The sequence below is a fragment of the Rhodococcus sp. NPDC077669 genome, assembly GCF_040686915.1.
Classification (GTDB): domain Bacteria; phylum Actinomycetota; class Actinomycetes; order Mycobacteriales; family Mycobacteriaceae; genus Rhodococcoides; species Rhodococcoides fascians.
In genome coordinates, this window is record NZ_JBFBMD010000003.1 from 114,690 (window position 1) to 171,713 (window position 57,024).

At 64.8% G+C, this 57,024-nt stretch carries 53 protein-coding genes and 2 pseudogenes (2 of these 55 running past the window's edge); 28 read left to right on the plus strand and 27 right to left on the minus strand.

Annotated features, from left to right (window positions below; genetic code table 11):
- Positions 1-1,145, minus strand: partial view of a glycoprotein gene (locus AB0P23_RS04945; protein ID WP_230593509.1) — the beginning only. Its footprint begins 1,258 nt before the window's first position; 1,145 of the gene's 2,403 nt are visible here — the first part of the coding sequence; its start codon is at positions 1,143-1,145; the stop codon falls past the left edge of the window.
- Between the two features lie 2 nt (positions 1,146-1,147).
- Complete coding sequence (locus AB0P23_RS04950; protein ID WP_032400937.1) at positions 1,148-1,723, minus strand: NUDIX hydrolase; 576 nt, start codon at positions 1,721-1,723, stop codon at positions 1,148-1,150.
- 101 nt (positions 1,724-1,824) lie between these two features.
- Between AB0P23_RS04950 and AB0P23_RS04955 the strand changes: the two genes are divergently transcribed.
- Positions 1,825-3,291 (plus strand): CCA tRNA nucleotidyltransferase, encoded by a 1,467-nt coding sequence (locus tag AB0P23_RS04955; protein WP_032400936.1) that lies wholly within the window; start codon positions 1,825-1,827, stop codon positions 3,289-3,291.
- 50 nt (positions 3,292-3,341) lie between these two features.
- Here the strand turns inward: AB0P23_RS04955 and AB0P23_RS04960 are convergent, their stop codons facing one another.
- Genes AB0P23_RS04960 through AB0P23_RS04970 form a run of 3 tightly spaced genes read right to left on the minus strand, consistent with a single transcriptional unit; the run spans position 3,342 to position 7,141 of the window.
- Positions 3,342-4,838, minus strand: coding sequence for a DUF4185 domain-containing protein (locus tag AB0P23_RS04960; RefSeq protein WP_032373412.1), 1,497 nt, complete (start codon positions 4,836-4,838; stop codon positions 3,342-3,344).
- 59 nt (positions 4,839-4,897) lie between these two features.
- A complete protein-coding gene (locus AB0P23_RS04965) occupies positions 4,898-6,184 on the minus strand; it encodes an MFS transporter (RefSeq protein ID WP_032373413.1) in 1,287 nt (428 codons plus the stop codon).
- 24 nt (positions 6,185-6,208) lie between these two features.
- Positions 6,209-7,141, minus strand: a complete 933-nt coding sequence (locus AB0P23_RS04970) for an NAD-dependent epimerase/dehydratase family protein (protein ID WP_032373414.1) — start codon at positions 7,139-7,141, stop codon at positions 6,209-6,211.
- Positions 7,142-7,258: 117 nt separating this feature from the next.
- On the opposite strand from AB0P23_RS04970, the gene AB0P23_RS04975 reads away from it, so the two are divergent.
- On the plus strand, positions 7,259-7,948 hold the full coding sequence (locus AB0P23_RS04975) for a TetR/AcrR family transcriptional regulator (RefSeq protein WP_032373415.1): 690 nt from the start codon (positions 7,259-7,261) through the stop codon (positions 7,946-7,948).
- Between the two features lie 54 nt (positions 7,949-8,002).
- Complete coding sequence (locus tag AB0P23_RS04980) at positions 8,003-8,620, plus strand: YqgE/AlgH family protein (protein ID WP_032400878.1); 618 nt, start codon at positions 8,003-8,005, stop codon at positions 8,618-8,620.
- A gap of 72 nt (positions 8,621-8,692) precedes the next feature.
- Here AB0P23_RS04980 and AB0P23_RS04985 read toward each other — a convergent pair whose 3' ends face one another.
- From AB0P23_RS04985 to AB0P23_RS05000, 4 genes are read right to left on the minus strand one after another with little or no spacing between them, the layout of a single operon-like run.
- Complete coding sequence (locus AB0P23_RS04985; RefSeq protein WP_032399393.1) at positions 8,693-10,054, minus strand: glutamate decarboxylase; 1,362 nt, start codon at positions 10,052-10,054, stop codon at positions 8,693-8,695.
- A gap of 31 nt (positions 10,055-10,085) precedes the next feature.
- Positions 10,086-11,072: a bile acid:sodium symporter family protein gene (locus AB0P23_RS04990; protein ID WP_231578233.1), complete on the minus strand. Its 987-nt coding sequence runs from the start codon at positions 11,070-11,072 to the stop codon at positions 10,086-10,088.
- 17 nt (positions 11,073-11,089) lie between these two features.
- Positions 11,090-12,070, minus strand: a complete 981-nt coding sequence (locus tag AB0P23_RS04995) for a DUF1648 domain-containing protein (protein WP_206498850.1) — start codon at positions 12,068-12,070, stop codon at positions 11,090-11,092.
- A 4-nt stretch (positions 12,071-12,074) separates the two neighbouring features.
- On the minus strand, positions 12,075-12,479 hold the full coding sequence (locus tag AB0P23_RS05000; RefSeq protein WP_027495026.1) for an SdpI family protein: 405 nt from the start codon (positions 12,477-12,479) through the stop codon (positions 12,075-12,077).
- Between the two features lie 68 nt (positions 12,480-12,547).
- Between AB0P23_RS05000 and leuS the strand changes: the two genes are divergently transcribed.
- Complete coding sequence (gene leuS, locus AB0P23_RS05005; RefSeq protein ID WP_045841542.1) at positions 12,548-15,370, plus strand: leucine--tRNA ligase; 2,823 nt, start codon at positions 12,548-12,550, stop codon at positions 15,368-15,370.
- An 88-nt stretch (positions 15,371-15,458) separates the two neighbouring features.
- Positions 15,459-16,733 (plus strand): lipase family protein, encoded by a 1,275-nt coding sequence (locus AB0P23_RS05010; protein ID WP_206498851.1) that lies wholly within the window; start codon positions 15,459-15,461, stop codon positions 16,731-16,733.
- Between the two features lie 5 nt (positions 16,734-16,738).
- On the opposite strand, the gene AB0P23_RS05015 is transcribed toward AB0P23_RS05010, so the two are convergent.
- Entirely contained in the window at positions 16,739-17,164 is a 426-nt protein-coding gene (locus tag AB0P23_RS05015) for a pyridoxamine 5'-phosphate oxidase family protein (RefSeq protein ID WP_027495029.1), read from the minus strand.
- 91 nt (positions 17,165-17,255) lie between these two features.
- Between AB0P23_RS05015 and AB0P23_RS05020 the strand changes: the two genes are divergently transcribed.
- Both AB0P23_RS05020 and AB0P23_RS05025 read left to right on the plus strand, forming a co-directional pair.
- Entirely contained in the window at positions 17,256-17,981 is a 726-nt protein-coding gene (locus AB0P23_RS05020; RefSeq protein WP_206498852.1) for a molybdopterin-dependent oxidoreductase, read from the plus strand.
- On the plus strand, positions 17,965-18,555 hold the full coding sequence (locus tag AB0P23_RS05025; protein WP_241258330.1) for a cytochrome b/b6 domain-containing protein: 591 nt from the start codon (positions 17,965-17,967) through the stop codon (positions 18,553-18,555). Before AB0P23_RS05020 ends, AB0P23_RS05025 begins: the two co-directional genes overlap by 17 nt.
- A gap of 21 nt (positions 18,556-18,576) precedes the next feature.
- On the opposite strand, the gene AB0P23_RS05030 is transcribed toward AB0P23_RS05025, so the two are convergent.
- Positions 18,577-19,815 carry a TetR/AcrR family transcriptional regulator gene (locus AB0P23_RS05030; RefSeq protein WP_206498853.1) on the minus strand — a complete coding sequence of 413 codons (1,239 nt, stop codon included), beginning with the start codon at positions 19,813-19,815 and terminating at the stop codon, positions 18,577-18,579.
- Between the two features lie 352 nt (positions 19,816-20,167).
- Here AB0P23_RS05030 and AB0P23_RS05035 point away from each other — a divergent pair.
- Positions 20,168-20,389 (plus strand): annotated as a pseudogene (locus AB0P23_RS05035) (LuxR C-terminal-related transcriptional regulator); the annotation flags it as partial.
- A gap of 217 nt (positions 20,390-20,606) precedes the next feature.
- Here AB0P23_RS05035 and AB0P23_RS05040 read toward each other — a convergent pair.
- Positions 20,607-21,278 (minus strand): SDR family oxidoreductase, encoded by a 672-nt coding sequence (locus tag AB0P23_RS05040; protein ID WP_206498855.1) that lies wholly within the window; start codon positions 21,276-21,278, stop codon positions 20,607-20,609.
- A gap of 13 nt (positions 21,279-21,291) precedes the next feature.
- Entirely contained in the window at positions 21,292-21,807 is a 516-nt protein-coding gene (locus AB0P23_RS05045) for a DinB family protein (protein WP_206498856.1), read from the minus strand.
- A 107-nt stretch (positions 21,808-21,914) separates the two neighbouring features.
- Here AB0P23_RS05045 and AB0P23_RS05050 point away from each other — a divergent pair, with 107 nt between their 5' ends.
- Entirely contained in the window at positions 21,915-23,252 is a 1,338-nt protein-coding gene (locus AB0P23_RS05050) for a glycogen debranching protein (protein ID WP_167328992.1), read from the plus strand.
- 10 nt (positions 23,253-23,262) lie between these two features.
- Here AB0P23_RS05050 and AB0P23_RS05055 read toward each other — a convergent pair whose 3' ends face one another.
- Entirely contained in the window at positions 23,263-23,949 is a 687-nt protein-coding gene (locus tag AB0P23_RS05055) for a thioesterase domain-containing protein (RefSeq protein ID WP_027495037.1), read from the minus strand.
- A gap of 140 nt (positions 23,950-24,089) precedes the next feature.
- Positions 24,090-25,283: an MFS transporter gene (locus AB0P23_RS05060; protein WP_241258380.1), complete on the minus strand. Its 1,194-nt coding sequence runs from the start codon at positions 25,281-25,283 to the stop codon at positions 24,090-24,092.
- 139 nt (positions 25,284-25,422) lie between these two features.
- On the opposite strand from AB0P23_RS05060, the gene AB0P23_RS05065 reads away from it, so the two are divergent.
- Complete coding sequence (locus AB0P23_RS05065; RefSeq protein WP_032385226.1) at positions 25,423-26,304, plus strand: LysR family transcriptional regulator; 882 nt, start codon at positions 25,423-25,425, stop codon at positions 26,302-26,304.
- Between the two features lie 67 nt (positions 26,305-26,371).
- Here AB0P23_RS05065 and AB0P23_RS05070 read toward each other — a convergent pair whose 3' ends face one another.
- Entirely contained in the window at positions 26,372-28,429 is a 2,058-nt protein-coding gene (locus AB0P23_RS05070; protein ID WP_032373428.1) for a PhoX family phosphatase, read from the minus strand.
- 72 nt (positions 28,430-28,501) lie between these two features.
- Positions 28,502-29,563, minus strand: coding sequence for a cellulase family glycosylhydrolase (locus AB0P23_RS05075; protein WP_135045441.1), 1,062 nt, complete (start codon positions 29,561-29,563; stop codon positions 28,502-28,504).
- A gap of 391 nt (positions 29,564-29,954) precedes the next feature.
- On the opposite strand from AB0P23_RS05075, the gene AB0P23_RS05080 reads away from it, so the two are divergent.
- The 4 genes from AB0P23_RS05080 to AB0P23_RS05095 all read left to right on the plus strand — a co-directional run bounded on the left by AB0P23_RS05080 (position 29,955) and on the right by AB0P23_RS05095 (position 36,545).
- Positions 29,955-31,895: a hypothetical protein gene (locus AB0P23_RS05080; RefSeq protein WP_206498857.1), complete on the plus strand. Its 1,941-nt coding sequence runs from the start codon at positions 29,955-29,957 to the stop codon at positions 31,893-31,895.
- 98 nt (positions 31,896-31,993) lie between these two features.
- Positions 31,994-33,400: a hypothetical protein gene (locus tag AB0P23_RS05085; RefSeq protein ID WP_155289504.1), complete on the plus strand. Its 1,407-nt coding sequence runs from the start codon at positions 31,994-31,996 to the stop codon at positions 33,398-33,400.
- Positions 33,397-34,902, plus strand: a complete 1,506-nt coding sequence (locus AB0P23_RS05090) for a glycosyltransferase (protein WP_206498858.1) — start codon at positions 33,397-33,399, stop codon at positions 34,900-34,902. Before AB0P23_RS05085 ends, AB0P23_RS05090 begins: the two co-directional genes overlap by 4 nt.
- Positions 34,899-36,545 carry a glycosyltransferase family 39 protein gene (locus tag AB0P23_RS05095; RefSeq protein ID WP_052062925.1) on the plus strand — a complete coding sequence of 549 codons (1,647 nt, stop codon included), beginning with the start codon at positions 34,899-34,901 and terminating at the stop codon, positions 36,543-36,545. The genes AB0P23_RS05090 and AB0P23_RS05095 overlap by 4 nt, the downstream gene beginning before the upstream one ends.
- A gap of 10 nt (positions 36,546-36,555) precedes the next feature.
- Here AB0P23_RS05095 and AB0P23_RS05100 read toward each other — a convergent pair whose 3' ends face one another.
- The 4 genes and pseudogenes from AB0P23_RS05100 to AB0P23_RS05115 form a co-directional block, all read right to left on the minus strand.
- The gene (locus AB0P23_RS05100) at positions 36,556-37,284 is read right to left on the minus strand and encodes an amino acid ABC transporter ATP-binding protein (protein WP_174557188.1); all 729 of its coding nucleotides are present in this window, start codon (positions 37,282-37,284) and stop codon (positions 36,556-36,558) included.
- A 5-nt stretch (positions 37,285-37,289) separates the two neighbouring features.
- A pseudogene (locus AB0P23_RS05105) lies at positions 37,290-39,005 on the minus strand (ABC transporter substrate-binding protein/permease).
- Positions 39,006-39,130: 125 nt separating this feature from the next.
- The gene (locus AB0P23_RS05110; protein ID WP_032367654.1) at positions 39,131-39,895 is read right to left on the minus strand and encodes an LLM class F420-dependent oxidoreductase; all 765 of its coding nucleotides are present in this window, start codon (positions 39,893-39,895) and stop codon (positions 39,131-39,133) included.
- Between the two features lie 72 nt (positions 39,896-39,967).
- Positions 39,968-40,477, minus strand: coding sequence for a TIGR04338 family metallohydrolase (locus AB0P23_RS05115; protein ID WP_032367655.1), 510 nt, complete (start codon positions 40,475-40,477; stop codon positions 39,968-39,970).
- A gap of 106 nt (positions 40,478-40,583) precedes the next feature.
- Between AB0P23_RS05115 and AB0P23_RS05120 the strand changes: the two genes are divergently transcribed.
- The 6 genes from AB0P23_RS05120 to AB0P23_RS05145 all read left to right on the plus strand — a co-directional run bounded on the left by AB0P23_RS05120 (position 40,584) and on the right by AB0P23_RS05145 (position 47,686).
- Positions 40,584-41,309, plus strand: a complete 726-nt coding sequence (locus AB0P23_RS05120; protein ID WP_206498859.1) for an ABC transporter ATP-binding protein — start codon at positions 40,584-40,586, stop codon at positions 41,307-41,309.
- Positions 41,306-42,067 carry an ATP-binding cassette domain-containing protein gene (locus AB0P23_RS05125; protein ID WP_206498860.1) on the plus strand — a complete coding sequence of 254 codons (762 nt, stop codon included), beginning with the start codon at positions 41,306-41,308 and terminating at the stop codon, positions 42,065-42,067. Before AB0P23_RS05120 ends, AB0P23_RS05125 begins: the two co-directional genes overlap by 4 nt.
- Before the next feature lie 17 nt (positions 42,068-42,084).
- Complete coding sequence (locus tag AB0P23_RS05130) at positions 42,085-43,569, plus strand: ABC transporter substrate-binding protein (RefSeq protein WP_363796945.1); 1,485 nt, start codon at positions 42,085-42,087, stop codon at positions 43,567-43,569.
- 3 nt (positions 43,570-43,572) lie between these two features.
- Positions 43,573-45,324, plus strand: a complete 1,752-nt coding sequence (locus AB0P23_RS05135) for an ABC transporter permease subunit (RefSeq protein WP_363796947.1) — start codon at positions 43,573-43,575, stop codon at positions 45,322-45,324.
- Positions 45,321-46,586, plus strand: coding sequence for an MFS transporter (locus tag AB0P23_RS05140; RefSeq protein WP_206498862.1), 1,266 nt, complete (start codon positions 45,321-45,323; stop codon positions 46,584-46,586). Before AB0P23_RS05135 ends, AB0P23_RS05140 begins: the two co-directional genes overlap by 4 nt.
- A 287-nt stretch (positions 46,587-46,873) precedes the next feature.
- On the plus strand, positions 46,874-47,686 hold the full coding sequence (locus AB0P23_RS05145) for a MerR family transcriptional regulator (RefSeq protein ID WP_206498458.1): 813 nt from the start codon (positions 46,874-46,876) through the stop codon (positions 47,684-47,686).
- A 3-nt stretch (positions 47,687-47,689) separates the two neighbouring features.
- Here AB0P23_RS05145 and AB0P23_RS05150 read toward each other — a convergent pair whose 3' ends face one another.
- On the minus strand, positions 47,690-48,508 hold the full coding sequence (locus AB0P23_RS05150; RefSeq protein ID WP_032373590.1) for a DUF2786 domain-containing protein: 819 nt from the start codon (positions 48,506-48,508) through the stop codon (positions 47,690-47,692).
- Positions 48,509-48,696: 188 nt separating this feature from the next.
- Between AB0P23_RS05150 and AB0P23_RS05155 the strand changes: the two genes are divergently transcribed.
- Genes AB0P23_RS05155 through AB0P23_RS05170 form a run of 4 tightly spaced genes read left to right on the plus strand, consistent with a single transcriptional unit; the run spans position 48,697 to position 52,026 of the window.
- Positions 48,697-49,977 carry an ABC transporter substrate-binding protein gene (locus tag AB0P23_RS05155; protein WP_032367659.1) on the plus strand — a complete coding sequence of 427 codons (1,281 nt, stop codon included), beginning with the start codon at positions 48,697-48,699 and terminating at the stop codon, positions 49,975-49,977.
- 14 nt (positions 49,978-49,991) lie between these two features.
- Positions 49,992-51,038: a sugar ABC transporter permease gene (locus AB0P23_RS05160; protein ID WP_179275042.1), complete on the plus strand. Its 1,047-nt coding sequence runs from the start codon at positions 49,992-49,994 to the stop codon at positions 51,036-51,038.
- Complete coding sequence (locus AB0P23_RS05165; RefSeq protein WP_032367661.1) at positions 51,035-51,856, plus strand: carbohydrate ABC transporter permease; 822 nt, start codon at positions 51,035-51,037, stop codon at positions 51,854-51,856. Before AB0P23_RS05160 ends, AB0P23_RS05165 begins: the two co-directional genes overlap by 4 nt.
- On the plus strand, positions 51,853-52,026 hold the full coding sequence (locus tag AB0P23_RS05170; RefSeq protein WP_167327633.1) for a hypothetical protein: 174 nt from the start codon (positions 51,853-51,855) through the stop codon (positions 52,024-52,026). Before AB0P23_RS05165 ends, AB0P23_RS05170 begins: the two co-directional genes overlap by 4 nt.
- Here AB0P23_RS05170 and AB0P23_RS05175 read toward each other — a convergent pair.
- Entirely contained in the window at positions 52,010-52,894 is an 885-nt protein-coding gene (locus AB0P23_RS05175) for a LysR family transcriptional regulator (protein ID WP_206498459.1), read from the minus strand. The two genes, AB0P23_RS05170 and AB0P23_RS05175, sit on opposite strands and share 17 nt — an antisense overlap.
- Entirely contained in the window at positions 52,885-53,319 is a 435-nt protein-coding gene (locus tag AB0P23_RS05180; RefSeq protein ID WP_032373434.1) for an MmcQ/YjbR family DNA-binding protein, read from the minus strand. Before AB0P23_RS05180 ends, AB0P23_RS05175 begins: the two co-directional genes overlap by 10 nt.
- Before the next feature lie 108 nt (positions 53,320-53,427).
- On the opposite strand from AB0P23_RS05180, the gene AB0P23_RS05185 reads away from it, so the two are divergent.
- The gene (locus tag AB0P23_RS05185) at positions 53,428-53,778 is read left to right on the plus strand and encodes a nuclear transport factor 2 family protein (RefSeq protein ID WP_032373435.1); all 351 of its coding nucleotides are present in this window, start codon (positions 53,428-53,430) and stop codon (positions 53,776-53,778) included.
- Positions 53,779-53,873: 95 nt separating this feature from the next.
- Here AB0P23_RS05185 and AB0P23_RS05190 read toward each other — a convergent pair whose 3' ends face one another.
- Both AB0P23_RS05190 and AB0P23_RS05195 read right to left on the minus strand, forming a co-directional pair.
- On the minus strand, positions 53,874-54,956 hold the full coding sequence (locus tag AB0P23_RS05190) for an inositol-3-phosphate synthase (protein WP_206498460.1): 1,083 nt from the start codon (positions 54,954-54,956) through the stop codon (positions 53,874-53,876).
- On the minus strand, positions 54,949-55,539 hold the full coding sequence (locus AB0P23_RS05195; RefSeq protein ID WP_027495058.1) for a PadR family transcriptional regulator: 591 nt from the start codon (positions 55,537-55,539) through the stop codon (positions 54,949-54,951). Before AB0P23_RS05195 ends, AB0P23_RS05190 begins: the two co-directional genes overlap by 8 nt.
- Positions 55,540-55,736: 197 nt before the next feature.
- On the opposite strand from AB0P23_RS05195, the gene AB0P23_RS05200 reads away from it, so the two are divergent.
- Genes AB0P23_RS05200 through AB0P23_RS05210 form a run of 3 tightly spaced genes read left to right on the plus strand, consistent with a single transcriptional unit; the run spans position 55,737 to position 56,724 of the window.
- Positions 55,737-56,180: a phage holin family protein gene (locus AB0P23_RS05200; protein WP_283541966.1), complete on the plus strand. Its 444-nt coding sequence runs from the start codon at positions 55,737-55,739 to the stop codon at positions 56,178-56,180.
- Entirely contained in the window at positions 56,177-56,455 is a 279-nt protein-coding gene (locus AB0P23_RS05205) for a deoxyuridine 5'-triphosphate nucleotidohydrolase (RefSeq protein WP_222091265.1), read from the plus strand. Before AB0P23_RS05200 ends, AB0P23_RS05205 begins: the two co-directional genes overlap by 4 nt.
- On the plus strand, positions 56,452-56,724 hold the full coding sequence (locus AB0P23_RS05210; protein ID WP_032370038.1) for a DUF4235 domain-containing protein: 273 nt from the start codon (positions 56,452-56,454) through the stop codon (positions 56,722-56,724). The genes AB0P23_RS05205 and AB0P23_RS05210 overlap by 4 nt, the downstream gene beginning before the upstream one ends.
- A gap of 26 nt (positions 56,725-56,750) precedes the next feature.
- On the opposite strand, the gene AB0P23_RS05215 is transcribed toward AB0P23_RS05210, so the two are convergent.
- Positions 56,751-57,024 carry the end of a DUF1707 domain-containing protein gene (locus AB0P23_RS05215; RefSeq protein ID WP_283541967.1) on the minus strand. Its footprint extends 572 nt past the window's final position, so the window shows 274 of its 846 coding nt (coding positions 573-846); its start codon lies off the right edge, out of view — the gene reads right to left on this strand; it ends in the stop codon at positions 56,751-56,753.

Below are 57,024 nucleotides of genomic sequence, written 5' to 3' on the forward strand. Positions count from 1 at the left end.
GCCGGGGCGGCGACAGCGCTGCTGAGCAGCGAGGAATCACCGATGTCGGCGACGGCGGCGAGGTCGGCCTGAGCGAACGGTAGGGCCGTCACGCACGTGTTCGACGCCAGTGCCTCGAGCCGCGTCAACCACTGGGCTGCGGCCCCGCTGCCGGAGCCCTCCCGCGCGGAGCTGGCCGGATCGGCCGGGTTGTCGACGACGAGGTAGCCGCGGGTCATGTTCGAGACGGTGACCAGCAGGTCGGGGTCGATGCCGATGCACAGGCTCGACGCCAGTTTGCCGTCGGGATCGAGACCGGGCTGCGTCGCGAATTCCAGGGCTTTGAGCAGGGTGTCGAGCCGACCACCGGCGGCGAGCTGGGTCGCCAGGTCGTCGTCGATCAAACGCACTCGATCGTCGATGGAACCGGGGATTCCGGCCGCGAGACGGGGAATGTCGGCGAGTGGCCACAACACCGTCATCGCTACGGGATTCCGGGTGTTGGGGGGTAGCGGCATCGCGTCGGGCGCTGCGGGGTCGAGTTGACCGGGATTCCGCGGCAGTCCCACGACGGGTAGCAGGAAGCGAGCGTCGTCGAGTCGAGCCGTCCCGCCGTACTCGGGGGTTCCGTTGACGTTGAGAAGTAGGGGGTAAACGCCGGGAGCGTCGATCCCGAGGGAGGGCTCGGTACTGCTTCGTAGCTGCATCGACAGATCGAACTGGCGGCTCTGGTCCTTCTCCAGCGACTCCGCGACCGTGACGAAAGTCCCGACGCGGTCGAATCTTTCCTGGTCGAGGGTGAGCGAGGTCCGCAGACCGGACGTCGTGTCGATGGCCGCCGCACCCTGTAGGCGAACGCTGACGTCGTCGACGCGTCGATCGCCGGTGTTCTTCACCGTCGCGCGAACCGTGACGAACGGATCGCTGCTGGTGGTGACCGTCGAGGGGGCGACGGTATCGATGCTCAGCGTCAGGAACGGATCGCCGGACTGCGTCATCGGGGTATCGGGGACGGCGCTGGTGGTCCCGCTGGTGTCCCCGGCGGAATCTGGCTGCGCCGCGGCAGTAGGGAGCTGTTGGGGTACCAGTGCTGCGGTACCGACGGCCGGCGCTGCAGCGAGGAAAAACGAGGTCAATGCGGCGGCAGCGACCTTCCGGGCCCGCACGATCACTTCCCGCCGGGCGTGGGTGCGTTCGTGTCGCCGCCGGTTGTGTGCTCGCCGTTCATGTCTTCGATCAGGCGGGTGGCGATAGCGGCGAGTTTGCGTTCGTCGGCGTAGGCGAGTCGGGACGGCAGTTCGCTCAGCGGTACCCAGGCGACTTCGGTGACTTCGAGATCCTCGTCGGACAGTTCACCGCCCATGAAGCGGAGGAGATAGTGGTGAACGGTCTTGTGGACGCGTCGGCCTTCGGTGACGAACCAGTAGTCGATGCTTCCCAGTGACGCCAGGACGGTGCCGCGGATGCCGGTTTCCTCGGCGACCTCGCGCATGGCTGTTTGCTCGGCGGTTTCGCCCTGCTCGATGTGCCCCTTGGGCAAGGACCAGAGCAAGCGTCCGCGCCGGTCGGTGCGGCCGATCAGGGCTGCGCAGCGGGTGGCAGGCGGGCCGTCGAGGCCGTCGACCACGAGGCCTCCGGCAGAGGTCTCTCGGACGGTCCGCAGTTTGGGTGCTTCGGTGTCGGCGCGTGCTTGACGCCGCCGCGGGTTGCGGCGGCTCCTGTTCGCACGTTCGGCAGCAGACACCCGATCCATACTAGTTGCCTCGACGCACCGCTCCGGGGTGCCGCACCGTGGCCGATGGCCGAGACGATCCGGTCGGTACTGCGCCAGTAGGCTCTTTCACCGTGGCCGATCAGTCCCTGTCTTCCGTTTCCCCCGAGCACACCGATGCCCGTCGGGAAAGATTGTTGGCTGCTGCTGCGGTGACGTTGCGTGAACTCGAGCCGGTACTGACCCCCCTCGGCTCGTTGTTCGCTGCCGCGGGCCACGAGCTCTACCTCGTCGGTGGGTCCGTTCGGGACGCGGTCCTCGGTCGTCTGGGAACCGATCTGGATTTCACCACCGACGCCAGGCCCGAGGTCGTCCAGACGCTGCTGTCCGGGTGGGCGGACCATCAGTGGGATACGGGCATCGCGTTCGGAACGATCAGTGCGGCCAAGGACGGCCAGCAGATCGAGATCACGACGTTCCGCACCGATTCCTACGACCAGGTCTCGCGTAACCCCGAGGTGCAGTACGGCAGCAGCCTCGAAGAAGATCTGATCCGACGCGATTTCACCGTCAACGCCATGGCCGTGCGGTTGGGCGCCGACGGCGTGCAGGAGTTCGTCGATCCGCTCGGCGGCATGGACGCGTTGCTCGAGGGCGTGCTCGATACCCCGTCGGCACCGGAAACATCGTTCGGTGACGATCCGCTGCGGATGCTGCGCGCGGCTCGATTCGTGTCGCAACTCGGCTTCTCGTTGCTGCCGCGGGTGCACAACGCCATCGTCGACATGGCCGACCAGATCGACCGCATCACCGCCGAGCGCATTCAGGTGGAGCTGGACAAGCTGATTCTCGGTGCCCACCCGATCGAGGGCATCGACGTGATGTGCGAGACCGGTCTGGCTCAGCGCATCATTCCCGAGGTGCCGAACATGAAGCTCGAGATCGACGAGCATCATCAGCACAAGGACGTGTACTGGCATTCGTTGACGGTGCTGAAGCAGGCCATCGATCTCGAGGACGGCGACCCCGATCTCATATTGCGTTGGGCCGCACTGCTGCACGACATCGGCAAGCCCGACACCAAGCGTAACGAGCCCGGCGGCGGCGTCAGCTTTCATCACCACGAGGTCGTGGGCGCCAAGATGGTGCGGAAGCGTATGCGCGCGTTGAAGTATTCGAAGAAGATGATCGAGGACGTCTCGCATCTGGTGTTCCTGCATCTGCGATTCCACGGGTACGGCAAGGGTCAGTGGACCGACTCGGCGGTGCGCCGCTACGCCACCGATGCCGGCGAGCTACTGCCCAAGTTGCACAAGCTGGTTCGAGCCGACTCGACCACCAGGAACAAGCGTCGAGCTGCGATGCTGCAGGCCACCTACGACGATCTCGAAGAACGCATCGCCCGCATCGCGGAGCAGGAGGACCTGGCTCGGGTTCGGCCCGACCTCGACGGCAACGCGATCATGGAGCTGCTCGACATCCCCGCCGGTCCCGACGTGGGCAAGGCATGGAAGTACCTGAAGGAACTGCGCCTCGATCGAGGACCACTCTCGCGTGAGGACGCCGAGGCGGCGCTGCTCGAGTGGTGGCCGACGCAGTAGCGCGTCCCGCGCACGTGCGCGGAACTTCGTAGCCCACTACGAGTTTCCACTCACGACGAGCGAAGCTCGGCCTTGACGAGATAGACGTTGTAGCTGTCCCACTCCGAGACGGTGAAGTACAGCTCGTTCGCCGTCGACCACGGATGAATGAAGCCGCCGTAGGTCTTGGGGTACTCGGCGGTGTCGATCAGGGTGCTCGGGGCGGTCCACTCGCCCTGCGGTGAATTTGCTTCGCGCAGAACGATATCGCCGCGTAACGGATCCAGATACGTCATCCGCCAGAGGCCTCGGGCGTCGTCGTGATGAACCGACAGTTCCCCGGCCATACCGTCGGCGATGGGGGTGGCTTCGTTCGATCCGACGGGAGCCCAGGTGCCGTTCACCCAGTACTGGTAGGCGGTCTTGTTCAGTACGTCCGCTTTCGGGACGCGTGCCAGGCCGACCTGGCCGGCGCGACCGTTGACGGTGCCGAACATGTACACGTACTCCCCCGCCGGGACCATCGTCGACACCTGGAACTTGGAGAACCCGAAGACGTTGTCCCACTTGGCATGCTCGTCCTTGACCCAGGTGGAACCGTTGTCGTCGGAATAGGCGATGCCGCCGTAGTTGGTCCACCACATGCCGGGGATCGTGCTCCACCGCCGGATGGACATGTACGACATGTACTGCCGGTCGTCGATCGCGAACCCGGACGTGGGGATGACGGTGGTCTCCCAATTCTTGATCTTGCGCGAGGGTAGTAATTCGGCTGCGTGACAGCGGGAATCCTGCACCATCGAGTCCAGGGTCATACCGTCGGACAGGTCGGTGTCGGTGCTGTGTCCCAGTACGTTCGACCGCCAATCGTCTCCGCCGACCACACCGAATTCCCAACCCTTGCCGAAGGAATCGCCGAAAACGACGGCGACCTCGCCCGGTTTGCTCTCCCACATGATGCCGAGGTCGGTGCCGTCGACCTGCCAGCGCTTGTCGGTGCGGTTCTCCGATCCCGGTCCGGTCAGCTGCGAGACCACCTCGACGTGTTTGAGGGCCGGTGCCACCGGCGGTACCGTCGTCGGCCCGGACTCCGCCGCGGTCACGGCGGGTGCCGGCGGCGGGGTTCCCGGAGTTCCACCGGGGCCGGGAATCGGGATGGGAAGGGTCTCGGGCTGCGGGTCGATCTCGATGCGAGGGAACGGGAGATGGTCTGCCGAGCCGGTGGTGGGCGAGTCCGTGGCGTCGGTGAGGTCGGGGCAGGGGTCCGCGCACGGGTCGGCCGACGGCTCGGCCTGGACACGGGTGTTGTTCGGCGGCGGGTCGGGCACCGGCACGAGTTCGATCGACGGATACGGCACGGGGATCACCACACGATCCGGCAACGGCGGCAGCTGCGGCGGATTTCCGGGCCCGACGGGCTCTGGTGGGTAGTCCTTGGGGTCGAATCCGGTTTCTCCACAGGAATTCACCGGCGGCGGCGGGGCCGCGTACGCGGGGGGTGCGGAAAGAACGGCTGTACCTGCGGCAACCGCGATGATGCAGCCGAGCGACGTCGTGCGGCCATGCATGCGGTGCCCCCGTGTTGTCCGACGAAACCTAGCGGTCCGATACGGGAAGATACACCACGTCAGCGCGGTGCGCGCCTCGTGTTGAGTACCGCTGCGACGAAGCCGACGGCGTAGATTCCTGCTCCGACGAACACCAGCGCGTGCGCAGTGGGATCCTGGCTCAGCTCCGTGGCGTCGGGGCCGACGGCGAATGCGGCCGCGGCGAGGGCGCCGACGAACGCGACGTTGAACACGGTGTCCTGCAACGCGAAGACTCGTCCGCGATGCGCGTCGTCGATCTCGATCTGCATGGCCGCGTCCCCACTGAGTTTGACGGTCTGCCCGGCGATCCCGAGGAGAAAAGCTCCGAGCAGCAGACTGGTCTGGGTGAGGCCGGAGACGGCACCCACCTGAGCGGCGATGGCCAGGACGAGGGCCGTGGCGATGGTGCGAGTGCGGCCGAACCGCGGGACGGCGAACGGGGCGATGACGGCGGCGAGGAACATTCCGGTGGCCGTTGCTCCGACGGCAATGCCGAAGCCGGCGAGGCCGCCGGGCAGGGAACTCTGCGTGCTCTCCCGCAGCACCAGCACCATGATGAGGGTGTTGATGCCGAACACGATGCGGTGTGCCCCGATGCCGATCATCGCGGTGGTCACGCCCGGGGACCGCCACACCGCCAGGGCACCCGATTTCAGGCCGGCGGCAACATCTTTCAGCGGGTTGCCGGGCCGATCGTCCGTATCGGGGCCGAGAGACCGCGGCGCGAACCGTCCGGCCGCAACTGCACCGACCATCGAGCCGGTCGCGGCCAGCCCGACGGCGACACCCGAACCGAGATCCCCCGCTCCGACGGCACCGATCACTGCGACCGCCAGTCCCGCACCGGCCGCCGCGAAACCGGAGCCGACGGTGGCCAGTACCGAGTTCATCGGCACCAGCCACGATTGCCGCACCACATGCGGCAACGATGCCGACGCGCCCGCGAGGACGAACCGACTGAGCCCGACGGTGGCCAGAGCCAACAGCAGCAGCGGCGTGGCGTCGACCCCGGCACACAGAAGCCCGGCGGTAGCGGTGATGAGAACGATGCGAACGATATTGGCCCACAACAGAACCGATCGACGATCCCAGCGGTCCAACAGCGCACCTGCGAACGGGCCCACCAACGAGTAGGGCACGAGCAGAACAGCGAAACCGGCGGCGATCTCGGCGGGGTTGGTGGCGCGTTCGGGATTGAACAGGATGGCACCGCTCAATGCGGCTTGGAACAATCCATCACCGAACTGGCCGGCGAAACGAACAGTGGTGAGCTTGCCGACGCCCGGGGACTCACGTAGGCGGGTACGAAAGGAGGCGTCGTTCACCGACGGGACTCTATCCCGCGTCGGTCACACCGATACGGCGGGCTTGTCTGCCTTCCACCACGCGATCGTGGCGGCTGTGCCGTCGGCGAGCGGGGTGGGCTCGAGGCCGAGAACGCGCTCGCTGTGGCTCGAATCGAGGATGTAGGGGTAGCGGAACTGGTACAGGGTGTCCCCCAGCTCTTTCATCGGACCGGAAACGAGCCCCAGTGCTCGCATGACCCAAGCCGGCACGACACCGATCTTCGGGGTCGGCAAGTGCGCTGCAGCGGAATACATCTCGATCATCTCCCGCTGAGTCACCGCGGGGGCGGTCGGTGCATGCAGGACGGTGTTCCACGTGGACGGTCGTGCGGCCGCGACGATCATCGCGGCTGCGAAATCCGGCACATACGTGAAGGAATGGGGTAGGTTCGCGGCCCCGATCACCCGAATGGTCTTACCGGCGAGCACATTGGCGACCACACGTTCTCCCATGTGCGAGACGAGCACCCTTGGGCCGTAGAAGTCGGATGCCGCGATGCTGACGGTGGGGGTCGAGTGAGCGTCGCGTGCGGCCAGGAGTTCGGTGCGCACACCCAGCTTGCGGAACGTGGCGTTTCTGGGCGAGTCCTCGCGAATGGGCCCGTCGACCCGGCCGTAGGCGTAGAGACTTTCGGGGAACACGACGACCGTGCCCGCGGCCGCGTCGAGCACACGCCGTTCCATCGCCTCGAGCTTGTCGCGCCACACCGTGTTCTCGTAGGCGGCGTGGGTGCAGTGATAGATGGCGGTTGCTCCGTCGACGTGCGCGCGGAGGTCGTCGGACTCGATGTCGACCGATCGCCGTTCGATGTTCGGATGCTGTGGCCCGCTGCCGGATCGAGTGAGGATCCGCACCGTATGTCCCTGCGCAGCAAGCTGTTCGGCGATCGTCCAGCCGACGGGTCCGGCACCGGTGACGACGTGAAGTTCTGACATGGCTACTCCGTTTCGGTAAACGAGAGCGGTGCTCTCTGATGTATCGAGTGTGCACCTCTGCTCGGAGAAAAACAAGAGCAGTGCTCTCGCAAAAGAGCGGCAGTTACAGTAGCGAGCATGGCGAGCACTCCGCGTACCCGAGCCCGCGCCCAGACTCTGAGCGACATCACCCGCATCGGACGCGAGCACCTGGCCGCAGACGGTGCTGCGGCCCTGTCGCTACGCGCGGTCGCCCGAGATCTGGGCGTCGTCTCCTCGGCGGTGTATCGCTACGTCTCGAGCCGGGACGAACTACTGACCTTGCTCGTCGTCGACGCATATTCCGAGCTGGGCGACGAAGTCGACGCGGCCGTCGACGCGGCGGACGGCCCCGCCGACAAGTTCCGGGCGTTGAGCCGGGCGGTGCGTCGATGGGGACTGCGCGAGCCGGCCCGGTACGCGCTGCTCTTCGGCAGCCCCGTACCCGGCTACCACGCGCCCGCCGAACAGACCACCGGCCCGGGGACCAGGGTGATCACCACATTGGTAGCAGTCCTGCAGTCGGCCTGGGATATCCGCCGCCCGGACATCGAATCGGCACCCATCGAGTTGGCGTCGCTGCACGCAAGTTTCGAGGACATCCGCGCCCAGATGGACATGGACCTGCCCGACGAGCTCATCGCATTGGGCGTGATGGTGTGGGCGTCACTGTTCGGCGCGATCAACTTCGACGTGTTCGATCAGTACGGCGCGACGACGTTTGCCGACCGGGACGCGTTGTTCGAGTTCCAGTTGGGGATTCTGACCAAGATTGCCGGGCTCGAGTAGGACCGAGGACTGGCCGTCGTGCTTGTGCCACATCCGGCGGTGTGCGGTGCCACAATGGCTGATGTGGCAGCGCATGCGGAGGAACCCGAGGACCGGACGGCGTCGGCACTGCACGATGTTCGTCCCGGCAGTCTGCTGGTGTCGTCCATCGAACTCGTGGAGCCCACGTTTCGGCGCACCGTCATCTACATCATCGAACACAACGACGCGGGCAGTCTCGGCGTCGTGATCAACCGCCCCAGTGAGACCGCGGTGCAGAACGTGCTGCCCGATTGGTCCGAGCTCGCCGCGAAGCCGCGGGCCCTGTACGTCGGTGGTCCGGTCAAGCGTGATTCGGCACTGTGTCTGGCCACGCTGCGCACCGGTGCGTCGATCGACGGGGTCGCCGGTCTGCGCCGAGTCGACGGCCGGGTGGTGATGGTAGATCTGGATTCCGACCCCGCAGACATCGCGCAGTACGTGGAGGGTGTGCGCATCTTCGCCGGGTACTCGGGGTGGACGTTCGGGCAGCTCGAAGGTGAACTGGACCGAGAAGACTGGATCGTGTTGTCGGCCTTGGCTTCCGACGTGATCGGTCCGCCGCGCGTCGACCTGTGGGCGCAGGTTCTGCGTCGTCAGCCGATGCCGTTGGCGCTGTTGGCGTCCCACCCGATCGACGTCGAACGGAACTGAGAGCGGCTGCGCCGCACGTGCGCGGAACTTCGTAGCAGGGGTCGAGTTTCCACTCACGACCCAGGACACAACCTAGTGCGAAAAAGCCCGCGCGGTCGAGTGTCCGCCCGATTTCAGACCGTCGATCACCTCGTCGATGGCGATGCACAGCATGCGGCCGAGGTCTGCGCTGAAGCCCTCGCGGACGACGATTCTGAGTACGGCGACGTCGGTGGCGTTGTCGGGCATCGTGTACGCCGGCACCTGCCAGCCGCGGGCACGCAGTTCGTGGGACACGTCGAACACGGTGAACTCGCAGTGCTCTTTCAGCATGAACGACAGGACCGGGATGGCCGATCCGTCGGTGATCACGTCGATGTCTGGATGTCCCGCGAGATGAGTGCTGACGCGAACTGCGGTGTCGCGCAGTGCTCTCATGATGTCGGTGTAGCCGGACCGGCCCAGGCGCAGAAAATTGTAGTACTGGCCGATGACCTGATTGCCCGGCCTCGAGAAGTTCAGCGTGAAGGTGGGCATGTCGCCGCCGAGGTAGTTCACGCGGAACACGAGATCCTCGGGCAAGTCTTCCTTGGTCCGCCAGATGGCGAATCCGATTCCCGGATAGGTCAATCCGTACTTGTGTCCGCTGGCGTTGATGGACTTGACCCGAGGCAGACGGAAGTCCCATTCGAGCTCCGGGTACAAGAACGGTACGACGAAACCACCGCTGGCCGCGTCGACGTGAACCGGTACGTCGGGTCCACCGCCGCCGACGATCTCGTCGAGGACGGCGCAGATTTCCTGTACCGGTTCGAGTTCACCGGTGAACGTGGTGCCGAGAATCGCCACGACGCCGATGGTGTTCTCGTCCACCGCGTCCCGAACCTGTTCCGGGGTGATGACGTAGCGACCGCGCTCGACGGGCAGGTACTTGGGTTCGACGTCGAAGTAGCGACAGAATTTCTCCCACACCACCTGGACATTGCTGCCCAACACCAGGTTCGGGGTTCCTGTCCCGGCGCCCTTCGCCCGCCAGCGCCACTTGAGCGCCAACCCCGCCAGCATGACTGCTTCACTGGAGCCGATGGTCGAGACGCCGGTGGCCGACGACGGGTCCTCGCGGTCGAGGCCGGGTGCGTGGAACAGGTCGGCGACGATGTTGACGCAGCGTTCTTCGATGGCCGCGGTGGACGGGTACTCGTCCTTGTCGATCATGTTCTTGTCGAACGTTTCCGCCATCAGCTTTTCGGCCTGCGGATCCATCCAGGTGGTGACGAACGTCGCCAGGTTGAGGCGTGAGCTGCCGTCGAGCATCAGTTCGTCGTGGATGTAGCGGTAGGCGGCGTCTGGGTCGAGTTGATTCTCGGGGAGTCGCAGTGCGGGTACAGGATCGGTGGCGAGCCGGCCGGTGTAGGCGGCAGAGACGACGCCGTCCGTGTGCAGTTTCCTGGGCATTGTCTTCTCCGATTTCTCGACTGACACCAACCTAGTCCGCGACGACCGCCGCCGGGCTCGGTTCCGGTCGACGCGCGAAATGCTGAGCGATGACGGTGCACACCATCAGTTGAATCTGATGGAACAGCAACAGCGGCAGGACGATCAACCCGATGGGTTGGCCGACGAACAGCACGGCGGCCATCGGCAGTCCGCTCGCCAGGCTCTTCTTGGATCCGCAGAACAGCAGCACCAGACGATCCTCGAGTGAGAAACCGAACCACTTGCCTGCGTACCAGGTGATCGTCAGAACGAGGGCGAGCAGCAGGATGCACACGGCGACGACGATGCCGATGCGCCACAGGGCGACCGAGGACCACACGTGTTGATTCATCGATGCGCTGAAGGCGGAAAAGACGACCAGCAGAATCGATCCCCGGTCGACGAGCTTCGTCGACGCGCTGTGGCGGGTCAGCCAGCCCGTCACCCAGGGTCGGAGCAACTGACCGACGGCGAACGGGAGCAGCAGCTGCGCAACGATGTCGAGGATCGAGCTGGGATCGATGCTCGCCGAACCAGTGGTGGTCATCAGCGCGAGCACCAGCAGCGGGGTGACGAACACGCCGAGGATGTTGGAGAACGACGCGCTCACCACGGCACCGGCCACGTTGCCTCGGGCGATGGAGGTGAAGGCGATCGAGGATTGGACGGTCGAGGGCACCAGGCAGAGGAACAGCATTCCGGTGTAGAGGTCCTCGCTGAGCAGACTCGATTCGAGGACCCTCAGGGCCAGGCCGAGCGCGGGGAACAGCAGGTACGTCGACGCCAGGATCACCGAGTGCAAGCGCCAGTGTTTGACGCCTTCCCAGGCGTCACGTGGGGACAGTCGCGCGCCGTAGATGAGGAACAGCAGCCCGATGGCGACGCGTGTCACCCAGCCGAGAACGTCCTCGGCGGTTCCCGACGCCGGGAAGATGCTCGCCAGCGCGGCGACCGCGAAGATGCTCAGCAGGAAGGGATCCAGGACGGTGTCCCGCAACGCTTTCACTCGGCCACTCAGTCCGCAGTGGTGGTGCGGGCACGGTCGGTGAGGGTGTTGAGCGTTCCCGCGATCGTGTCGGCGGCTACGGTTCCGATGGTCAGTCGATCACCGTTGGCGAAGGTGACGAATGCCGCCGGCCCGGCTTCGGTGGCGACGGCGTAGTTGCCGCGGCCCTTCGCTCGAAGACCCCACCCGCCGAAGTCCTTGGCCGGGTTCACCGTCCGCACCGAGGCACCGGTGATCTCGGCGATGTCGTAGTCGAATGCCGCCATTCCCAGGCTCGAGACGTAGAGACCGTCGCTGTCGATGTGCACGGTGAATCGCAGTAGGGACAGGATCAGGATGGTCAGCGGAACGAACAGAAAGATCGGCCACGGCGAATTCGAGAGGTAGCACGTCACGCCGGCTCCGGCCGCAGACAGCGCGATCACCGTGACTGCGGCGACGCGGCTCGCTCCGACGGGAACCACCAGCGGCAGTTCGAGGCCGCACCGAGGTAGGTCGGTGTGCAGGGGTGCGGTGGCGACGACGCGTTGGCGGTGATCCCGCAGGCGCGTCGCTCCGAACAGTCCGATGGCGAACCCGGCAACGGTACCGACGGCGATGGCCCAGCCGGGAATGGTGACGCTCTGCTCGGTGGGTAGGTCGAGTTCGCGTGCGAGGGTCGCGATCTCCAGCACGCCGATCGTCCCGACGACGGTGAGCCCGATGATCAGCATCGTCCGACGCATGATCAGCAGCACTCGGGCCAGGGCGGCCACCGCGCTCACACCGCCCCCGACCAACACGATGACGATGGCGACGGTCCAGGCGTTGGCGAGCGGATTGGAGAAGTCGTCCGGCTGGGTTCCGCTGAAGTGAGTCGCCACCTGGTCCGGCAGGCGACCCTCCCACAGATAGGCCAGGACGAGGCAGAGAGCGGCAACCGCGAGCGGGAGGACGACGCCGAAGACGACTCCGGCCGGATCGAAGGTGCGCAGACTCCTCTGTTTCATGCGCTCAGCTCGGCTGGCAGGCGTCCTTGAGGCTGCACGAGATGCACGATTGTCCGCATCCGTCGGCCTCGGCGGGTGCCGGCACTGCCGCGGCTGCGCGGGCACCGATGGATCCGCCGGCTGCGGCGATGAACAGCGCTGCAGCGAGGGCAACGACCACTCCGACGACCGCTGCGATGCCGCTCAGTGCGAGTGCGGCTACGCCGCCGATGGCCAGTACCAGCGCAGATGCGGCTGTGGTCGGGCCGGCGACACGGTTCGCGAGGACGAACGTCTCGTCGTCGCGCATTGCCTCGGGGGTACGGACACCGGCGAATCGATTGCGCGGGAGCCGGCCGAGCAGCGACAGGGCAGCGACAGCCCCGACGACGAGGGCGAGCACGAACAACACAACCGAGACGATGACCACCTGGCCAGGATACGGCGCAGCGAGGTCCTGGTACCAGGCGGGCCGCGTCACACTTTAGGCTGGTAGGTGTGACCGATTCCGTTGAAGCATCCACCGAGTCCGTTCCCGAGTACCGCTACACAGCCGAACTCGCCGGGCGCATCGAGGAGCAGTGGCAGGACCTGTGGGAATCGCAGGGCACCTTCGACGCGCCCAACCCGGTCGGAGCGCTCGCCGGAGACGTCCCCAAGGACAAGCTCTTCGTCCAGGACATGTTCCCGTACCCGTCGGGCAGCGGCCTGCATGTCGGGCACCCCCTGGGCTACATCGCCACCGATGTATTCGCGCGGTACCACCGCATGCAGGGACGCAACGTGCTGCACGCACTGGGCTACGACGCCTTCGGGCTGCCCGCCGAGCAGTACGCCGTGCAGACGGGTACGCATCCGCGCAGCACCACCGAGGACAACATCGTCAACATGCGACGCCAGTTGCGTCGGCTGGGTCTCGGGCACGATCGTCGACGGTCCCTGGCGACGACGGATGTCGACTTCTACCACTGGACGCAGTGGATCTTTCTGCAGATCTTCAATGCTTGGTTCGACGACGAGCTCGGCAAGGCGCGCCCCATCTCGGAGCTGGAGGCGGAATTCGCCTCGGGTGAGCGGACATTGGACGACGGCCGCTCCTGGGAGTCGCTGACCGTCGGTGAACGCCGCGAGGTGATCGACGGCTTCCGTTTGGTGTACGAGTCCAACTCGATGGTCAACTGGTGCCCTGGCCTGGGTACCGTGCTGGCCAACGAGGAGGTCACCGCCGACGGACGTAGCGATCGCGGCAACTTCCCGGTCTTCCGAAAGAACCTGCGCCAGTGGATGATGCGCATCACTGCGTACTCCGATCGGCTGGTCGACGACCTCGAATACCTGGATTGGCCCGAGAAGGTCAAGACCATGCAGCGCAACTGGATCGGACGCTCTCGCGGAGCGCAGGTCTCGTTCTCCGGGATCGAGGTGTTCACCACCCGCCCGGACACGCTGTTCGGTGCCACCTACGTGGTGCTGGCGCCCGAGCACGATCTGGTCGACGGCATGGTGGCCGAGCAGTGGCCTGCCGGAATTTCGGACAAGTGGACCGGCGGCGCCGCGACACCGGCCGAAGCCGTTGCCGCATACCGCGCGTCGATCGCCGCGAAGTCCGATCTCGAGCGGCAGGAGAACAAAGAGAAGACCGGCGTCTTCATCGGTGCGTACGCCGAGAACCCGGTCAACGGTGAGCAGGTGCCGGTGTTCATCGCCGATTACGTGCTGACCGGGTACGGCACCGGTGCCATCATGGCCGTTCCGGGCCACGACGCACGTGACTGGGAGTTCGCGACGGCATTCGATCTGCCTGTGCGCGAGGTCATCTCCGGCGGCGATGTCACCGAGGCGGCTTACGTCGGCGACGGTGAATTGGTGAACTCCGGTTTCCTCGACGGCCTGCCGGTGGACGAGGCCAAAGCCGCCGTCATTTCCCGACTGGAGTCGGAAGGCAAGGGCCGCGGCACAATTCAGTACAAGCTGCGCGACTGGCTCTTCGCGCGCCAGCGCTACTGGGGCGAGCCGTTCCCGATCGTCTGGGACGCCGAAGGCAACCCGCACGGACTGCCCGATTCTGCTCTGCCAGTGGAACTTCCCGAGATCGAGAACTACGCCCCGGTGTCGTTCGATCCTGACGACGCCAGCTCCGAGCCGTCCCCACCGCTGGCCAAGGCCGACGAGTGGGTCAACGTCGAACTCGATCTGGGCGACGGACTGCAGACCTACACCCGCGACACCAACGTGATGCCGCAGTGGGCCGGTAGCTCTTGGTACCAGCTGCGCTACGTCGACCCCACCAACTCCGAGGCCTTCGCAGACCCGGAGAACGAAAAGTACTGGGTGGGGCCGCGTCCCGAAATCCACGGACCCAACGATCCGGGCGGAGTGGATCTCTACGTCGGTGGCGTCGAGCATGCGGTGTTGCACCTGCTGTACTCGCGCTTCTGGCACAAGGTGCTGTTCGATCTGGGTCACGTCAGCTCCAGCGAGCCCTACCGACGCCTGTACAACCAGGGCTACATCCAGGCCTACGCGTACACCGATTCCCGCGGGGTCTACGTTCCTGCAGCCGAGGTCGTCGAACGCGACGGCGGCTACTTCTATCAGGACCAGCCCGTCAACCGTGAGTACGGCAAGATGGGTAAGTCGCTGAAGAACTCGGTCTCACCCGACGAGATCTTCGCCGAGTACGGTGCCGACACTCTGCGTGTCTACGAGATGTCGATGGGTCCGCTGGACACCTCACGCCCGTGGGCGACGAAGGACGTCGTCGGCGCGCAGCGTTTCCTGCAGCGCGTCTGGCGACTGGTACTCGACGAGGTGACCGGCGAGGTTCGCGTCACCGACGCCAAGCCCACCGAGGACACCCTGCGAGTGCTCAACCGGGTGATCGACGGTGTGCACGCGGATTACGCTGCGCTGCGCGACAATACGGCCGGTGCCAAGCTGATCGAGCTGACCAACCACATCACCAAGGCGTACCCCGACGGTGCCCCGCGCGGGGTGGTGGAGCCGTTGATCCTGATGCTCGCTCCTCTGGCACCGCACCTCGCCGAGGACCTGTGGGGCAGGCTCGGACACGAGAAGTCGTTGGCGCACGGGCCATTCCCGCGCGTGGAGAAGAAGTGGTTGGTCGCCGATACCGTCGACTACCCCATCCAGGTCAACGGCAAGGTCCGCAGCCGCATCACTGTGTCTGCCGATGCAACGAAGGACGACGTCGAGAAGACGGCATTGGAAGATGAGAAAATCGTGGCCCTGCTGGACGGGAAGGCCCCGACCAAGATCATCGTGATCCCTGGTCGCATGGTGAACATCGTTCTGAAGTAGCTCTCGCCTCCGCCGAACTCGAAGTTATGGATGAAAATCTTGCGATTTCCGTCCATAACTTCGATCTCGCGGGGGTTTAATTTGTTGCATGTCACCAGCTGGTAGAGGGTTTGCGTTGAGGCTGATTGCCTCCGTCGTGCTACTTCTCGGGTCCGCGACGCTCGTGAGTGTCCCTGTTGCACAAGCAGATCTGGGACCCGGCTCGCCGGTTCCAGCGGATGATCCGTTCTACGATTGGGACGGCGGCCTGGACGTCTCCCCGGGAACGGTGCTGCGGTCGAGGCCCATGACGTTCCGTACCCCCAGCCAGCCGACGCCGATCTCGGGGAGTCAGGTTCTCTACAGAACTACCGACCAGCAGGGTGACGGCGTCGTCACGGTCGCCACAGTGCTGCGGCCCTTGATCCCCGGGCCGACGCGGATCGTCTCGTACCACATGGCGTACGACGCCCTCGGCTCGCAATGCAATCCCTCGTACACCCTCAGTGGCGGGTCCACGAGTCCCATTGCCGGCGCGGAACAGGCGGTCATCGCCGGTTACCTCGCAGCCGGCTACACCGTCGTCGTGCCGGATTACGAGGGCGAGGAGCTCGAGTGGACGATCGGGCGGCAGTCGGGCTACGCAGCTCTGGACGGCGTTCGCGCGGCCCAATCCTTCCTGCAGGTTCCGTCGAGCACCCCCGTCGGGATGATCGGGTACTCCGGTGGATCCGTCCCGACGCAGTGGGGAGCCGAGATCGCTCCCGAGTACGCACCCGAGCTCAATCTCGTCGGAGTAGCGGCCGGCGGGCTACCGGTCGACCTGGCTCACAACCTGCCGTACGTCAGCGGTAACAGAGGGTGGGCGGGTGTCATCCCGGCACTGATCGTCGCCTACGAGCGTGCGTACGGACTCGACCTGAACAGTTTCATCTCCGACTACGGCTTCGAGGTTATCGATCAGGTCGATCAGGAGTGCATTGCCCAGTTCGCCGACGACTACCCGACGCTCACCGACGCATCGATGGTGAAGGCCCCGTACACCTCCCTGCTGGACGTACCCGAGGTGGTGGCGGCGATCGACGACAACATCATGGGCAGCCAGGGCACTCCGCGGACGCCGATGTTTCTGGCCGTCGGTCACGCCGATCCGATCGGCGACACCGTCATGATCACCGGCGACGTGCAGGGACTGGCGTACGGCTACTGCGGCCGGGGCGTGGATGTGCAGTACGCGCAGTACGACGGCCTGACGCACAGCGACGCCTTCCCGGTATTCGAGGCGCAGAGCCTGCAGTTCCTGACCGAACGGTTCAGCGGTGGGCCGACGCACAGCAACTGTGTGACGATCCCGCCTGGCAATGCCTTGACCCCGACTTCGTAGTTCTCTCAGATGGCCCCGAGATCGGCAGACAGCCAGTGTTCGGGGCGCAGGTAGAACACCACATTCTCCTCGTGCTCTCGGTTGGCCATCTCGAGGTAGCCGTCGACCTTCTCCGGGGGCAGGTAACGGGCTGCCATGGCTCGCAGCAGCTGCGGGGTGCTCGGCTCCTCTCGCGCCACGGGGCCCTCGACGCTGACGTAGCGGATCGTCGGATCGGACTGCTCGATCATCAGAGTGAATCGCCCTGCAGTCCTGATCAATTGGGCCTTCTTCGAGGTGGCACCGGTCAACACCCAGGCTTCACCGCCGGGGGTGTAGTCGTACCAGATCGGTACCGTCAGCGGGCCACGGTCCGCCCCGGCCGCTACCGAGAGGGCGGCGATATGCGATTCGGCCAGATACTCTTCGCGTTCTGTCTTCGACAGTGCCATGAATCAACCGTAAGACTTCCCCGGGCGAAGTTCCAGACCTGATTCGACGCCCAATGTGGCCTGATCCTGGTCCGCCGTGGACAGTGGAGGGATGCCGATCGCCGAGCCGAAGATTGCGGGTAGCCCCGTCGGTCGCCGAGTCGTGCTCGGCCTGGTGTCGGCCGGGGTCGCGGGCATCGTCGGTGGGGGCGCGGTGCAGAAGGGTCTCGCGTCGGTACTCGGGCCGATCGGTAACCACGATCCGACGGGACTGATCGGACTGATTCCCGTGGGCGACAACTTTCGCTTCTATTCGGTGACGCAGGGCGCGCCGCGCAAGGACGAGAACTCCTATGCCCTGACGGTGGGCGGTTCCGTCGACACACCGCGCACGTTCACTCTGCAGGACCTCCGCTCGATGCCGCAGACGTCGTTGGTGCGTGACTTCCAGTGCGTGACGGGATGGCGTGTACCGGAAGTTGCTTGGAGCGGAGTGCGATTGGCAGATATTCTCGATGCCGTCGGACCCACCGCGTCGGCGACGTCGTTGCGGTTCACCTCGTTCGACGGCACGTATACCGAGAGTCTGACGCTCGAGCAGGCGCGACGCGACGACGTACTGGTTGCGTTGACCATGCTCGACGGCCCCGTCACCCACGATCACGGAGGTCCGGTTCGGCTGTTCGTCGCTTCGATGTACGGCTACAAGAGCATCAAGTGGATCGGCGGAATCGAGTTGACGGACAACGTGGTTCCCGGATACTGGGAGAAACGTGGATACGACATCGATGCGTACGTCGGCGAGTCGAACGGACGTCGAGATGACCCCACGAGCTGACGACCGCGCACGGTTCGACCGAGTCGAGCGGTACGTGCACTGGACAGTCGGGGTCTTGGTGATCGTGTGCATGGTGACCGCTGCGATTCTGTACATCGGGTCGCTCGCGGTGCTGGTCGGCAATCGCCCGGTGGTGGAGTTCGTGCACGTGTGGTCGGGCTTTCTGTTGCCGATTCCGTTGATTCTCGGTGCGGTCTCACGCAGCTATCGCACGGACCTCGGCCGTCTCAACAGATTTGTCGCCGACGACTGGAAGTGGTTGCGCTCCAAAGCACGTCGACTCGGGGCGGTGGGGGTCGGGAAATTCAACGCGGGTCAGAAGCTCAACGGCGCGCTCAGCGGCGGGTCGATTCTGGTGCTCCTCGGTACCGGCGTCGTCATGTACTTCTCGGCGTGGAGTCCACTGCAATGGCGTATCGGTGCAACATTCGTACACGACTGGTTCGCCCTGGGATTCGGGCTACTCGTCGTCGGACACATCACGTACGCGTGGAAAGACACCGAGGCCATGCGCGGAATGACACAGGGTGCCGTGACCAGGGAGTGGGCAGAGCACGAGCATCCGGAGTGGTGACAACAGTTCTGTCCAGCGTCCTCACCGCGGCCGTATCGCAACACCGGGCATCAGTATTCGCAGGACACCCTGCGCCACTTCGGTTGCGGACTCCGCAGGACGCGTCAGGCAGCGGAAGAGAATGTTGTTGGTCAACATGATTGCGGCTTCGAGTGCCGGTGCGTCGTCGCTGAACACGCCGCTTTCACGTCCGCGTTCGAGGATGGGGACCACAGCGGACGGGAGGTAGAGGTTTTCGATGACCGTCGTGATGGTGCTCGGTTGATGGAACTGTTCGAAGCTCAGCGCGAGCAGCATGCCCGAGCTCATGGCTCGATTGTCGATGACGAACTCGCCCAACGAAACCAACGTGCGTTGCAGTGCGGTGGCGGGGTCGACTCCGAGGCGTTCGTCGGCGCGACGCAGCCGGAGCACACGGTCGAATTCGGGCTTCAGCGCCGCAACGATGATGTCGACCTTGCTCGGAAACAGTCGTCGAAGGTCTTCTACGCGGATCTTCGCCGCCGCCGCGATGTCGGCCAGGGTGACCAGGAAGTAGCCGTTGTCGACGAACAGAGTTTCGGTCGCCGCGATCACGTCGGCCTCGAGGTCGGGCCGCAGAGCATCCGAGATTTCGCCCGGATCGGGTTGGGCAACGGTGCGGTCGGAATGCAGTGGGTCTATGGCCCACTGGAGAATCGAGTTGGTGGCCGATGCAACGTCGTCGGAGGACACCGAGCCCGGCGTGAGCACCTCCCGGAGCGCCAGCCCGTCGAGCAGAGCCCCGACGACCGCCGAGAGGTTTGTCAGCGACAGTGGTTGGCGCAACGATCCGCCGTGAGCCTGCACCGCTTGACCGATGATGGATCGCAGGTCGGTGTCGAAGCACTCGAACTCGGGGATGACGGCCTTTCGGGCACCGTTGTGGTCGGCAGCTAGCAGCACTGCGACGAGGCGACGTCGCATGAGACCGGACGTGAGGTCGTCGAACAGGGCCGACACCGGAGCTTTCACGTCCTGCGTGCCGGTAGGAGCAGCCGTGCCGGTGTAATCGAGTGTGAGGTGGTCGAGGAGGTCTTCGACGAAAGCTTCCTTGCCGCCGGACCCGCCGCCGCGAGAGTTACCGGGGTACGTGTTGTGGAAAGTTTGGTGCGACAGCCCCGCGCGTTCGACGACGGCCGAGATCGAGAGCGAACGCGCAAGATCGGTCGTGTCCATCTCACCGAGCAGGCGATATCCGGCCTGAAGGAACTGCTCCCGTGGGAGTGATTTCTGGTTCACCGACTACCGCCCTCGTCCACCTGCGCCGCATTGTTTGGATCTTGAACTATAGCAACTGGATGGTCCGGATCCCGCTGTTTAGTTTGAACTAAAGCATGGTGTAGCCGGATATGCTTTCTGGAGTAAAGCCTCGAATAAGCTTGTGTTGCATGGAGTTCGGCAACCGTGGTCAGATTCAGACCGGCCCGTAGGCCGATTGCATGAGGAGGCCAAGATGGTAGCGACGAATCATCGACCCCAACTTTATTCGCGAGTCTCGGCGTCGAACGGCGTCCGCTCTCCACTCGCTACCAGGACCGGCGGAGCAAGGCCCACACCTGCGCCTACGCGGGCTGTGCGGGTGTACACCTCACCGGGCCTGACCGCGCGTGAGATCACCGTGCTCAAGGCGTGGCTGGACTGCGATTCCAAGGTCGACGTGGGCGCACGCCTCCACATCGCATTGGGCACCGTCAACACGCACCTCACGAGAATCCGCGACAAGTACTCCCGCGTCGGACGCGCCGCTCCAACGAAAGCTGCACTCGTCGCGCGCGCCCTGCAAGACGGCATCGTGAAACTGGACGAGCTCTGACGCTGGATTGTCCGCGTTGCTGAAACCTGTGGATGCGTTCCCGAGCTCTTTGGCAGTCGCCGCCCCGGACCGTAAGCGATAGATCATCCGAGTGAATGAGAAGACTCCATTCGTCTACTGGCAAGGGTGAAGAGGGAGATGCAGTCGGTGCTGTAAACAACGCCGGGACGAACCTCATGTTGTGAGTGGAAACTCGACCCCTGCTACGAAGTTTCGCTCACCTGGTGCGGAGCACCAATTCCGTGGGGTGAGCATCGGCGGGGGTATCGATTGCGTTGCGCACTGCACGGGCAACGGTGCTGGGCTGCAAGAACTTCGAGCCGTCGTACTCCCCGCCTTCGTGCGCGACGATCTCCCGCTGCATCTCGGTGTCGATGCGTCCTGGGTGCACCGAAGTGACGCGCAACGTCGGCTCCTCGAGGCGCAGTGCATCAGCGAAGGCGCGGAGCGCGAACTTGCTCGCCGCGTAGGCACCCCAACCCGGGTTGGCGCGTATGCCGGCACCCGAATTGATCAGCACCACATGGCCTTCGGCGGAGCGCAGTGCAGGGAGTAGCAATCGAGTGAGTTCGACGACGGCGATGACGTTCACCTCGTACTGGCGACGCCAATCGTCCGCCGTCGACTCTTCGACCGTCCCGAGTGCTGCCACCCCGGCGTTGTGCACCAACACATCCAGAGAATCGATGTTCGACGCGGCAGCGGCCACCGCGTCCGGATCGGTCAGTTCCACCGGCCACGGGGTGGACCCGGACAGTTCCGACACAATGGGGGCGAGGGACTCGGTGGACCGACCACCCAGCAACACGTGATGGTCCGGAGCGAGCAATCGAGCGATATGGGCCCCGAGACCCCGGCTTGCTCCGGTCACCAACGCAGTACGAGTCATGAACTCAGGTTAGCTAGAAGCTCATCCCCGCCTCGGATGCCCATGCCTGGGTGGTGTTCGCGCCGTCGAGTTCCTCGCGAATGATGTCTGCGTGGCCGGCGTGCTGGGAGATTTCTCGAAGGATGTGCAGAACCGTGAATCGTGCACTCTGCCAGATTCGTTCGGGTGCCCACGGTGCCGTCGGGACAGGTACCGACAGTTCGAGGTCCAACGTTTCCAGCGCTGCCGAGGTGGCACCGGCCACCTCTTCCCATTCGGCGACGAGTCCGGCGACGGTCTCGTTCTCGGCCATCACGTACTCGCTGCCGGCGGCGGCCATGTCGAATTCGGCCGTCTCGTCCAGCTCTGCGATCACTGTCATCCAGTGGCGCTCGTTGCTGATCACGTGGTGCAGCAGTCCGCCGAGGGTCAGCTCGCTCGCGGTGGTGCGGGTACGCGCCTGTTCCTCGCTGATGCCGCGGACGGTGATGAGAAAGTTCGCGCGCTGTTCGGCGAGCATTTTCTGAATGTCGGTGTTCTCGGTGGCCATCGTTTTCCTCCTTGTAGCTGGTGAAACTCACACTAGGAGCGATCGCGGACACCTTCGGTCCGCAATCCAACCGAGCAGAAATCGGCCGCCGGACGCAAACTATCTGCATGGGCGATCGCGGTTTCACTTCCACGCAGCTGGCCGCACGTGCGGCGTATCTGCTCCGAGGCAACGACCTGGGCACCATGACCAGCGCAGCACCCAGGTTGTACCCGCACATGTGGAGTTGGGACGCCGCATTCGTTTCCGTCGGCTTGGCACCGTTGAGCGTCGAGCGGGCCGTCGTGGAGATGGACACATTGCTGTCGGCGCAGTGGAAGAACGGGATGATTCCGCACATCGTGTTCGCCAACGGTGTCGACGGCTACTTCCCCGGCCCTGCGCGGTGGGCCACCGGGACGCTGGCGACCCACGCTCCGATGAGTCCGCAGACCTCCGGAATCACCCAACCGCCCGTCCACGCGATCGCCGTGCAGCGCATCCTCGATCACTCCAAACGCCACGGCCGCACGACGCGAGCGGTGGCGGAGGAGTTCCTCGATCGCCGCTGGGGTGATCTGGTGCGGTGGCATCGTTGGCTCGCCCAGGCCCGCGACGTCGACGACAACGGACGCATCGCGCTGTTCCACGGCTGGGAGTCCGGCATGGACAATTCGCCGCGATGGGATTCGGCCTACGCCAATGTGGTTGCCGGTGAGATGGATCCGTATTTTCGCGAGGACAAGGCGGTCATCACGGACTCGTCTCAGCGGCCAAGCAATCTCGAGTACGACCGCTACATCTGGTTGGTGGAGGAGATGAAACAGGTCGGCTACGACGACGATGCGTTGAAGACCAAGATGAGCTTCGCCGTCGAGGACGTGTTCGTCAGTGCCATCTTCGCCGTCGCGTGCGACGTCCTCGCCACCATCGGAGAGGACCACTCGCGGCCGCGCTCGGATGTGCGCGAATTGCGCGGGTGGGCGGACAAGTTCCGCAAGGGAGTCATCGCGACCACCGACACGCGTTCGGGCGGGGCACGAGATTTCGATCTGCGGACGGGTCAGTGGATCGGCACGGAGACCATTGCCATGTTCGCGCCGCTGCTGTGCGGAGGATTGCCGCGCGAGCAGGAGCGCAATCTCATTCGGATCTTCGAGGGCACCCGGTTCTGCGGACATCCGGACCTGCGGTACGCGGTACCGCCGTCGACGTCCCCGGTGTCGAAGGACTTCCGTGCTCGCGAGTACTGGCGGGGACCGGTGTGGCCGGTGATGACATGGCTGTTCTCGTGGGCTTTCGCACGCCGCGGGTGGTCGGAGCGATCACTGTCTTTGCGAGACGAGGGTCTGCGTCAGGCGAGTGACGGCAGCTTCGCGGAGTACTACGAGCCGTTCACCGGCAAGCCGCTCGGCAGCATGCAGCAGTCCTGGACGGCCGCCGCCGTGCTGGATTGGCTCGGATGAGCCGGCCGGGTCAGCCGAGGTAGCTGTCGACCAGCGGGCCGACGACGTCGAACGAGGTGGCGTCGGGCACGAGGTACTTGGCGATCGTGCCGCAGACGAAGGGGTGCCACGCGGACCCTGAGTCGGTTCCCATCGAGGACACGGCGAGGATGTCGCCGAAGTAGATGCCCGGCAGGTGCCGCTGGGCGAGTTCGTCGTTGTGCGAGGCAACGGCGAGCAACTCTTCGGCGTGGCTGCGATCGATGTCGTCGCCCATGGACCCGAGCAGGTCGGCGCTGTCGGCGCTGGACCGAACGGGGTCGCTGTCGAGCAACGTCAGTGCACCGACCGTGACGCCGCGACTCTGCAGCTCGACGGCGATGGCGTGCGCGAGTACTCCACCGAAGGACGTGCCCAGCAGGTGTACGGCCCCGTCGGTCTGGATGCGAACGATGTCGTCGGCGTACTGCGAGGCCAAGGCGACGAGGGACTCCGCGAGCTCTCCCGACGTCGGGACCTGGACGCCGTAGATGGGACGCGCGTCGTCGACGTGTGCTGCGAGTTCCGCGTAGCAGTCGACCAGCCCGACGAGGGGGTGGATGCAGAACACCGGGTCGAGGTGGCCGGCCGTACGAATCGGTGCGATGGTCGGCACCGCGTAATCGGACGGGTCGAGTTCCGTGAGAGCCACGTGGATGCGATCGTTCACGACAGTCATGGGTGCGCCTCCGAGCCAAGAGAAGTAGTTCGTGTTTCTATGGTTTGTTCGTGCCGACTCTGGGTATGTCGCCGTCGGCAGCGTGAGTGTTACCCACGTCTCATCGAGAACGACTCAACCACGTCTCGGAACAGAACGCATTAGTGACTGTTCACCATCGTCGGCTCGGACCCACCGGGCGTCCCGCAGGTGTTTTCCCGACGTCGACGGGCGTCCACCTGCAGATCCAGTAGCCAGACCAGCAGTGCGGCGACCGCGAACACGGCCCCCGCAGCGCACACACCTGCCCACTCGAAATGCTTCCACGCCAACGTCCCGACGGCAGATCCTGCTGAGGCGCCCACGAAGTACGTCGTCATGTAGACGGAGTTGATTCGGGCGCGAGCAGCCGGTTCCAGGGCGTAGACGATGTGCTGGTTGCTCACGTGCACGCCCTGCAGTGCCAGGTCGAGAAGTACGAATGCGACCACGAACACCACCCAGTAGTGGCCGCCGACGGCGAACATCGGCCAGAGTGCGATCAGCAGAACCGCACAGGTACCGCTGGCCCATTGCACCAGTCCGCGGTCTGCGAGCCGGCCCGCGACGGAGGCCATCAACGCGCCGCCGACACCGGCCAATCCGATCAGTCCGATCTGGACGGCACCGAAACCGAACCTCGACGACAGCAACAGCGTCATCGTCGCGAACACCGTGCTCACCGACGCGAAGCCGAGACCGCCGAGCACCGCGCGAGTCCGAAGCCTGGGGTGGGTGCGCACCAGCCGAATCATCGACACCAGCGCCGAGCCGTAGGTGACGTCCGCCGTCACGGTGTTGCGTGGCAGCACCCGCCACAGGCCGACCGCGGCGATCAGCATCAACACCGTGGCCACACGGTAGACGCCCTGCCACCCCGTCACCGACGACAGCAGCCCCGAGATGCTGCGGGCCAGCAGGATGCCCGTCAGCAACCCGCCCATGACCACTCCGACGATGCGTCCCGCTTGCTCCGGGTGCGCCATCGACGCGGCGAACGGCACGATCACCTGCGCCGCCACCGAGAACAGTCCAGCGATCGCCGTGCCGACGAGGAGCCAGGAGAGGCCGGGAGCGAATCCGGTGATTGCCTGACCCGTCGCAGCGAGAATCATCAGCCCGACGCTCAACTTACGGCGATCGACGACGTCGCCGAGAGGCACGATGAGCAGCAGGCCGAGGGCATAGGAAATCTGTGCGACGGTCACCGAGGTGGCTGCGGCCGTCTCGGACACGTCGAATTCGGTGGCAATGAGGTCGAGCAGCGGCTGGTTGAGATAGTTGCCGCCGGCCGAGAGTCCGGTGGCGATCGCCATCAGGGCGACGACGGGGGTGCTCACGCCGGTGCGCGAGGTGCTTGCTGTCTTCACATGAACAAGGGTGCTCGTTGCACATCCAGCTGTCCAATAGAACGTTACGAACGATCGATCGTCTAAACAGATAGAGTTGCGAAGCGTGGAACTCAGACACATCCGGTACGCCGTGGCGGTCGCCGAAGAGCAGCACTTCGGGCGTGCAGCAGCTCGGCTGCGAGTCGCTCAATCGGCGCTGAGCAGCCAGATCAGAGACCTGGAAAAAGAGCTGGGCGTAGAACTGTTCGCGCGCACGAGCCGAAGCGTCACCATCACCCCGGCCGGACAGATCTTTCTCGAACGCGCGCACAGCGTGCTCGGTGCCGTGTCCCGATTGGTGGCCGACGTCGCGCCCGATCCCACGACCGCCATCAGGCGGCTGCGTATCGGCATGATTGCGCCTCTCGCCCGTGTCGATCTGGCCGCGGTGGTCGGCCGGATCTCCCAGCGATTTCCCAACACGTCGGTGACGTTGCTGCCGCGGCCGAGCGCCGACGTTCTCGACGGCATCGCACGCGGAGACCTCGATCTCGGAATCATCGGGCTCGCGCCCGGACGCCCACATCCGGGGTTGACCGTTACCGCCCTGTGGACCGAGCCACTGTCACTGTTCGTCGGTCCCGATCATCCTTGGGCTCAAAGGAATTCGATACGGTTGGCCGACCTGTCCGAGATGACGATGATCGACCGGCCGGCGGGAAGCGAGGCCAGACTGCAATCCGATCATGCATTCACCCGCTCGTCGGTTCCCCGTGGCCGCATTCTGGAGGCCGATTCGGCCGACCTCATCGGTAAACTCACCGCAGCAGGGTTGGGTGTGACACTGCTGCCGTCGTCCTTGGCGTCGATCCTCCCCGAACTGCACATGATCGACGTCATCGATGCACCGACCCGAACGGTGTCGGTGGTGACCAACCCCGAGCACGCGAATGCGGTGATCGCCGCCGTGGTCGAGGATTTGATCGCGTCGTCGGTGGCGAAGTGAACACCGCCCGATGCCCGTAGTCGAGGATTCGACTACGGGCATCGTGGCTCTATCGAAACAGTCTGGGCTAGGCGGACTTCCACACCGCGACGATGGAAGGCCGCGGTTGGGTGTCGCCGCCGTCGGGCCAGTGCGAGATCGGTGCGTCGGCGGTGGCGTCGTCGCTTTCACCCGGGTGCTGGACGCAGACCATGACGCGCTCGTCGGTGACGATGGGGCCACAGGTCTCGCCGCCGGCGGGGACGGTCAGGAACTGACGTGTCTCGCCGCGACGGGGGCCGTCGAGCACCACGGCGAACAGGCCGTCGTTGGAATCGAGGGCGTTGCCGTCGGTCGAGACCCACAGGTTGCCCTTCGAGTCGAACGCGAGATTGTCGGGGCACGAGATAGGGCTGACCTGACTCTTGTCGAATCCGCCGAAATACGTGTCGGCCTCGTTCGGATCACCGCAGACCAACAACAGGTTCCACGTGAACGACGTCCCGGCGTGGTCGTCGTCGAGTTCGAGTACCTGCCCGTTCTTGTTCTTGTTGCGGGGATTGGCCTCGTCGGCCGCCGCTTTGCCCTCGGTGCCGCGGTTGGAGTTGTTGGTCAGTGCTACATACACCTTGCCGGTCACCGGGTTCGGCTCGAAGTCCTCCGGGCGGTCCATCTTGGTTGCGCCCACGGAGTCACCCGCCTGACGGGTGAACACGGCCACCTCCTCGGCCGACATACCGTCGACGAGAGACTTGCCGCGGCCGTCCTCGCCGGTTTCGAGCAAGGGAATCCACGTTCCGCTGCCACGGAATTCACCGTTGGAGGGCAGCGCGCCCGAGCCGTCGATCTCGTCGGGCGTATCACCGGTGAGGCTGGCGACGTACAGCGTGCCGGCGTCGAGCAAGGTCAGGTTGTTGCGCATCGCGGCCTGGCCGGTGCCGGGCATCATCTTTCGGCTCGAGACGAACTTGTACATGTAGTCGAAGCGCTCGTCGTCGCCGCTGTACGCCACCACCGTGCCGTCGTCGGTGACGTGGATGGTCGCGGCCTCGTGCTTGAACCGGCCGAGAGCGGTGTGCTTGATCGGTGCCGACTGCGGATCCCACGGATTCACCTCGACGATGTAGCCGAATCGATTGACCTCGTTGGGTTCTTGCGCCAGATCGAATCGCTTGTCGAAGCGCTCCCACTTACGTTCGCTGGCGGCGCCTTCGACGCCGTAGCGCGACAGGCGCTTGGCCACAGTCGCATCCGTGACGCTTTCGGCATTGGCGAAGTACTGGTTGAAGTTCTCCTCGCCGGAGAGCACCGTTCCCCACGGGGTGAGGCCGCCCGAGCAGTTGTTGAACGTGCCGAACACCTTGGTGCCGGTGGGGTCCACGCTGGTCTTGAGGAAGTCGCTGCCTGCGGCGGGCCCGGTGATGACGAACTCGGTGGTGCCGGTGATGCGCCGGTTGTACTGGCCCATAGCGGGGGTGAGCTTGCCGGTGCCCGATTCGCCCTGCACCTGTACGACGGAAAGGCCGTGTGCCGCAAGGGCTACGTCGAACTGCTCGCGGGTGGGGTTCTCCGCGTCGTAGCCCTTGAACATTGCCGGTTCCGTGCTGTACTCGTGGTTGACCACCAGCAGGTGGGCGTTGGGCGTGCCCTCGATCGGCAGCAGGCCGGCGAAGTCGTTGTTGAAACCGAACTGCTTCTCCTGCGCCGCGCCGGTCTGCTTGTCGAAGTCGAAGGCCGGTGCGCCCGCGACGACGGCGTCGCCCCACCGAATGACGATGCCCTGCTCGTAACCGTCGGGAACGACGACGGCATCCTCGGTGTTCGGTTCCACTGCAACGAAATCCACGCCGTCGACGGGCGGAGTATCGGTTCCCGACGTACCCGTGGTTGCGCTACCGGTCGCGGCCGGCTCGTCGGTCGAACATGCGGCCAGTGCGCTACCGGCACCGACGGCGAGCACTGCCATGGCCCCGCCCTTGATGACGCCGCGCCGCGACATCGCGGTCTTGACGATGTCGCCGAAGTACTGGCCCTTCGACGTATTGGGAATCTCGTGGAAACAGGCATCGCCGCACTTGTACTTGCAGGTCAACGATGATCGTTTGGAGCTTCCGTCGTGAACGGCGAACAGGGGCAGTGGCTTCATGTCACGGCACGCTGTCACCCAAAAGCGAAAGTAAAGGAACGTTCAGGTGAAGTTGGGGAGAACGAGGTTGCCCTAACGTCCGATCGTCTGCCACAGCGGATCCGACGGTCCGATGTCGTAGGTGCAGTCCGTAGGCCGCGGATCCGGTACGAAAGCCCACAACAGCGCCCCTGCTGTACCAGCGGCACGCTGGCCGTCGATCTTCGCGGCAATACCGGTTGCTCGAGAATCGACATCGCCGCACGAGCCGGCGAGTTGACCGATCTCCCCGACCAGCAGGGGTTTGCCCACCGCGGCGCTCTGAGTGATCCGCCGCTGCAACCCGTTCCACTGATCTCCGGGCAGCGGCACGCCGTCGGCACCGTAATCGTGGTACTGCAACACATCGACGAAGGGCGACTGGGCGAGGTACTCGTACTCGTCACCCTGGCTTCCGCACTGGCCGCCGCCGGTGAGGCCCGCTGTGATCACAGTGCGAGGATCGACGGAGCGGAGCTGTTGTCCTGCAGTGTCGAAGAACGAGCGAAGCACCTCTGCAGCACCGGCCGTACACGTTCGGCTGGACCAGGAGCACGAGGTATCCGTGCACGAACTCGTCTCCGGTTCACCGACGAGCTCCCACGCAGCCAACGCCGACGAGTCCTTCCATCGATTCGCAGCGGTGAGCATCCATTGCTCGAAGCTGATCTTCGCGGTCGAGGTGGGCGTGCCGGGGGCCGTCGTCCAGCCGTCGACGTACCACTGCCTGTCTTTGAAGACGTTCCCCTCGCACGCCCCGTCCTGGGGTGACAGCACCGGTACGAGGAGTTGATCGTGAGCCTCGGCTGCGGCGAAGACCGCATCCATCGGCCCGAAGTCGAGGGCACCGGTGAATCGGTTGATCGCCAATGCCTGAAAGGCGTCGAACCGGGTCAGCGAATGCGGAGGAAGCGCCTCGAAGTAACTGTCCAGGTCCACCATCGCCCCGCATCCGGCATTGACCGACCAATCGGTGGCGAGTTGGTAGGCGTTGAACCCGGTCGGCCACCACGGTCGACCGTCGAGTGCGAGACCATCGGTGCTCGCGGAGACACGAGCGCCGGCAACAGGTGCCGCCGTGGCGGTCTCGGCCATGCCCGGTACGACCGTCGACATCAGGACAGCACCGAGAATGCACTGAAGAACTTTCGACGCGATGCGCATCGCCGTAATGGTAGACGCGGATGCGTAGATTCCGAAGCCGTCGATGACGAGCGGCTTTACCGAATTCGACTCCGCGCCGGAGGACATTGTCGGCTGTTGATCGACGGAATCGACAAAGAGCGAACTGAATCGCCGTTACAGTCGGAGAAACCGAATTCAACGGCGGGTTCTGGCGCTGTTTGCGTGCTGTGAGTATTGTGATCGGCACTCCGAAAGTCCTGCGCGCCAACGAGTCGCGCTATTCTCTTGACTCTCCGTTCATTTCGAAGACTGGACATTTCTCATGCGAATCGTTCGCGCTGCGTCTGTGACAGCTCTCGCCGTGGTCCCGATATTGCTTTCGGTGACCACAGCGTCGGCGCAACCCGGCGATCAGGACCAACCCACTGCTGCAAGCGCAGACGAGCTCTCTCGTTTCACTTTTCCCGAGTTGGGCTTGGGGCAGTCCACCACGGTCGACCTGACAGGACCGCGTACGAGGGTGACGGTGCCATCTCCTGCAGGGGCCGTTCCGTCGACCCTGAACGCGGTGCTGACCACGCCCGCTTGGCTCGATCGCGGGTGGGTCGACGTCGAATCGGACGGGCGTCCGATCACTCGTATCGCCCTCGACGGCGCTGCCCCGACCACTCCGGTGTCGATTCCGCTGGCCGCTACGCGAACGGTCGACGGAGTGATTCCACTCGATCTGATCCCTTCCGTCATTCCCGACGATCGCTACTGCCCCGATCCCGATTCGGACGCGGTCCGATTGATCGATGCGACCGTCGACTACTCGGGAGCGCCGGCCGTCCCGGGGACCATCGCTGATTTCCTACCGGTGCTGCTGCGCAAGTTGACGCTGTTCGTGCCCGCCACGCCTGACCGCGAAACTATCACCGCAGCAACAACTGTGGCCACATCCGTGGTACACCACTACGGTGCGCAGCCGGTCCAGGTAGAAGTGCGCCCGGACAGCGAGCTTCAGGGGGCGGTACCCGACGGCTCGTTCGAAAGATCGATCGTGCTGACGAAGAACTCCGACGCCGGTGCCGAGTTGATCTACCCCGTCGAGCAGGCTCCCCCACGGTTGTACCTCGCCGGTACGGGATCGGATCTCACCGATCAAGCCCGGTTGATCACCAGAGATCTCTCCCAGATCGCAATCGGCACCTCGGCATTGGCCGGACCGGGGGCACCCCAGGCTCGACTCGCACCCGATTCGATCACCCTCGACGACCTCGGAATCGGAGCCGTCTCCGGCACAGGAGGTTCCACGGCAACCGCATCTGTCGATATCGATCAGACGCGACTCGGACGATCGGCCGGGAGCGTGTCCGTGCACCTGATCGGCAGCTACACCCCGGGTGCCGGATCTGTGCGAGCCTCGGTCGACGGATCGCCACTCGAAGTCTGGGAGGCCGACGACACCGGCCGTCTCGATCGATGGATCGACATCCCGGATACCGCACTCTCTCGCGTGGGGACTCTCGATGTTTCCGTCGACCATCCGTCGGCCTCTTCCGGCAGCTCCTGCGCTGCCGCCGCCGAAACGACTGTCACCGTAGCCGGTTCGACGCTCGTGCGATCCACCGATTCGTCGTCACCGGTGCCACTGGGATGGCGGTCGATGCCGCAGGCCTTGATGCCGCAGTTCGACATAGCTCTCGCCGACGAGTCCTACGCCGGAGTTGTCCGGGCTGTCACCCTCGCGATCGGCTTGCAGCGGTTGTCGAGCCTGCCGCTCGATCCCGAGGTCGTATCGATGGAGCAGGCGCTCGACGGTAGCGCACCAGCCGTCGTGATTTCGCCTGTCGCAGAGCTTCCGGACTCGGTGACGCTGCCGCTGTCCTCGGTCGACGAGACGACCTTCCGAATCACGGACCCCGAGGCCGCGGGCGGTGCCACCGAGCTCACGGTGGATATCGCCGAGCCCTTGGCGACGATGCAGGTCACGTCGGTGCGCAGCAACGCCGTCCTCGTGGCGTCGTGGAATTCGGCACCGGACGAACTCGACGGCATGTTGTCCTGGCTCGATGCCGATCCGGCGCGGTGGTTTGCGCTGGACGGCGATATCCTCTTCGGCGCGCAGAACACGGAGCCGATGTCGTTGTCCAGCAGTGCATTGTCCGGAGCAGACGGCGCGGCGGCGGCCACAGACGACGGGACCTCCGATCGGATGGTGGTGGTCGTCGTCGGAGTCGGCCTGGCGGTACTTGCAGTCGGCGGCGTCGCTGCATTGGTGTTCGCCGTCCGATCACGTCGCTCGGCGCGCGATCCGGGTCGAGACAGCGGCTCGCAATGAGCGAGGATGGGCAGCTGCCGCGGTCTTTCACGCGGTTCAGGTTGTCTCGCGGCCCAATCGCCGTTCTGGTATTTCGGTGGTCCGTTCTGGTCTGCTGCGTGGTGGTGGCTTTCTTCTCCACCTGGGTGCGGCTTGCCCAGGAGGCAGCCGACGGAGCCATCACCGCATATGTTTTCGTGCTGCCGCTGCTGGCAGTGGTTGCGGCTCAGGGGGTGGCGCGGCGACGAGCCGACGAATTGCCCATCCACGACCGCCAGACCGACAACATAGTCGGCGGCATCGCGTTGCTGGTTTCCATCGCGATCAAGGCGCTGTGGCTACCCCGGTACGCAGACCAGTACGAACTCGCCCACTTGGATGTCTTGGCGGCACTTGCCTTCTTCTTCGGCGGGGCGATTCTGATGTTCGGGCTGCGGCCGGTCGGACGATTCTGGTCTGTGTGGCTGTTGCTGTTGGCGTTGAGTCCGCTGGGCTACCGGTTGGTCGCCATCGGATTCGGTGGCAGCAGGTTTGCGTATGCGGCGGTGATGGTGCTGCTGGCCGGCATCGCAGGTGCCATTGCCGTCGGCCGAACCGCACGTCGGGGTTGGCTGGGCTTCGGGTGCACGGTGTCGACCGGATTCGTCGTTGCCGCAGTCATGTTGGCGATGTGGCCACAAGTCGACATCGTCTGGTTGCAGCTCGTCCCGACCGTCGGCGCAGCCGCGGTCACGGGAGGTGCCTTCTATGTCGTGGCCCGTCGCGGTCGGTTCGACGCCCGGCAGCCGCGCCGGGTCGGGTCGCTCACGGCGAAGTGGTCGCCGAGCTCGAAGGCCGTTGCGATCGTTGCTGCGGTAGTTCTGTTCTTCGTTCCGCTGCCCGGTCGAATGGAGTTGTCGACGGTTGCGGGACCACCGGGACCGGTATCCGAGCCACTCATGCCACCCGTTGGCTTCACCCGAACGGACCTGCAGGAATTCGACTGGGTGAGGGCATTTTTCGGGCAATCGTCTTCGTTGGTTCGACAAACCATGCGAGCAGACGTCGGAAATCCCGCATGGGATGTTCGTGGGCGGCCACGGACGGTGGTGGTCGACGTGTTGTCCACTGCGAATCGGGCCAGTCTTGCTGTGTACCCGGAGAGCACGCTCTATCGGCTCTCCAACACCCGTACGAGCCATCCGCTGCGCATCGATCTCGGTCGCGGAGTGACGGGCTCCTTGTACACCTCCGTCAGTGACGCTCTGTTGCTCACCTGGACGAAGCTCGTATTCGATTGGGAACGAGGCGATGTGACGCAGCGTGTGACCATCATCAGCGTCGACAACCACGATGCCGATGCCGAGTTCCCACAACCGACGCCCTCGATGGCGTCGAATCTCGGAACTGCCATCGGGACGTTTCTGCGTGGGAATGCGGTGTCCGTCGACGACGATCCGGAGTACAAGGATCTTGAACTGCTGACCACCTTCGGGACCGGGTTGCTCCGCCAGCAGTGGCGCTCCGGGGACGGTTCGGCGAGATGAACGATTCTCGGAGTTCGCGGCCGTCGCCGCCCCGCGTCGGCACCGAAACGGCAGAGTTCAAAGCGGCGGCGCTCGACGATGCCATCAACGGGCTCGCCGTCCGAAATCCGTTGGCTTCGGCTGCGATTGCTTTCGTGCCATGGCAGAAGTACACGGCGATCGTGGCTGCGGTGCTCCTCGTTGCCTGTGTGGTGTTCGCCCCGATCGGGACTCTGCTCGCGGTCACGGTTCTATGCACCATCGGATATCTCCTGGCAATGATCGACCGCCTCCTGCTGTTCTCCCGCGGTCTCGACGCTGCCGCAATCGTCACCGTGACCGACGAGCAGGCTCGAGCGATTCCCGACGATCGGTTGCCGCTGTACACGATTCTGGTTCCGGCGTACGACGAGCCCGAGGTGGTGGGTGACCTCATTGCGGCGATGACGGGTCTGGACTATCCAGCCGAAAAGCTGCAGGTCCTGTTGCTGCTCGAAGAGGACGACGACGTCACCATCGAGGCCGCTGCGCGCAGCGGCGTCAGCGATCTCGTCGACGTCGTGCTGGTGCCTGCCGGCGATCCCCGCACCAAGCCGAAAGCCTGCAACTACGGCCTGCATTTCGCGACCGGGTCGATCGTGACGATTTTCGATGCCGAGGATCTGCCCGAGCAATTGCAGCTGCGTCGTGTCGTGGCGGCATTCGAGCGGCTGCCCGACACCGTGGCCTGTGTTCAGGCAAAGCTGGCGTTCCACAACGGTTCTCAGAATTTGCTGACCGGATGGTTCACCGCGGACTATGCACTGTGGTTCGGATACCTGCTACCGGGTCTGATGGCCAGCACGTCGCCGATCCCCCTCGGCGGAACCTCCAATCATCTTCGGCGCGATGTCATCGACGAGGTCGGTGCCTGGGACGGGTTCAACGTCACCGAGGATGCCGACCTCGGTGTCCGAATCGCGGCCTCGGGCTATTCCACGGCGGTTCTGGACTCGACCACCCTCGAAGAGGCGAACAGCGATCCGATCAACTGGGTACGCCAGCGGTCCCGTTGGTACAAAGGCTATTTGCAGACCTGGCTGGTGCACATGCGCAGGCCGCTCGCGACCGTTCGCGTGCTCGGACCGGTGGGCACCTACAGATTCACCCTGCTACTCGCGGGAACGCCCATCACCGCGTGCATCAACATGGTTTTCTGGTTCACCACGGCAGCGTGGATTCTCGGCCAGCCGACGCTGATCGCGCAACTCTTTCCGCCGTACATCTACTACTTCTCGTTGTTGTCTCTGGTGGTGGGCAACATCGCCACGATCTACATGTACTTGATCGCAAGCAGGGAGAGCGACAACGCCTACCTGTTGGTTCCGAGCCTCACGATGCCCCTGTACTGGGTGATGATGAGCGTGGCGTCCATCAAGGGCTGTTGGCAGTTGGTACGTAGTCCGTCCTACTGGGAGAAAACTTTTCACGGCCTGTCCGGACCCGCGCCGGAGACCGGCCCCAGCGAGGAGCAGACCCCATGACGTCGCGGACCCCAGCGGTCGTGTTCGGTACCGCTCTGGCGGGCTACCTGGCGGTGGGACTGACTCTGAGCATGCGGTTCGGCTACATGCTGGGGGATGCGCTGTCGCGAACCTCGGCTGCGCAGGCGGTGTTGCTCAGCCGGGATCCGCACGTCTCTGCCATCGGGTTCATCTTCACGCCGTTGACCGCGCTGGCACAATTGCCGATTGTCGCCTTCGCATCCTGGTGGCCGGGTATCACCCGGTGGAACATCTCGGGTATTGCCGTGTCGGCTGTGTTCATGGCCGGTGCAGTGGTGATGATCCACGGAATCTGCCGAGATCGTGGACTTCCCGGTCGTTACTGCCTACTGGTCACGGTGTTGTTCGCGGTCAACCCGATGATCGTCTTCTACGGAGCCAACGGCATGAGCGAGGCCGGGTTCCTGTTCTGTATGTGCTGGGCGGTGCGGCGGTTGATTCGATGGGTCGGCACCGACGATGTGCACGATCTCGTTCTGGTCGGCATCGCTCTGGCGCTCGCCTTCCTCACCCGCTACGAGGGTGTCGTCCCGATAGCGCTCACCGCGGTGCTCGTGGCGGCCGTCACGGCACTCCGCCGGGGTCGAGTGCATTGGAAAGAGATGCGGCGCAGAGCAATTCTCGACGCTGTACTCGTTGCCGGCCCCGGTGCGGCAGCCTTCCTGGTCTGGATTACCACGAGCTGGTTGATCACCGGCGAAGCGCTCGCGCAGCTGTCCTCCAGCTACGGAAACGCCGCGATTCTGGCGCAGTCCGGTGGGTCCAGTGGCGACTTGTTGAGCACCGGCCTGTTCTCCCTCGCTGCAATGATTGCCTTGGGGCCGACGTTGGCGGTGTCTCTACCGCTCGCGACGGTACTGGCGATACGTCGCCGGGATCTCGAGTTCTTGGTTGCCCCCGTGCTTCTGGGCGGGGTGCTCGCATTTCAGGCTGCGAGCTACATCACCGGCTCCACGTTCGGCTTCCTGAGATTCTTCGTGTGCGCCGTACCTCTGGCCGCTGTGGTTGCGGTGCAGCTGTTTCCGGCCGGTCCAGACCTGGCCACCCGACGCGCGGGTGCGTACCGAAGGAACCGCCCCGCCTTGCCTGCCCTGCGTTCCGTGGCCGCGGCCGGGGTCGTCCTTCTCTGTGCACTCGGTCTTCCGATCACCGGGTGGGCGATGGTGCAGCCGTCGTTGTCGAGTCAGCAGTACGCACTCGGGGCGCTCTTCGACCGAAATCCCTCGGCCGACGACCCTCGGGCTGTGGCAGCCCGGCGAATCATCGACTCGTTCTCCACCGAACGCCGACTCGCCTCTTATCTCGACAGTCAGGATCTACCCGAGGGCTCGATCCTGGTCGACACCGTCTACGGGTTTGCCGTCGTGGCGGCGTCGGAGCACCCGACCCGGTTCGTGATTCCGTCCGACCTCGACTTCACCAAGATTCTCAACGACCCGGCAACCGGAGGCGTGCGATATCTGTTGACCGTGCCGAACGAGGGCCGCGGGGTATCCGATGCGATCAACCGGCGGTACCCCACCATTTACGACAACGGCGCAGAACTGTATCCACTCGTTCTCGAAGTACCGAACGATGGTGCCGATCAACCGAACTGGCGCCTGTATCAGGTGCCAGGCTGACCGGTCGCTGCTACAGCACCTGCGAGAGGAATGTCTTCAGTCGATCGGTGTGCGGATCGTCGAACAACTGCTCCGGCGTTCCGGTTTCGACGGCGCTGCCGTGATCCATGAACAGGACCTTGTTGGACACCGACCGAGCGAAGCCCATTTCGTGGGTCACCACGACCATCGTCATGCCGCCCTTGGCGAGGTCGGCCATCAACGCCAGCACTCCCTTGACCAATTCCGGGTCCAGCGCAGAGGTGGCCTCGTCGAAGAACATCACCTCAGGCTTCATGGCCAGTGCTCGCGCGATGGCGACGCGCTGCTGCTGGCCGCCGGAGAGATTGCCCGGACGCGAATCCGCCTTGTTGGCCAGGCCCACCAGTTCGAGCTGCTCCATCGCGGCCGCGCGCGCCGCATCCTTGTTGAGCCCCAGCAGCTTCTGCGGCCCGAGCGCGATGTTGTCGGCGACGGTCTTGTGCGGGAACAGGTTGAAGTGCTGGAACACCATGCCGATGCGTTGACGAAGTTCGTCGGGATTGTCCTTCAGCACCGACTTGCCGTCGAGCAGGATGTCTCCCTGCTCGGGCTCGTGCAGGCGATTGAGGGCCCGCAACAGCGTGGACTTACCCGAGCCCGAAGGCCCGATGACAGTGGTGGTCTTACCTGCGTCGACATGCAGGCTCACCCCACGCAGAACCTTGTTGGTACCGAACGACAGGTGAATGTCCTTGCCGGTCAGAGAAACTGAAGTCACGTCGGCTACCTCTCCACCACGATGGATGTTTCGACGGGACCGAGGGTGCCCGAGGTGTCGGCCTTACCGGATCGCAGGCGTCGGTCGATGTAATTGACCAGGTGCGTCAGCGGGATGGTCAGGATGAGATAGAACAATCCGGCGGCCAGCAGCGGCGAGAGATTGCCGGTCTGGGCGGCGGTGTCCTGGCCGACGCGGAACAATTCTCGTTGCGAGGCAAGCAGACCCAGGAAGTAGATCAGCGAGCTGTCCTTGATCAACGAGATGAACTGGTTGACGATCGCAGGCAGCACGCGCCGAATGCCCTGCGGCACGACCACCAGGTTCATGGACCGTCGGTAGCTGAAACCCAGTGCGCGGGAGGCTTCGAGCTGCCCGGAGTCGACGCTCTGGATGCCGGAGCGGAAGATCTCACCGAAGTAGGCCGCTGCCATCAACGACAGCGCCAGGATGCCCAACGGGAACGGGCTTCTACTGCCGGTGAATTGGGTCAGCGTCGGGCCGAACCCGAGGCCGATGAGCAGGATGACCACGGCGGCGGGTAGTCCACGAAAGATGTCCGTGTACACCCGCGCCGGCCACCGCAGCCAGCGGGTGCGGGAAATACCCGCCACCGCCAGCCCGAGTCCGATCACGGTACCGATCACTCCCGACGAGGCCGCCAGAATGAGGGTGTTCGGCAATCCGACCGTAACCAGTTTGGGAATGGTCTCGCCGATCAGTTCCCAATCGAAGAACGTGTCGTACAGATTCGACAGAGTGCTCATGAGGTACGAGTGCCCTTACGACGCCGGCAGAACGGACGCCTTGCTGCCCGGCTTCCAGTCGGCGGGGACCTCACGGTCCGGGTACCACTGCTTCTCGAGCGTGCTCCAGGTGCCGTCGTCGACCACGGCGTCGAGGCCGGCGTTCAGGGCGTCGATCAACGGCTGATTGTCCTTGGCGACGGCGTAGGCGGTGAAGTTGGTGGTGTTGATGGTCTTCTCCAGAATGGAGACACCGTCCTCGGTCTTGACCTGACCGGTTGCCTGCTGCGACGGCGCGACCCAGGCGTCGACCTGACCGGACTTCACGTTCGCGTACGCGGTGTTGTAATCCGGGAACCGCACCGGCTCGATGCCGAGGGTGTTGGTGACGTAGTCGTCCTGCACGGTGCCCTGCACCACGGCGATGCGCTGATCGGCGTTCAACTCGGCGATCGTCTTGATCGAGTAGTCGTTCTTCGCGACCAAGGCCATCTCGCCGAAGTCGTACCCGTTGGTGAAGCCGACGGTCTGACGACGGGCGTCCGTGGTCGAGATGGACGACGAACCGGCGTCGTAGACCTTGTTGTTGACCGCTGCGAGCAGGCCCGAGAACTCGGTCGCCGAGAACTCGACGGTGAGGTTCAGCTTGGCTGCGACGGCTTTGAGCAGCTCGTTGTCGAAGCCGGTGAAGTTGCCTGCATCGTCGATGAAGATGTTCGGCGGCGCGTCGGACAGGGTGCCGACGTACAACGTTCCCGGCTTGATCAGACCGAGGTTCGCGGTGTCGATCTGATCGAGCGCGGTGACGCTGTCGGTCGTGTACTTGTCGAGCGAGGCCTGGTCGGAACCGGCCAGAGCGTTCTCGCCGGTGCCACCCGAGCTTCCGTCGGAACACGCGACGGCTCCGAGCGTGAGTGCGAGCGTCGCAGCAACTGCTGCGATGGCACGGCCTCGTAAACGACGTGTGTTCAAGATGAAGCTCCTAGGTGCAATCGGGAGGGACGAACGAGGCTATCGTGCCGATGGAGGCACACGACAATCACATTGCAGTTGTATGAAGCAACCCGCTTGTTCCCGAAATTCCCTCACCTCAATCGCGTTTAGCGGTGTGCGTCCCGCCACGCGATGGCCTCGCCCAGTTCCGTGAGGTCGTAATCCGGTCCCCCGGTACCGACGGTGAACAGCGTGGCTCCGGCGTCGACGAAGTCCTGCGCGGTGTCCGCGCCCGGCCACGAGACCGAGCGGGTGATGCCCGAGGTGTCCCGCCCGACGGTGGTGCCGTGCTCGGCGAGGATCTCGGATTTACGCTTCAGTGCATCGAGGTCGGCGAAGCTGTGCCAGATGTGGGCGTACTCGGCCACGAGCTTGAGGGTCTTCTTCTCACCGCCGCCGCCGATGAGGATCGGGATGTCGCGCGTCGGGGCCGGGTTACCGACGTCGAGGCGGTGCCGGATCCTGCCGAGGCTCTCCTTGAGCAGCGCCAGACGTGAACCGGCCGTACCGAATTCGTAGCCGAAGTTGTCGTAGTCCTTCTCGTTCCATCCGGCACCGATGCCGAGAATCAACCGGCCGCCGCTGATGTGGTCGACGGTGCGCGCCATGTCTGCCAGCAGGTCGGGGTTGCGGTAGCCACCTCCGGTGACGAGCGCGCCGATCTCCACGTTCGACGTCTGCTCGGCCCAGGCACCGAGCATCGTCCAGCACTCGAAATGCGCGCCGTCGAGGTCGCCGTACAGCGGATAGAAGTGGTCCCAGTTGAAGACGATGTCGACCCCCGCGTCTTCGGACCGCAGCACCGCGTCGCGGATCAGCTGATAGTCGGGCGCGTGCTGGGGCTGAAGCTGAACACCGATCTTGACGGTCATGTACGTCTCCTCGTCGTGTGGGCTGTCTCACCCATGATGCACCTCGTTTCGCGCGATGGACGTCGATCGAGATCAGCCGACTCGTACTCCGCTCTCGGCCATCATCGCTCGGAGGACGAACCCGGCCTCGGAGCCGACGATGTCGCCGACCAACGTGATGTAGCGATCGACGAACGCTCCGCCGTGCTGTTGCTCGTCCTCGTCACCGAAGTGGTGAGCCAGTTCGTGGAGCACCACCAGCTCGCGCAGCGCCCAGGCCCGATTGCCCTGATGCAGGGGTACAGCGATGGTCGCGGCGTCGCGTTCGTAGTGGGCGGCACCCGATCCGGATCTGGCCCGGACGGTCACCGTCCGACCGGCGTCGGGCCAGGTAGTCGCGATCCAGTCCAGCGCCAGCACCGCATCGACATAGCTCTGCACGGATTCCAACGAGGCGAACTTCCGCTCGATCGGCAGCGTGATCTGTGAGCCCAACACCGTCACGACGCGGTTGTCGCGCTCCTCGGCTCGATCGAACATGATCCGCACCATCTGTTCGGCGTCGTACACCGCCGACCGCTGCGCATCCCTCGGTCTGCTCACTCGTCCAGCTTAAGCAGGTCGAGTTGTTTCCGTACCGGCGCTCGCCTAAGGTTCAAATGACAACGATTGTCGAAGTCATTCCCACTTCCAGGCTCAGGAGTTCGTCGTGCTCGTCGTCGAGAATCTCCGCATCGACGCCGGACGCACCCGCATCGTCGACGGCGTCTCGTTCGAGATACCCACGGGTCGACGCGTCGGCCTGCTGGGCGCCTCGGGTTCGGGCAAGTCCTCCATCGCCTCGGCTCTGGTCGGATACCTCCCGCCGGGCATCACGTGTTCCGGTCGCGTCGTCGTCGACGGCCACGATGTCGCCGGTGTTCCGACCCCGCGGCGGCCGCGCACCGCACGCCCGGCGATGGTCTTCCAGGATTCCGCGACGGCGCTGAACCCGACGGTCACCGTCGGCAAACAACTCCGCACGCCCGACGCCGCCGCGCTTCTCGCGCGAGTGGGTCTGCACGACACCGCGCGCGTCCTGGTCTCGCACCCACTCGAACTTTCGGGTGGGCAGCGTCAACGAGTCTGCATCGCAGTGGCATTGGCGCGCGAGAGCTCGCTCGTGATCGCCGACGAACCGACGACGGCACTGGACGTCCTGAGTCAGGCGCGCGTTCTCGACGCTCTGCGGCAGGTGCCGTCGCTGCTGCTGATCACCCACGACATCGCCGTCGCCGCGCAGTTGTGCGACCACCTGCTGGTTCTCGATTCCGGCAGAATCATCGAATCCGGTGCCACTGCAACGGTACTCAAGAATCCTTGCTCGGATCGAACGCGACAGATGATCGATGTGGCTCGGGCGGCCGATCCGTTCCGGCAGCTGGTTGCGTCGTGAGCCTGGACGAGTCTGCCGGTTTGGTGGGTACGGCACTCACGCGGCAGTACGAGAGGCACGGCACGTCGCACACCGCGTTGGATGCCGTCACGTTCGCAGTGCCGCCGACCGGGCGGATTGCCGTCGTCGGTGAATCCGGTTCCGGCAAAACGACACTGCTCCGCTTGCTGCTGGCCGTCGATGCCCCGAGCGGCGGAAAGATCGTGCTCGATGGGCAGACCGTCCGACCCGGATCGGCCGGATCGCTACGGTGGTTCCGCCGCCGTGTGCAGTACATTCCGCAGGATCCGGCGACCAGTCTCGACCCGCGCCGCAGCGTCCTCGACCTCGTCGCTACTCCGCTACGCCTACTCGGTATCGAGGGTGATCACCGAGCCAGGGCCACCGGCGCATTGTCTGCCGTCGGACTCGATGCGCACTTCCTGGCTCGCCGTTCGGCCGAGCTGTCCGGCGGGCAGAAACAACGAGTCGCCATCGCCCGAGCCGTGGCCTGCGCGCCGCACTATCTGTTGGCGGACGAGCCGGTCAGTGGACTTGATCCCGACCTCCGAGAGCAGGTGCTCGATGTTCTTGCCGGCCTACCGGGTGCGCTGCTGATCGTCAGCCACGACCTGTCGGCCGTGGCCAGACTCTGCAGCGACGTGTCGGTGATGCAGGAGGGTCGCATCGTCGAATCCGGTTCTGTTCGCAGCGTTCTCACTCGGCCCCAGCACGAGCACACCCGAGATCTGATCGACGCCGTTCCTCGGCTCACGTAACACAATCAGGAGCTACATTGACCAGCAACATGTTTCGCATCGGCGCGCTCGCAGCAGTGGGCACACTGACGCTCACCGGGTGCTTTTCGTCCAGTTCTGCCTCCTCCGACGACGGCGAGAACCGCGTGCGCGTGGCAATGCTGCAGCCACCTCGTTCGGGGTTGTCCCAGTTCAGTGACGACGCCTTCAAGCTGTCGCGCTGGTCCACCGCCGAGACGTTGATCGTTCTCGACGATCTCGGTGAGGCCGAGCCGGGTCTGGCCACCGCCTGGAACCGCGTGGACGATCGGACCTGGAACTTCGACATCCGGCCGGACGTCACGTTCCACAACGGAGTCCCGCTCGACGCAGCGGCCGTCGTCACCGCGCTCACCGCGGCCACACAGTCGGCCCCCAAGCCGCGCATCCTCGACGGCGTCGAGATGACGGTGACCGCCACCGACGCCGACAGCGTCGCCGTGACCACTGCCGACGTCGATCCACTGGTACCGCAACGACTGTCGAGCCCGCAGCTGGCCATCCTGGCACCCGACGCGTACTCGACGGGCAGCAGCAACCCCATCGGAACCGGCACCGGGCCCTTCGTGCTGAAGGCCGTGAACGGCACGTCGACAGCCACTCTCGACCGCAACGAGAACTACTGGGGAGAGCCGGCGAAGGTCTCCGGCATCGACGTCGACTTCGTACCCGACGGCACGGCCCGCGCCGCAGCGCTACGCAACGGCACAGCCGATGTGGTGGAGGCGATTCCGGTGTCTCAGGCCGCTAACGTCGATCAGGCACTCGTGCACGAGGTGCCGATGCCGCGCACCAACACCCTGTACCTGAACACCGAGTCCGGGGTCTTCGCAGACCCGGCCATGCGCGCAGCCGCACGCGAATCGATCGACCGCGACCGTCTGGTCGATCAGGTGTACGAGGGCCGCGCCGACGCCGCGAACGGACTGCTCGGCCCCGCTCTGCCGTGGGCCGCCGACCGGCCGTCGCGTACGCAGACCCCGGCCGGCGACGCCGCAGGGAAGAAGATCACCCTCGCCACGTTCACGGACCGAGCCGAACTCCCCGAGGTCGTGGTGCTGCTGCAGCAGGAGCTCGAAGCCAAGGGCTTCGTCGTCGAACAGGTCGTGCGCGAATATCAGTTCATCGAAACCGATGCTCTCGCCGGCGCTTTCGATGCGTTCATCCTCTCCCGCGCCACCGTGCTCGATTCCGGTGATCCGGCTGCGTACATGTACTCCGACTTCGCCTGCGAGGGCTCGTTCAACATCTCGCAGTTCTGCGACCCACAGGTCGACGTCGCGCTGGCCGACGCCGCAGCCACCGATCCGGGAGACGCTCGACGTACCGCGATCCTCGAGGCCGAGAAGTTGATCCTCGAGAAGGATGCCGCCGTACCGCTGCTGCACGAACGCGTCATTCAGGGCGAGTCCGAGAACGTGACCGGCGTGGCCCGCGATCCACGCGAGCGGACGCTGATCACCAACCAGACCGCCTTCGAGTAGGCAGTGAGGGCGACTGTCTCACGGCTGCTCTCGGTGGCGGGCGTCGTACTGCTCGTCGGGATGCTGCCGTGGTTGTCCGACCGAGACCCCGCACTGAGCATTCTGCGGGCACGCTCCGCCGAGCAAGAAGCGACGCCCGAGGCCCTCACGGCCATCCGCAACGACCTCGGTCTCGACGCCGGGCCGCTACGGACCTTCTGGAACTGGCTCACCGGCCTCGCGTCGGGCAATCCCGGAACATCCTGGAACACCGGCAAACCCGTACTGCCCGGGGCGCTCGAGGCACTGTCCGTCTCGCTGACCCTGATGGGTTTCGCGATGGTCGTCGCGCTCGTGACGGCCGCTCTCGTCGTCCTGCCGAGCATGCGGGCCGGGCTGCGCGGCACGCCGAAGCGTACCGGCGGAAGCGTCGCCGCTGCCCTGACGTCCCTGCCCGAGTTCCTGCTCGCCTCGGTACTGGTGGTCGTCGGAGCAGTGTGGTTGTCGTTTCCGGCGTACGGGTGGAACGGGCCGGAATATGCGGTGTTACCCGCACTGGCACTGGGCCTTCCAGCGGGTGGCTTGATCGGTCGTCTCCTCGCCGACGCGGTAGCCGTGTCCTTCACCGAGGGATGGGTGATCACGTGGACGGTGGCCGGGTTCTCGCGGCGGCAGATCGCCGTCGCTGTGTTGCGCCGGGCCGTCCCCGGACTCGCCTCGCAGGTCGGTTTGATCATGGTCGCCATGACGGGCGGTGCAGTGGCCGTCGAAAAGGTCTTCGCCATACCGGGATTGGGGCGCTCGACGCTCGGTGACGCGCAGTCGCAGGACCTGCCCGCCCTGCAGATCGACATCTTGCTGCTGCTGGCCGTCAGTGCCGCCCTCGGTATCGCGGCGGAACTGTTGCGCCGTCTACTGCTCGGCAGCGCACTGCACGAGAAGGCGATGCCGATCCCGGCCGGGGTGTTCCACCCGTCACCGCGTCGGTGGATCGTTCCGATTGCAGCCGCATCGCTGCTCGCGGTGATGGTTCTGGTGGGGCTGCCACGAGACGGCCAGGTCACCACACGTGAGAAGTTCGCTCGACCATCGTCGGAGTTCCCGTTCGGAACCGACGCGTCCGGCCGCGACCTGCTCGCCCGAGTGGCGGACGGGGCCGTGCGGTCGATCGGCCTGTCGCTGGCGGTCACGCTGGCGGCCTTGTTCGTCGGGGTACTGCTGGGGCTGATTCCCCGAGCGACCCGAGGGCTCGTGGAGGTCACCAATGCCGCTCCGCCCGTCGTGACCGGCATCCTCATCGCCGCGATCTGGGGTCCCAGCGCCGGCGGGGCGGCTGTCGCGGTCCTGATCGTGACGTGGGCTCCACTCGCCGCGCACACCGCGGCACTCGTCGACGAGGCGCGAGCACAGCCCTACATCGCCATCTTGCCGACACTCGGTGCCGGCAACGGTCGAATCCTGTTCGGCTCCATCGTTCCCGGTGTGCTGCCGGCCGTGTTTCGGCACGCCATGATCCGGCTGCCCGGTGTCGCTCTGGCGCTCGCCGCCCTCGGATTCCTGGGCCTCGGTCCGCAACCGCCGACCGCGGATTGGGGACTGATCCTGTCCGACGGGGTAGCCGCCGTCGAGCGAGCACCGTGGGTCGCGGCAGCACCGCTGGCGTCGTTGATCGCACTGGCCGTCCTCGCCGTCTCCGTAGCCAGCGCGACGTCGGGGCGGGTGAGAACGACCGGTAGCGTTGACGGCAAAGTCGATGCAGGAGGGCGCGTTACATGAGTTCGAGGACCGACAAGTCGCCGACGCGGTGGCGGTGGTCGTTTCTCGTCGACCTCGGGCGCGCCACGCCCACGGTGCGATTGCTGGTTCTCACCCAGATGACGTTCAACATCGGCTTTTTCATGGTGTTGCCGTATCTGTCGGTGCACCTGACGTCCGATCTGGGACTCGGAGCGGCACTCGTCGGTGTCGTCCTCGGTATCCGAACGTTCTCCCAGCAGGGCCTGTTCTTCGTGGGCGGCACCCTCGCCGATCGGTGGGGCATCAAGCCGGTGGTCCTCGTCGGCTGTGTCCTGCGGGTACTGGGGTTCCTGGGCCTGGCCGCGTTCGATTCTCTCGCCGGTGTCGTCGCCGCGACGGTGCTGGTCGGGTTCGCGGCCGCATTATTCTCTCCCGCAGTGGAATCCGCGATCGCCATCGAGGCCGGTAAGAGCGAACGCAGCGGCGGCGCCACCCGGGTTCAGACCTTTGCGCTGTTGTCGGTGTGCAATCAGATCGGATCGTTCACCGGCCCACTCATCGGATCTCTGCTGTTGTTGGCCGACTTTCGGATCGCATGCCTCACGGCCGCAGTCATTTTCGTCCTCGTCATCGCCGCGCACATCAGATGGCTGCCGCGCGAGCCCGGCGAACACCGCGACGATCCGTGGCTCTCGGGCTGGACCGACGTGATCCGAAACCGCACCTTCGTGCTGTTCGCCGTCGCCATGAGCGCGCAGTTGGTGGCCTACAACCAGCTGTATCTGCTGCTCCCCCTCGAGGTCGAACGGGCCTGGGGAACCCAGACGGTACTCGGCTGGTTCTTCGCAATCTCCGCAGTACTCGTCGTCACGACGCAGTTGCCCATCACCCGACGCGTCGCCGCGGTCTCGCCGCGCATCACGCTGCCGATCGGATTTGCTGTCATGGCACTCTCTTTCGCGCTGGTGGCGGTCCTCAGTCCTCTGGAGCTGACGGGGCTCGTCGGCCTGATTCCGGCCGCCCTGTTCGTGCTGCTGCTGGCATTGGGACAGATGATCGCAATGCCGCAGGCGCGCGACCTCGTCCCCAAGATGGCTGCCGAACGGCGACTCGGGTCGTACTACGGATTCATGGCCTCCCTCGGCGGCATCGGGGTACTCCTCGGCTCGATCGCCGTCGGAGCGGTGATCGACGCGTCACCCGACACCGGCTGGGGAGCAGCAATCCCATGGCTGGTCGCTGCCCTGTTCCCCATCGCCAGTGTCATCGGCCTGCGAATCGTGTTGGCTCGACTCGACTGAGTTGGTTCTGGTGTCGCCGGCTTCTGTCGGCCGCCCGCATTTCCCCGCCCCCTTTCCTCCGCCCCCATCCCGCCGCCCCCATCCCGCCGTCGTCCCCATCCCGCCGCCCCCATTTCCCGCAAACGCGCGCGCGTTTGTCATACGCGAGTGGATTCGCCTCGAATTCGGGGCTATTCCGCGCGCACCTGGCGAACGCGCGCGCGTTTGCGGCGGCCTCGGCTACATCCGGCGTCACCCCTCCCCTGGAGAGTCGACTCTCCCCCACGGGGAGGGGCGAGAATGTGGGCATGAACGGATTGCTGACGATCGGCGAGTTCTCGCGAATCACCCATCTGTCGGTGAAGACCCTGCGTCGCTATCACGAGTCGGGTCTGCTCGAACCCGCGACGGTCGACGACTACTCGGGCTATCGGTACTACGCCACCGATCAGGTCGGGGTCGCGCAGATCATCGGTCGATTCCGGAAGATGCAGATGCCGGAGCGGGAGGTGCGGGCAATCGTGCAGACACCCGATCCCGATGCCCGCGCTCGACTGATCACCGAACATCTCACTCGACTCGAGCGTCAGTTGGACGACACCAGATCAGCCGTGACGGCGCTGCGCCGGTTGCTCGATCCCACTCCGCCCGCGATCGATGTCCGACGAATTCTCACTGAACAGTGTTCTGTCGCAGCCATTTCCGAGGTGGTCGACGCGTCCGACGTGCTGGGCTGGTACTCGGACGCGATGGCCGAGATCGACGCGGTCGTATCGGACACCACCGGGCCGCCGGGCGGGTTGTACGACAACGATCTCTTCACCGACGGGCGGGGGGAGCTGACCGTCTACGTTCCCACCGTCGATGCGCCATCCGTCGGCAGAGTTCGGCCGATGACGCTGCCTCCCGTCGAACTCGCGGTGACGGTTCATCACGGACCCCACGACGACATCGACGTCACGTACGGTGCGCTCGGGGTGCACGTGGAGACCAACGGCCTCGCCATCGCGGGGCCGGTTCGCGAGGTCTATGTCGTCGGGCCGCGGGATACCGAGAACTCGACGCTCTGGCGTACCGACATCGGATGGCCGGTGTTCACGGCATCACCGGCGGCACCGTAGAAGTCAGCGGCCCAGTTGCCGACTTGCTCCACCGATTTCTGCGTGGGCACCGATCTTCGCGTTTCGTCCCGCTCGATCGCCGGCCTGCCGTGCGCCCTCGGAGTACCCGGCGTTCGCGCTCTGGCCTCGCCAGTGCCCGCGTGCGGTGGACGTCTGCCGGTAGTAGTCGCGTAGCTCGATCTCCTTGTCTCGCAACACCAGAGCGGTACCGGCACCGGAGGTCTCGTGCGCGATGGCCTTGGCCTCGGTGTCCTTCTTGACCTCCGCGAGCCGTTGACCGATGCGCGACGCGAATGCCGTCTGAAAGTTCAGACGCGCCGTCACGGCGGCGACGGGCACTTCCTCGCGTCGGGTGTAGCGGCGACGATTCTTGACCTCGGTGACGGTGCGGATGGCCGTCTCGGATTTGTAGGCACCCGACTTGATGTACGCGTCGGACGCTCGGACCATCTGAATCAGCAAAGAGGAGTACAGGGCCTCGGTGGTCTCGATGTCCGAGTCGAAACCGTAGGCGAACACCTGCGTCGACGATCTGGCGACGTCGCACTGCACATCGTTTGCGTGGGCGATGGCGACGAACAGTTGAACGTAGGTCTTGAGTCCACGCTTGCCCGGTTCACCGATGGGGATGACCTTCTGAGTCGGCGTCGCCTGCCGTTCGCGGGATGCGCTGTGCGAACGCGCCACCGCCAGATCCACCGACGCCGACGTGGCCAAACGCTGCGCGGCCTCCATGAAGGCCTCGGCCTCGTGGGGGTTGTCGGTGGACTCCGCCTGACGCAGCAATCCGCCGATACGCGTCAGCATCTTGTCCGAACTCATGAGCGAAAGGGTACCGGGCACCTCCGACACGTCCGGGTTGACCGATTCAGGAACTCGATTATGACCCCTACGCGGTGAGTTGTGTGCCACAGTACCCATCGACATATGTGTCGGGGGAGCATCACAGCACGATTCTGCGTGCCCATCTCCGGGCGCATACCACCGCGTAGAAGTAAGTGGAGAAAACAATGGCGTCTTTGATCACGAAGGTGGCAGTGGTTGCGACAGCAGCCACGCTGCTGACGCTCACCGCATGTTCGAGCGACAGCGGTTCGAGCGGCGATTCGGGTGCGGCATCCGAAAATGCCGACGGCCGTGGACCTATCACCTATGTCGAGGGCCAGGACACCACCGAGACCGGTGTCGTCCAGCAGATCATCTCGGAGTGGAACGCCGCCAACCCCGATCAGCAGGTCACCTTCAAGGAGCAGTCCGCCGACGCCGATCAGGCCCACGACGACTTCGTTCAGCAGCTCCAGGCGCAGCAGAGCGATTACGACGTCATGGCACTCGACGTCGTCTGGACCGCCGAGTTCGCGGCCAAGGGCTGGCTCGTGCCGCTCGAGGGCGAATTCGCACTCGACAACGCAGGCGTTCTTCCGGCGACCGTCGCGAGTGCGACCTACAACGGCAAGCAGTACGCCGCGCCGAAGAACACCAACGGCGGACTGCTCTACTACCGCAGTGATCTGCTTCCCGAGGCACCCACCACCTGGGCCGAGCTCACCGAGGACTGCCAGGTCGCCCGCGACAACAACATCGACTGCTACGCAGGGCAATTCGCCCCCTACGAGGGTCTGACGGCCAACGCGTCGGAGATCATCAACGCGCACGGCGGATCGATCGTCGGCGAAGACGGCAAGACCCCCACCGTCAACAGCCCGGAAGCCAAGGCCGGACTGCAGACTCTGGTCACCGCGTTCGAGACCGGCGTCATCCCGGCCCAGGACACCACGTTCAAGGAGTCCGACAGCCAGCAGGCGTTCCAGGACGGAAAGACGCTGTTCCTGCGCAACTGGCCGTACGTCTACGGCACCGCCGCAGAAGAAGGTTCGGCTGTGGTCGGAAAGTACGCGGTCGCACCGCTTCCCGGCGTCACCGGAGTGGGCACCTCGACGCTCGGCGGATACAACGCCGCGATCAGCGCGTACTCCGAGAACAAGGCAACTGCTGCCGACTTCCTGCGCTTCATGCAGGGCGAGAAGGCGCAGCGCATCATCGCCGAGGGTGCTTTGCCGCCCGTGCTCTCCTCGCTGTACGACGATCCCGCACTGATCGCCGCGATGCCGTACCTTCCCGCATTGAAGGCATCCATCGAGAATGCCGTTCCGCGTCCCGTCACCCCGTTCTACCCGGCCGTCTCGAAGGCTGTGCAGGACAACGTCTCTGCCGCCATCAAGGGTGAGAAGAGCGTCGACCAGGCGATCACGGACATGCAGGCCGGTATCGAAACCGCCGGCGCCAACTGATTTCGGGAGAACCAATGGCTGTACCTGCTGGTGTGACCAGTGGGGCCGCCGCAACCACCGCGGCCGGGGGCTCGTCCCCCGGCCGCGGTCGGCATGTGCGGTCCAAGAACAAGCGGTTCGGCCTGACGCAGGGTCGGGCCTGGCTGTTGATCGCACCGACGATGGTGATCCTCGCGATCGTCATCGTCTACCCGGTGATCCGAGCCCTGGTGATGTCCTTCTCCAAGGATCCCGGTCTCGATCCCGCCACCGGCATGTTCGTCACCGGTGGATCTGCCGGCTTCGACAACTACACGCACTGGATCCTGCAGCAATGCACCTCGGCGTCGGGCACATTGGTGCCCTGCCCGCCGGGAACGCTGGGGTCGCAGTTCTGGGGCGCCGTCGGAAACACCGCGTTCTTCACGGTCGTCACGGTGTCCATCGAGGTGGTCATCGGCTTCGGAATGGCCGTCATCATGGGTAAGACCTTCGCCGGACGCGCCCTGTTGCGCGCGGCAATCCTGATCCCCTGGGCGATCCCGACGGCGGTCACGGCCAAGCTCTGGTACTTCATCTTCGCGTACGACGGTGTCGCCAATCGCATTCTGGGAACCAACATTCTGTGGACCGGCGACGCGTGGCCCGCTCGTTTCGCCGTCATCATCGCCGACGTGTGGAAGACGACGCCGTTCATGGCGTTGCTGATCCTGGCCGGGTTGCAGATGATTCCAGCCGACGTCTACGAGGCGGCCCGCGTCGACGGGGCGTCGGCGTGGCAGCGGTTCACCAGGATCACACTGCCGTTGGTCAAGCCCGCGTTGATGGTGGCAATTCTGTTCCGCACCATGGACGCGCTGCGTATGTACGACTTGCCGGCGATCCTCACCGAGGGCAATCCCGCCACCCGGACCATCTCGATCCTGGTGGTGGATCAGATTCGTCAGGGATTCAACAGCGCTGCCTCGTTGTCGACGATCTCGTTCATCATGATCTTCGTCGTGGCGTTCATCCTGGTGAAGTTTCTCGGTGCCAATGCCGTTGCCACTCAGGACAATCAGCGCAAGGGGCCCGGCCGATGAAGCAAGCTCGCATCTATCTCGGCGTCGTCGTCATTCTCGTCTGGGGACTGGCACCGTTCTATTGGATGGTCGTCACCGCATTCCGCGACCCGCGCTACACCTTCGACACGACGCCGTGGCCGACGCACGTCACGTGGGAGAACTTCGAGAACGCGTTGTCGACGGCGAACGGCAACAATTTTCTTCGTGCGGTGGGCAACAGCCTGATCGTGGGCGGCGCGACCACACTGATCGCGTTGGTCATCGGCATTTTCACCGCATACGCGCTCTCCCGCATCGACTTTCGCTTCAAGTACGTGGTGACGGGCATCATCCTGGGTGCGTCGATGTTCCCCGTCGTCGCATTGGTGACCCCGCTGTTCCAGTTCTTCACCAACATCGGCTGGATCGGCAGCTACCAGGCGATGGTCATCCCGAACATCTCGTTCGTCCTACCGCTGACGATCTATACGCTGGCGGCGTTCTTCGCCGAATTGCCCTGGGAGCTCGAAGAAGCCGCGCGGATCGACGGCGCCGGACGATTCCAGGCATTCCGCCTGGTGATGCTCCCGCTCGCCGCGCCTGCCTTGTTCACCACCGCGATTCTTGCGTTCATCGCCGCAGTGAACGAGTACCTGCTGGCCAGTCAGCTCTCGAGTGACAAGACCGAACCGGTGACCGTCGCCATCGCGCGGTTCACCGGCAACGATCCGCTTGTGGTGCCGTATGCCGCGATCATGGCCGCGGGCACCATCGTTGCGATTCCATTGGTGATCATGGTGCTGCTGTTCCAGCGCCGCATCATCTCCGGACTGACGGCGGGCGGCGTCAAGTCGTGACGGCGCAGGACCACCTGCAGTTGTTGGCAGGCATTCTCGGGTTCTTTGCGCTGGTAGCTCTCGGTTTCGCCGTAGCCGGGATCATCGGAGGTGATCCCGGCGTGCTGCCGTCCGTAGCGCTGCTCGGCTTGCTGGTCGCACTGTGGTTCACCGTCAAGAAGATTCGCTGAAACTCGTCGTCGAGATACCCACCAGTTCGGCCAGTGCCGGACTCATCGCGCTGCGCCACACCAGGGCCAGCAGGGCGGCGGTGTGCGAGTCGGTCAGCTCGATCGCGACGAGCCGGTCGCCGTAGAATTCGGCCATCGACCGGCTGAGAATCCCGACCCCCAAACCGCGGGTGGCGAGGTCGGCTACCGCGTCAGGTGCGCTGGCCTGCAACGTGATCGACGGTGACAGACCTCCCCCGGCGCAGTCCCTGTCGAACACCGCACGAATTCCGGTGCCCGGCGGAAGGGCAACGATCGGATATTCGCACACCTCGGCGAGTGTCGCGTCCTTATGCGCCGCCAGTGGATGCTCCGCCGGCACGGCGGCAACGATCCGCTCGTCGATCACCACCATCGATTCGAGTCCGGCGGGGGTCCGAGAAGCGAGACCGACCAACGCAAGATCCAGCTCGCCGGATCGAACATCCGCGACGAGATCGTCCGAATTACCCTCGCGCAAAGCAATGTCGACGCCGGGATGTGCCGCGTGGAAGCCCGCCAACGCGTCGAACAGTGGGGGAACGGTGCAGGCGGTGACCATACCGACGCTCAGTCTGCCGCGCAGTAGGCCCGTCACATCGTCGACGGATTGTTTGACGGATCCTGCCGCGGCGAGTGTCGCGCGGGCCTGCGGCAACGCCGCCTGGCCGGCTGTGGTCAAAGTGGCTGTGCCACCGGATCTGTCGATCAGCTCGGCCCCGAGTTCGCGCTCGAGCGCCCTGATCTGCGCGCTGACCCCCGATTGACTGATGTGAACGCGGGCGGCAGCGCGGGTGAAGTTCGCTTCCTCGGCCACCGCGACGAAATACTCGAGCTGCCTCAGTTCCATTGCTGTACTCCCAGATCGGGACCTTCGCCGGCATCGAGGCGGGCTATCGCGCGCTTCGGCGCGGTGACGCGGTAGCTGCAGTCGATCAGTTCGGCGGCTTCGGCCCAGACATCGCTGTCGGCCTTGTCTTTGCGGTCACTGCTCAGGTCGAACCCCACCCAGCCTGCGGGTCCGAGGTAGGCGGGATGAAAGTAGCGCGGCTCGAGTTCGCAGGCTCGCTGCTCCTCGGCGCTCTCGCATTTGACGATGAACGACAGATCGAACTGATCGCCGCCTTTGACGCCGCCGCCGAAGTAGACGAACACCGAGGTCGTGCGGAAGGTCGGCCTGCCGTGCGAAACCTTCTCGGTGACGTCGGGGTACGCGAACGCCAGAGCGCGAACGCGTTCGAGAATCGGATGCTTCGAGGTGGGATCGATGGCCACGCGAGAACCATAGCGCGTAGCGTCTAGCTGCGGCTATGAGTAAAAGTTCTGGTGATGATCGGAACCAACTGTTGGACTTCTGACTGCGCCGGTTCGAGACTCGAATCCATGACACAGACACCCGCACAAATTGCAGCAACCTACTTCGAGGCCTGGAAGGCGAAGGACTTCGACAACCTGGCGTCGATCCTGCACGAGGATGCAACGTTTCGCGGTCCACTCGGCACGGCCGACAGCGGCGAAGAATGCGTCGCCGGGTTGAAGGGAATGTCGCAGATCGTCACCGACATCGACATCGCGCACGTATTCGTCGATGGCCCGAACGTGTTGACGTGGTTCGACCTGCACACGTCGATCGCACCCCCGGCCCCCACCGCGAACTGGCAACGAATCGAAGACGGCAAAATCACCGAAATCAGGGTGACATTCGACCCTCGCGCCATCGTCGAGGCGGGATAGACGAACGCCCGCCGGTACTCAATGTGACATTTGGTGGCCTTTTGGGGGGTCAATGTCACGTTGAGTGGACCGGCGGGCGTCAGTGCCGCGGAGATTTACGCGTCGATGATGAAGGCTTCGAGTTGTTCGCGAGCAACGTCGTCGGCCAACTGCTGCGGCGGGCTCTTCATCAGGTAGGCGGAAGCCGGGATGACCGGTCCACCGATGCCGCGGTCCTTTGCGATTTTCGCGGCGCGGACTGCGTCGATGATGACACCGGCGGAGTTGGGTGAGTCCCAGACCTCGAGCTTGTATTCGAGGCTCAGGGGAACGTCACCGAAGGCGCGGCCTTCGAGGCGGACGTAGGCCCACTTGCGGTCGTCGAGCCAGCCGACGTGGTCGGACGGTCCGATGTGGACGTCCTTGGCGTTGAATTCCTTCTGCAGGTTCGACGTGACGGCCTGGGTCTTGGAGATCTTCTTCGACTCGAGGCGGGTGCGCTCGAGCATGTTGAGGAAGTCCATGTTGCCGCCGACGTTGAGCTGCATGGTGCGGTCGAGCTGCACGCCGCGGTCTTCGAACAGCTTCGCCATGACGCGGTGGGTGATGGTGGCACCGACCTGGCTCTTGATGTCGTCGCCGACGATGGGGACGCCAGCGTCGGTGAACTTCTTGGCCCAGACGGGGTCGGAGGCGATGAAGACGGGGAGGGCGTTGACGAAGGCGACGCCTGCGTCGATGGCGGCCTGTGCGTAGAACTTGTCGGCTTCTTCGGATCCGACGGGGAGGTAGGACACGAGGACGTCGACCTTGGCGTCGCGCAGTGCCTGTGCGACGTCGACTGCTTCGCCGTCGGCCTCGGTGATGGTCTCGCGGTAGTACTTTCCGAGGCCGTCGAGGGTCGGTCCGCGCAGGACGTGGACGTCCTTCGGGGGCACGTCGGCGATCTTGATGGTGTTGTTCTCGCTGGAGAAGATGGCCTCGGAGAGGTCGAAGCCGACCTTCTTGGCGTCGACGTCGAACGCGGCGACGAACTCGACGTCGCGGACGTGGTACTTGCCGAACATGACGTGCATCAGGCCGGGAACGGTGGCGTTCTCGTCTGCGTCCTTGTAGTACTCGACACCCTGGACCAGGGATGAGGCGCAGTTGCCCACACCCACAATGGCCACGCGGATTGCGTTGTTGTTCTCACCCATGGTCGGGTTCTCCTTCTGTCTTGACTGTCCTGTTTGGTGCTGTGTGGGACGGTGCTGGGTTGGGGGCGGCTTGCTCGGCTGCGATGACTTCGTTGAGCCAGCGCACCTCGCGTTCGCTCGATTCGAGACCGAGCTGGTGGAGTTGCCGGGTGTAGCGGTCGAGTGTTCCGTTCGCCTTGGCCACAGCGTCGCGGAGGCCTTCTCGGCGCTCCTCGACCTGGCGTCGTCTGCCTTCGAGAATGCGTACCCGAGCTTCTGCCGGGGTTCGACTGAAGAAGGCAAGATGTACGCCGAATCCGTCGTCGGTGTAGTTCTGCGGTCCGGTGTCGGCCACCAGTTCGGCAAATCGTTCCCTGCCGAGGGGGGTGAGCACGTACACCCGTTTTGCTCGTCTTTTCACGAGCAGTTCGGGACCGGCGTCCTCGGCGATGAGCCCGTCGGTTTGTAGTCGACGGAGCGCCGGGTACAGCGATCCGTACGAAAACGCACGGAATGCTCCGAGCAGGCCGGTCAGCCGCTTGCGAAGCTCGTAACCGTGCATGGGTGATTCGAGAAGCAGTCCGAGAATTGCGAGTTCGAGCATGCAACTCCCCCTTCTCGAATCCAACGATCACATCCTGGCGATGCGATGAGCCACACTATCGGAGAATGTATCGCGCCGATACATGAAGTGACAAACCAATGGCCGGTTACATCGCGCGAACCGGCATTTGCGGACGTGTTTTTCGGGGTCCTTCGCGGGTATCGACACAGGACGGCACTACATCGAAGGAGCGCATCATGCACGAATACGATCAACCGCCCCCACTGTCGAACGCCGAGTCCGAGCGGGGCTCCCACGTGGCGGACCTGTCGACTGTGCAACTGATCGAGCGACTGACGAGTCAGGTCTCGACGCTCGTCCGGACCGAGATCGACGCCGGACTCGCCGAAGTCAAGAGCAAGGGAAGTCGCCTCGGGGTGGGCGTCGGAATCTCCGGCGCGGGTGCGTTGCTGCTGTTCCTCGGGCTCGCCACCTTGATCGCTACCGCAGTGCTCGGACTGGCGACAGTGTTGTCCGCATGGCTCGCAGCGCTGATCGTCGCGATCGTGGTGCTGGCGATCGGGGGCATCCTGGCCGCAGTCGGCGCGTCACGGGCAAAGAAGGCCTTGCCGCCGATTCCCGCGGACACCGCAGCACGTATCGGCGACGACATCACCGCAGTGAAGGAGGGCATCCGATGACCGACACACCGGCGCACAGTGTTTCCGGCAACTCCGATCAGCCGCCCAGCATCGAGGAACAGCGTTCCGAACTGGCCGACACCGTCGCCGCTCTCGCGGCCAAAGCCGACATCCCCACTCGAGTGGGCAACGAGGCCTCTCGACAGGCGACACGTGCCTCCGATGCGGTGCGCAGTAGGCCCGGCACTGCCGCAGGGGCCGTGGGCTTCGTGGTGACCGCAGTGTTGGTGACGGTTCTTCTTCGTCGCCGACGTACGAGAAAGGTGTTTCGATGAGTGCAGTATCGAAGGCGTTCTACAGACCGATGTCGTTGGCGACGAGTGTGCTCGGCGGGCTGGCGGCCGGCGCGGTGTTCAAGCAGGTGTGGAAGCACGTCGGCGACGACGACGCGGCGGCCCCCGACCCGAAAGATCTGAATCGCTCCGTCCGAGAGGTGCTGATCGCCGCAGCCGTCCACGGTGCGGTGTTCGGCGTCGTCAAGGCCGCAGTCGACAGGGCAGGGGCAACCGGTTACCGCGCCATCACGCACGAGAGCCCGAAGTAGCCGACACGCAACATGATTCGCGGCGTCTATCGGCTTACCGAGACGATGTTGCCCGCGAAGTCCGCTTCGACGCGGCCACCCTGATCGTCGTCGTTCTTTGCGGTGATCGAGATGCGCTGCTCGCCGCGGGAATCGGTGATCATGACGTACTCGACGGCGGCGTCCGGGACCCCGATGGCCTCGGGCGTTCCCGCGACGAGGCCTGCCAGAACCGCAGAATCGACTGTGGCCCAATCGAAGAGTGCCTCTTGTGCGTCGGGCGGCTCGGTCTCGTGATACACCTCGAACCCCCCGGAGACG

What these genes read in the sequence shown, in the direction of transcription:
- AB0P23_RS04960 (WP_032373412.1), bottom strand. Translation starts at nt 4,838, where the DNA reads ATGCATGGCCGCACGACGTCGCTCGGCTGCATCATCGCGGTTGCCGCA.
- AB0P23_RS04970 (WP_032373414.1), bottom strand. Translation starts at nt 7,141, where the DNA reads ATGTCAGAACTTCACGTCGTCACCGGTGCCGGACCCGTCGGCTGGACG.
- AB0P23_RS04975 (WP_032373415.1), top strand. Translation starts at nt 7,259, where the DNA reads ATGGCGAGCACTCCGCGTACCCGAGCCCGCGCCCAGACTCTGAGCGAC.
- AB0P23_RS04980 (WP_032400878.1), top strand. Translation starts at nt 8,003, where the DNA reads ATGGCTGATGTGGCAGCGCATGCGGAGGAACCCGAGGACCGGACGGCG.
- AB0P23_RS04985 (WP_032399393.1), bottom strand. Translation starts at nt 10,054, where the DNA reads ATGCCCAGGAAACTGCACACGGACGGCGTCGTCTCTGCCGCCTACACC.
- AB0P23_RS04995 (WP_206498850.1), bottom strand. Translation starts at nt 12,070, where the DNA reads ATGAAACAGAGGAGTCTGCGCACCTTCGATCCGGCCGGAGTCGTCTTC.
- AB0P23_RS05010 (WP_206498851.1), top strand. Translation starts at nt 15,459, where the DNA reads ATGTCACCAGCTGGTAGAGGGTTTGCGTTGAGGCTGATTGCCTCCGTC.
- AB0P23_RS05015 (WP_027495029.1), bottom strand. Translation starts at nt 17,164, where the DNA reads ATGGCACTGTCGAAGACAGAACGCGAAGAGTATCTGGCCGAATCGCAT.
- AB0P23_RS05020 (WP_206498852.1), top strand. Translation starts at nt 17,256, where the DNA reads ATGCCGATCGCCGAGCCGAAGATTGCGGGTAGCCCCGTCGGTCGCCGA.
- AB0P23_RS05025 (WP_241258330.1), top strand. Translation starts at nt 17,965, where the DNA reads ATGACCCCACGAGCTGACGACCGCGCACGGTTCGACCGAGTCGAGCGG.
- AB0P23_RS05040 (WP_206498855.1), bottom strand. Translation starts at nt 21,278, where the DNA reads ATGACTCGTACTGCGTTGGTGACCGGAGCAAGCCGGGGTCTCGGGGCC.
- AB0P23_RS05045 (WP_206498856.1), bottom strand. Translation starts at nt 21,807, where the DNA reads ATGGCCACCGAGAACACCGACATTCAGAAAATGCTCGCCGAACAGCGC.
- AB0P23_RS05050 (WP_167328992.1), top strand. Translation starts at nt 21,915, where the DNA reads ATGGGCGATCGCGGTTTCACTTCCACGCAGCTGGCCGCACGTGCGGCG.
- AB0P23_RS05055 (WP_027495037.1), bottom strand. Translation starts at nt 23,949, where the DNA reads ATGACTGTCGTGAACGATCGCATCCACGTGGCTCTCACGGAACTCGAC.
- AB0P23_RS05060 (WP_241258380.1), bottom strand. Translation starts at nt 25,283, where the DNA reads ATGGCGATCGCCACCGGACTCTCGGCCGGCGGCAACTATCTCAACCAG.
- AB0P23_RS05070 (WP_032373428.1), bottom strand. Translation starts at nt 28,429, where the DNA reads ATGAAGCCACTGCCCCTGTTCGCCGTTCACGACGGAAGCTCCAAACGA.
- AB0P23_RS05075 (WP_135045441.1), bottom strand. Translation starts at nt 29,563, where the DNA reads ATGTCGACGGTCGTACCGGGCATGGCCGAGACCGCCACGGCGGCACCT.
- AB0P23_RS05090 (WP_206498858.1), top strand. Translation starts at nt 33,397, where the DNA reads ATGAACGATTCTCGGAGTTCGCGGCCGTCGCCGCCCCGCGTCGGCACC.
- AB0P23_RS05095 (WP_052062925.1), top strand. Translation starts at nt 34,899, where the DNA reads ATGACGTCGCGGACCCCAGCGGTCGTGTTCGGTACCGCTCTGGCGGGC.
- AB0P23_RS05110 (WP_032367654.1), bottom strand. Translation starts at nt 39,895, where the DNA reads ATGACCGTCAAGATCGGTGTTCAGCTTCAGCCCCAGCACGCGCCCGAC.
- AB0P23_RS05140 (WP_206498862.1), top strand. Translation starts at nt 45,321, where the DNA reads ATGAGTTCGAGGACCGACAAGTCGCCGACGCGGTGGCGGTGGTCGTTT.
- AB0P23_RS05145 (WP_206498458.1), top strand. Translation starts at nt 46,874, where the DNA reads ATGAACGGATTGCTGACGATCGGCGAGTTCTCGCGAATCACCCATCTG.
- AB0P23_RS05150 (WP_032373590.1), bottom strand. Translation starts at nt 48,508, where the DNA reads ATGAGTTCGGACAAGATGCTGACGCGTATCGGCGGATTGCTGCGTCAG.
- AB0P23_RS05155 (WP_032367659.1), top strand. Translation starts at nt 48,697, where the DNA reads ATGGCGTCTTTGATCACGAAGGTGGCAGTGGTTGCGACAGCAGCCACG.
- AB0P23_RS05160 (WP_179275042.1), top strand. Translation starts at nt 49,992, where the DNA reads ATGGCTGTACCTGCTGGTGTGACCAGTGGGGCCGCCGCAACCACCGCG.
- AB0P23_RS05165 (WP_032367661.1), top strand. Translation starts at nt 51,035, where the DNA reads ATGAAGCAAGCTCGCATCTATCTCGGCGTCGTCGTCATTCTCGTCTGG.
- AB0P23_RS05175 (WP_206498459.1), bottom strand. Translation starts at nt 52,894, where the DNA reads ATGGAACTGAGGCAGCTCGAGTATTTCGTCGCGGTGGCCGAGGAAGCG.
- AB0P23_RS05185 (WP_032373435.1), top strand. Translation starts at nt 53,428, where the DNA reads ATGACACAGACACCCGCACAAATTGCAGCAACCTACTTCGAGGCCTGG.
- AB0P23_RS05190 (WP_206498460.1), bottom strand. Translation starts at nt 54,956, where the DNA reads ATGGGTGAGAACAACAACGCAATCCGCGTGGCCATTGTGGGTGTGGGC.
- AB0P23_RS05195 (WP_027495058.1), bottom strand. Translation starts at nt 55,539, where the DNA reads ATGCTCGAACTCGCAATTCTCGGACTGCTTCTCGAATCACCCATGCAC.
- AB0P23_RS05200 (WP_283541966.1), top strand. Translation starts at nt 55,737, where the DNA reads ATGCACGAATACGATCAACCGCCCCCACTGTCGAACGCCGAGTCCGAG.
- AB0P23_RS05205 (WP_222091265.1), top strand. Translation starts at nt 56,177, where the DNA reads ATGACCGACACACCGGCGCACAGTGTTTCCGGCAACTCCGATCAGCCG.
- AB0P23_RS05210 (WP_032370038.1), top strand. Translation starts at nt 56,452, where the DNA reads ATGAGTGCAGTATCGAAGGCGTTCTACAGACCGATGTCGTTGGCGACG.